Source organism: Mannheimia varigena (assembly GCF_013377235.1).
Taxonomy (GTDB): Bacteria; Pseudomonadota; Gammaproteobacteria; order Enterobacterales; family Pasteurellaceae; genus Mannheimia; species Mannheimia varigena.
The window spans coordinates 1,787,044-1,844,714 of record NZ_CP016226.1 but is presented as its reverse complement, the minus strand read 5'-3'; the positions used below and the strand labels follow the sequence as shown (position 1 = coordinate 1,844,714).

Annotated in this window: 48 protein-coding genes, 3 tRNA genes and 6 rRNA genes (1 of these 57 running past the window's edge); 19 read left to right on the top strand and 38 right to left on the bottom strand. The window is 43.0% G+C overall.

Annotated features, from left to right (window positions below):
- Nucleotides 1-51: 51 nt before the first annotated feature.
- Complete coding sequence (locus A6B40_RS08640) at nucleotides 52-324, bottom strand: acylphosphatase (protein WP_025216702.1); 273 nt, start codon at nucleotides 322-324, stop codon at nucleotides 52-54.
- A 51-nt stretch (nucleotides 325-375) separates the two neighbouring features.
- Nucleotides 376-2,010, bottom strand: a complete 1,635-nt coding sequence (locus tag A6B40_RS08635) for an ABC transporter substrate-binding protein (protein WP_176672141.1) — start codon at nucleotides 2,008-2,010, stop codon at nucleotides 376-378.
- A gap of 429 nt (nucleotides 2,011-2,439) precedes the next feature.
- Here A6B40_RS08635 and leuC point away from each other — a divergent pair, with 429 nt between their 5' ends.
- Together leuC and leuD are read left to right on the top strand one after the other, a co-directional pair.
- Nucleotides 2,440-3,858: a 3-isopropylmalate dehydratase large subunit gene (gene leuC, locus A6B40_RS08630; RefSeq protein ID WP_025342963.1), complete on the top strand. Its 1,419-nt coding sequence runs from the start codon at nucleotides 2,440-2,442 to the stop codon at nucleotides 3,856-3,858.
- 12 nt (nucleotides 3,859-3,870) lie between these two features.
- Nucleotides 3,871-4,473, top strand: a complete 603-nt coding sequence (leuD, locus tag A6B40_RS08625) for a 3-isopropylmalate dehydratase small subunit (protein WP_112110567.1) — start codon at nucleotides 3,871-3,873, stop codon at nucleotides 4,471-4,473.
- A gap of 52 nt (nucleotides 4,474-4,525) precedes the next feature.
- Here the strand turns inward: leuD and A6B40_RS08620 are convergent, their stop codons facing one another.
- The 3 genes from A6B40_RS08620 to dusA are packed head-to-tail and all read right to left on the bottom strand — an operon-like array spanning nucleotide 4,526 to nucleotide 6,534.
- Nucleotides 4,526-4,990, bottom strand: a complete 465-nt coding sequence (locus tag A6B40_RS08620) for a hypothetical protein (RefSeq protein WP_025247291.1) — start codon at nucleotides 4,988-4,990, stop codon at nucleotides 4,526-4,528.
- A gap of 27 nt (nucleotides 4,991-5,017) precedes the next feature.
- Nucleotides 5,018-5,524, bottom strand: a complete 507-nt coding sequence (locus A6B40_RS08615; protein ID WP_176672140.1) for a DUF2301 domain-containing membrane protein — start codon at nucleotides 5,522-5,524, stop codon at nucleotides 5,018-5,020.
- 32 nt (nucleotides 5,525-5,556) lie between these two features.
- Nucleotides 5,557-6,534, bottom strand: coding sequence for a tRNA dihydrouridine(20/20a) synthase DusA (gene dusA / locus A6B40_RS08610; protein WP_176672139.1), 978 nt, complete (start codon nucleotides 6,532-6,534; stop codon nucleotides 5,557-5,559).
- A gap of 358 nt (nucleotides 6,535-6,892) precedes the next feature.
- On the opposite strand from dusA, the gene A6B40_RS08605 reads away from it, so the two are divergent.
- Both A6B40_RS08605 and A6B40_RS08600 read left to right on the top strand, forming a co-directional pair.
- Nucleotides 6,893-7,870, top strand: coding sequence for a ribonucleotide-diphosphate reductase subunit beta (locus A6B40_RS08605; protein WP_025342966.1), 978 nt, complete (start codon nucleotides 6,893-6,895; stop codon nucleotides 7,868-7,870).
- The gene (locus A6B40_RS08600) at nucleotides 7,857-9,524 is read left to right on the top strand and encodes a ribonucleoside-diphosphate reductase subunit alpha (protein ID WP_112110563.1); all 1,668 of its coding nucleotides are present in this window, start codon (nucleotides 7,857-7,859) and stop codon (nucleotides 9,522-9,524) included. The genes A6B40_RS08605 and A6B40_RS08600 overlap by 14 nt, the downstream gene beginning before the upstream one ends.
- Before the next feature lie 82 nt (nucleotides 9,525-9,606).
- On the opposite strand, the gene nudC is transcribed toward A6B40_RS08600, so the two are convergent.
- Genes nudC through pepQ form a run of 5 tightly spaced genes read right to left on the bottom strand, consistent with a single transcriptional unit; the run spans nucleotide 9,607 to nucleotide 13,693 of the window.
- A complete protein-coding gene (gene nudC / locus A6B40_RS08595) occupies nucleotides 9,607-10,365 on the bottom strand; it encodes an NAD(+) diphosphatase (protein ID WP_176672138.1) in 759 nt (252 codons plus the stop codon).
- Nucleotides 10,358-11,041: a pseudouridine synthase gene (locus A6B40_RS08590; protein WP_176672137.1), complete on the bottom strand. Its 684-nt coding sequence runs from the start codon at nucleotides 11,039-11,041 to the stop codon at nucleotides 10,358-10,360. The genes nudC and A6B40_RS08590 overlap by 8 nt, the downstream gene beginning before the upstream one ends.
- Nucleotides 11,038-11,886 carry a DMT family transporter gene (locus A6B40_RS08585; RefSeq protein ID WP_176672136.1) on the bottom strand — a complete coding sequence of 283 codons (849 nt, stop codon included), beginning with the start codon at nucleotides 11,884-11,886 and terminating at the stop codon, nucleotides 11,038-11,040. Before A6B40_RS08585 ends, A6B40_RS08590 begins: the two co-directional genes overlap by 4 nt.
- Entirely contained in the window at nucleotides 11,886-12,371 is a 486-nt protein-coding gene (locus A6B40_RS08580; RefSeq protein WP_176672135.1) for an FxsA family protein, read from the bottom strand. Before A6B40_RS08580 ends, A6B40_RS08585 begins: the two co-directional genes overlap by 1 nt.
- Nucleotides 12,371-13,693, bottom strand: a complete 1,323-nt coding sequence (gene pepQ / locus A6B40_RS08575) for a Xaa-Pro dipeptidase (protein ID WP_176672134.1) — start codon at nucleotides 13,691-13,693, stop codon at nucleotides 12,371-12,373. The genes A6B40_RS08580 and pepQ overlap by 1 nt, the downstream gene beginning before the upstream one ends.
- A 10-nt stretch (nucleotides 13,694-13,703) precedes the next feature.
- Between pepQ and tusA the strand changes: the two genes are divergently transcribed.
- Nucleotides 13,704-13,946, top strand: a complete 243-nt coding sequence (tusA, locus tag A6B40_RS08570) for a sulfurtransferase TusA (protein WP_025342973.1) — start codon at nucleotides 13,704-13,706, stop codon at nucleotides 13,944-13,946.
- A gap of 58 nt (nucleotides 13,947-14,004) precedes the next feature.
- Here the strand turns inward: tusA and rraB are convergent, their stop codons facing one another.
- The 12 genes from rraB to A6B40_RS08510 all read right to left on the bottom strand — a co-directional run bounded on the left by rraB (nucleotide 14,005) and on the right by A6B40_RS08510 (nucleotide 26,899).
- Nucleotides 14,005-14,436 carry a ribonuclease E inhibitor RraB gene (gene rraB, locus A6B40_RS08565; RefSeq protein ID WP_025216687.1) on the bottom strand — a complete coding sequence of 144 codons (432 nt, stop codon included), beginning with the start codon at nucleotides 14,434-14,436 and terminating at the stop codon, nucleotides 14,005-14,007.
- Nucleotides 14,437-14,450: 14 nt separating this feature from the next.
- Nucleotides 14,451-15,062: a ribosome biogenesis GTP-binding protein YihA/YsxC gene (yihA, locus tag A6B40_RS08560; RefSeq protein ID WP_025216686.1), complete on the bottom strand. Its 612-nt coding sequence runs from the start codon at nucleotides 15,060-15,062 to the stop codon at nucleotides 14,451-14,453.
- A gap of 1 nt (nucleotide 15,063) precedes the next feature.
- Entirely contained in the window at nucleotides 15,064-15,483 is a 420-nt protein-coding gene (locus A6B40_RS08555; protein ID WP_138317486.1) for a DUF805 domain-containing protein, read from the bottom strand.
- Nucleotides 15,484-15,486: 3 nt separating this feature from the next.
- On the bottom strand, nucleotides 15,487-16,317 hold the full coding sequence (locus A6B40_RS08550) for a ZIP family metal transporter (protein WP_176672133.1): 831 nt from the start codon (nucleotides 16,315-16,317) through the stop codon (nucleotides 15,487-15,489).
- Nucleotides 16,318-16,587: 270 nt separating this feature from the next.
- Nucleotides 16,588-16,703: ribosomal RNA gene (gene rrf, locus A6B40_RS08545) — 5S ribosomal RNA — on the bottom strand.
- Between the two features lie 115 nt (nucleotides 16,704-16,818).
- Nucleotides 16,819-19,719: ribosomal RNA gene (locus tag A6B40_RS08540) — 23S ribosomal RNA — on the bottom strand.
- Between the two features lie 253 nt (nucleotides 19,720-19,972).
- A tRNA-Ala gene (locus tag A6B40_RS08535) sits at nucleotides 19,973-20,048 on the bottom strand.
- 72 nt (nucleotides 20,049-20,120) lie between these two features.
- Nucleotides 20,121-20,197, bottom strand: a tRNA-Ile gene (locus A6B40_RS08530).
- Between the two features lie 88 nt (nucleotides 20,198-20,285).
- Nucleotides 20,286-21,824, bottom strand: a 16S ribosomal RNA gene (locus A6B40_RS08525).
- The 16S, 23S and 5S rRNA genes sit together here with 2 tRNA genes alongside, the layout of an rRNA operon.
- A gap of 384 nt (nucleotides 21,825-22,208) precedes the next feature.
- Nucleotides 22,209-23,441 (bottom strand): HlyD family type I secretion periplasmic adaptor subunit, encoded by a 1,233-nt coding sequence (locus A6B40_RS08520; protein ID WP_171023789.1) that lies wholly within the window; start codon nucleotides 23,439-23,441, stop codon nucleotides 22,209-22,211.
- Nucleotides 23,441-25,633, bottom strand: coding sequence for a type I secretion system permease/ATPase (locus A6B40_RS08515; RefSeq protein ID WP_176672132.1), 2,193 nt, complete (start codon nucleotides 25,631-25,633; stop codon nucleotides 23,441-23,443). The genes A6B40_RS08520 and A6B40_RS08515 overlap by 1 nt, the downstream gene beginning before the upstream one ends.
- Before the next feature lie 3 nt (nucleotides 25,634-25,636).
- Nucleotides 25,637-26,899 carry a TolC family protein gene (locus A6B40_RS08510; RefSeq protein WP_176672131.1) on the bottom strand — a complete coding sequence of 421 codons (1,263 nt, stop codon included), beginning with the start codon at nucleotides 26,897-26,899 and terminating at the stop codon, nucleotides 25,637-25,639.
- Nucleotides 26,900-27,155: 256 nt separating this feature from the next.
- On the opposite strand from A6B40_RS08510, the gene tal reads away from it, so the two are divergent.
- Complete coding sequence (gene tal, locus A6B40_RS08505; RefSeq protein ID WP_025216681.1) at nucleotides 27,156-28,106, top strand: transaldolase; 951 nt, start codon at nucleotides 27,156-27,158, stop codon at nucleotides 28,104-28,106.
- A 110-nt stretch (nucleotides 28,107-28,216) separates the two neighbouring features.
- Here tal and A6B40_RS08500 read toward each other — a convergent pair whose 3' ends face one another.
- From A6B40_RS08500 to A6B40_RS08490, 3 genes are read right to left on the bottom strand one after another with little or no spacing between them, the layout of a single operon-like run.
- Nucleotides 28,217-28,492: a deoxyribose-phosphate aldolase gene (locus tag A6B40_RS08500; protein WP_025216680.1), complete on the bottom strand. Its 276-nt coding sequence runs from the start codon at nucleotides 28,490-28,492 to the stop codon at nucleotides 28,217-28,219.
- Nucleotides 28,493-28,520: 28 nt separating this feature from the next.
- Complete coding sequence (locus tag A6B40_RS08495; RefSeq protein ID WP_025216679.1) at nucleotides 28,521-28,985, bottom strand: outer membrane lipoprotein; 465 nt, start codon at nucleotides 28,983-28,985, stop codon at nucleotides 28,521-28,523.
- A gap of 26 nt (nucleotides 28,986-29,011) precedes the next feature.
- Nucleotides 29,012-29,602, bottom strand: a complete 591-nt coding sequence (locus tag A6B40_RS08490; protein WP_025216678.1) for a VOC family protein — start codon at nucleotides 29,600-29,602, stop codon at nucleotides 29,012-29,014.
- A gap of 42 nt (nucleotides 29,603-29,644) precedes the next feature.
- Here A6B40_RS08490 and argS point away from each other — a divergent pair, with 42 nt between their 5' ends.
- The 3 genes from argS to A6B40_RS08475 all read left to right on the top strand — a co-directional run bounded on the left by argS (nucleotide 29,645) and on the right by A6B40_RS08475 (nucleotide 33,345).
- The gene (argS, locus tag A6B40_RS08485; RefSeq protein WP_138317694.1) at nucleotides 29,645-31,372 is read left to right on the top strand and encodes an arginine--tRNA ligase; all 1,728 of its coding nucleotides are present in this window, start codon (nucleotides 29,645-29,647) and stop codon (nucleotides 31,370-31,372) included.
- A gap of 101 nt (nucleotides 31,373-31,473) precedes the next feature.
- On the top strand, nucleotides 31,474-32,649 hold the full coding sequence (gene cgtA / locus A6B40_RS08480; RefSeq protein ID WP_025216676.1) for an Obg family GTPase CgtA: 1,176 nt from the start codon (nucleotides 31,474-31,476) through the stop codon (nucleotides 32,647-32,649).
- 78 nt (nucleotides 32,650-32,727) lie between these two features.
- Complete coding sequence (locus A6B40_RS08475) at nucleotides 32,728-33,345, top strand: HI_0552 family protein (protein WP_176672130.1); 618 nt, start codon at nucleotides 32,728-32,730, stop codon at nucleotides 33,343-33,345.
- A 51-nt stretch (nucleotides 33,346-33,396) separates the two neighbouring features.
- Here the strand turns inward: A6B40_RS08475 and A6B40_RS08470 are convergent, their stop codons facing one another.
- From A6B40_RS08470 to hda, 7 genes are all read right to left on the bottom strand, one after another.
- Nucleotides 33,397-35,352, bottom strand: coding sequence for a heme lyase CcmF/NrfE family subunit (locus A6B40_RS08470; RefSeq protein WP_176672129.1), 1,956 nt, complete (start codon nucleotides 35,350-35,352; stop codon nucleotides 33,397-33,399).
- A complete protein-coding gene (gene ccmE, locus A6B40_RS08465; RefSeq protein WP_025216673.1) occupies nucleotides 35,349-35,882 on the bottom strand; it encodes a cytochrome c maturation protein CcmE in 534 nt (177 codons plus the stop codon). Before ccmE ends, A6B40_RS08470 begins: the two co-directional genes overlap by 4 nt.
- A gap of 160 nt (nucleotides 35,883-36,042) precedes the next feature.
- Nucleotides 36,043-36,237, bottom strand: coding sequence for a heme exporter protein CcmD (ccmD, locus tag A6B40_RS08460; RefSeq protein WP_025216672.1), 195 nt, complete (start codon nucleotides 36,235-36,237; stop codon nucleotides 36,043-36,045).
- Between the two features lie 9 nt (nucleotides 36,238-36,246).
- Nucleotides 36,247-36,984: a heme ABC transporter permease gene (locus A6B40_RS08455; RefSeq protein WP_025216671.1), complete on the bottom strand. Its 738-nt coding sequence runs from the start codon at nucleotides 36,982-36,984 to the stop codon at nucleotides 36,247-36,249.
- Nucleotides 36,985-37,011: 27 nt separating this feature from the next.
- Nucleotides 37,012-37,674, bottom strand: coding sequence for a heme exporter protein CcmB (gene ccmB / locus A6B40_RS08450; protein WP_025216670.1), 663 nt, complete (start codon nucleotides 37,672-37,674; stop codon nucleotides 37,012-37,014).
- Entirely contained in the window at nucleotides 37,671-38,303 is a 633-nt protein-coding gene (gene ccmA, locus A6B40_RS08445; RefSeq protein WP_025342980.1) for a cytochrome c biogenesis heme-transporting ATPase CcmA, read from the bottom strand. Before ccmA ends, ccmB begins: the two co-directional genes overlap by 4 nt.
- Before the next feature lie 151 nt (nucleotides 38,304-38,454).
- On the bottom strand, nucleotides 38,455-39,165 hold the full coding sequence (gene hda / locus A6B40_RS08440) for a DnaA regulatory inactivator Hda (protein WP_025247265.1): 711 nt from the start codon (nucleotides 39,163-39,165) through the stop codon (nucleotides 38,455-38,457).
- 219 nt (nucleotides 39,166-39,384) lie between these two features.
- Between hda and A6B40_RS08435 the strand changes: the two genes are divergently transcribed.
- The 6 genes from A6B40_RS08435 (at nucleotide 39,385) to A6B40_RS08410 (ending at nucleotide 45,635) form a co-directional block, all read left to right on the top strand.
- A complete protein-coding gene (locus A6B40_RS08435) occupies nucleotides 39,385-40,986 on the top strand; it encodes an ABC transporter substrate-binding protein (RefSeq protein WP_025247264.1) in 1,602 nt (533 codons plus the stop codon).
- Nucleotides 40,987-41,131: 145 nt separating this feature from the next.
- Entirely contained in the window at nucleotides 41,132-42,136 is a 1,005-nt protein-coding gene (locus tag A6B40_RS08430) for an ABC transporter permease subunit (protein ID WP_025247263.1), read from the top strand.
- An 87-nt stretch (nucleotides 42,137-42,223) separates the two neighbouring features.
- On the top strand, nucleotides 42,224-43,117 hold the full coding sequence (locus A6B40_RS08425) for an ABC transporter permease subunit (RefSeq protein WP_176672339.1): 894 nt from the start codon (nucleotides 42,224-42,226) through the stop codon (nucleotides 43,115-43,117).
- A 9-nt stretch (nucleotides 43,118-43,126) separates the two neighbouring features.
- Nucleotides 43,127-44,113 (top strand): dipeptide ABC transporter ATP-binding protein, encoded by a 987-nt coding sequence (gene dppD, locus A6B40_RS08420; protein ID WP_025216664.1) that lies wholly within the window; start codon nucleotides 43,127-43,129, stop codon nucleotides 44,111-44,113.
- Complete coding sequence (locus A6B40_RS08415) at nucleotides 44,114-44,566, top strand: GNAT family N-acetyltransferase (RefSeq protein WP_176672128.1); 453 nt, start codon at nucleotides 44,114-44,116, stop codon at nucleotides 44,564-44,566.
- Nucleotides 44,567-44,648: 82 nt separating this feature from the next.
- On the top strand, nucleotides 44,649-45,635 hold the full coding sequence (locus A6B40_RS08410) for a peptide ABC transporter ATP-binding protein (RefSeq protein WP_176672127.1): 987 nt from the start codon (nucleotides 44,649-44,651) through the stop codon (nucleotides 45,633-45,635).
- Nucleotides 45,636-45,686: 51 nt separating this feature from the next.
- Here the strand turns inward: A6B40_RS08410 and sohB are convergent, their stop codons facing one another.
- The 6 genes from sohB to A6B40_RS08380 all read right to left on the bottom strand — a co-directional run bounded on the left by sohB (nucleotide 45,687) and on the right by A6B40_RS08380 (nucleotide 53,391).
- On the bottom strand, nucleotides 45,687-46,739 hold the full coding sequence (sohB, locus tag A6B40_RS08405) for a protease SohB (RefSeq protein ID WP_176672126.1): 1,053 nt from the start codon (nucleotides 46,737-46,739) through the stop codon (nucleotides 45,687-45,689).
- A 23-nt stretch (nucleotides 46,740-46,762) separates the two neighbouring features.
- Entirely contained in the window at nucleotides 46,763-47,944 is a 1,182-nt protein-coding gene (gene lpxB, locus A6B40_RS08400; RefSeq protein WP_176672125.1) for a lipid-A-disaccharide synthase, read from the bottom strand.
- 322 nt (nucleotides 47,945-48,266) lie between these two features.
- A 5S ribosomal RNA gene (gene rrf / locus A6B40_RS08395) occupies nucleotides 48,267-48,382 on the bottom strand.
- Nucleotides 48,383-48,497: 115 nt separating this feature from the next.
- Nucleotides 48,498-51,398, bottom strand: a 23S ribosomal RNA gene (locus A6B40_RS08390).
- A 194-nt stretch (nucleotides 51,399-51,592) separates the two neighbouring features.
- Nucleotides 51,593-51,668, bottom strand: a tRNA-Glu gene (locus tag A6B40_RS08385).
- Between the two features lie 183 nt (nucleotides 51,669-51,851).
- Nucleotides 51,852-53,391 (bottom strand): 16S ribosomal RNA (locus A6B40_RS08380).
- A gap of 401 nt (nucleotides 53,392-53,792) precedes the next feature.
- On the opposite strand from A6B40_RS08380, the gene A6B40_RS08375 reads away from it, so the two are divergent.
- The 4 genes from A6B40_RS08375 to oadA form a co-directional block, all read left to right on the top strand.
- On the top strand, nucleotides 53,793-54,623 hold the full coding sequence (locus A6B40_RS08375; RefSeq protein WP_176672124.1) for a DUF5718 family protein: 831 nt from the start codon (nucleotides 53,793-53,795) through the stop codon (nucleotides 54,621-54,623).
- Between the two features lie 114 nt (nucleotides 54,624-54,737).
- Entirely contained in the window at nucleotides 54,738-55,550 is an 813-nt protein-coding gene (locus tag A6B40_RS08370; RefSeq protein ID WP_176672123.1) for a DNA ligase, read from the top strand.
- A gap of 186 nt (nucleotides 55,551-55,736) precedes the next feature.
- On the top strand, nucleotides 55,737-55,997 hold the full coding sequence (locus A6B40_RS08365; RefSeq protein WP_025216657.1) for an oxaloacetate decarboxylase subunit gamma: 261 nt from the start codon (nucleotides 55,737-55,739) through the stop codon (nucleotides 55,995-55,997).
- 30 nt (nucleotides 55,998-56,027) lie between these two features.
- On the top strand, nucleotides 56,028-57,671 hold the 5' portion of the coding sequence (oadA, locus tag A6B40_RS08360) for a sodium-extruding oxaloacetate decarboxylase subunit alpha (RefSeq protein ID WP_176672122.1). It continues 159 nt past the right edge of the window; the window shows 1,644 of its 1,803 coding nt (coding positions 1-1,644); the start codon lies at nucleotides 56,028-56,030; its stop codon lies off the right edge, out of view.

Sequence of the window (57,671 nt, the reverse complement as noted above, 5' to 3'; positions counted from 1 at the left end):
TTATAAGCGGTCATTTTTGCAAAAAAATTTACAAAAGCGACCGCTTGTTATTTACCTCCGAATCTCAAACCGTTCAAAACTTTCCGAGCCAAGATAATCACTCACAATCACCCGTTCCACTTTTGCCGCCGGCGAACCTTGGTGTAGCCATTGGGCAAATTTCTCAAGCATTTCATCGTCTGCGGAGGCAACCACTTCCACCGAGCCGTCCTCACGATTTTTAGCATAACCTTTCACACCAAGTTTCGTTGCCGTTTGCTGGGTAAAAAAGCGAAAGGCAACGCCTTGCACTCGTCCGTAAATAGAAAATAGTTTTATCGTCATCTGTTCTCCCAAAAAGAAAGGCTGTTTATTTCATAAACAGCCTTAGGAGGATTATTTCACGATGTATAAGTTACGAAGCAAAATATCATCTTGTGGATCTTTTCCTTCATAGCCTTTCACGTAAGGTTTCACTAAGCGTGGATTTACATAGTTGTAAATCGGAATAATCGCAAAATCTTTAGCTAACTGCTCTTCTGCTTTCGCATAAGCAGCTGTTCGACCAGTTGCATCAGTTACTTTGTAAGACTCAGCCACTGCATCATCATACGCCTGGCTTTTATAGAATGCAGTATTGTTACTTGAATTTGATAAAAAATAGTTCACGAAAGTCGTTGCTTGGTTATAATCGCCAGACCAACCTGCACGAGATACATCGTAGTTTGCATTACGACGAGTATCTAAGAAGGTTTTCCACTCTTGATTTTCTAATTTCACATCCACAATGCCGTCGGTGCCTTGTTTCCATAAAGAAGATACTGCGATTGCAATTTTCTTGTGGTTATCGTTAGTATTATAAAGCACGGTAAATTTAAGCGGATTTGATTTGCTATAGCCCGCTTCTTCTAACAATTTTAATGCTTTGGCTTTTCTATCCGCCATCGATTCTGTTGAGTAAGCTGGTTGCTGGATTTTTTCCCCTTCGTGAATATAGGTTGGTGTAAATACATAAGTTGGGGTTTGTCCTTGACCTAATACTTTATCTGTAATGATAGTACGGTCTAATGCTAAGTTTAACGCTTCACGTACTTTTACATTATCAAACGGAGCACGTTTGTGGTTGAACTCGTAGTAATAAGTTGAAAGTGTTTTTGCTGTAAATACTTCATTTGGAATTTCTTTTTTAAGCGTTGGGAACTGCTCTGGTGGAATAGCATAGTTTGTTATATCCAAATCACCTGCACGATAACGAGCCACATCAGTTGTCGCATTAGGAATTGCTAAGAAAGTCGCTTTATTAATCACGCTTTCTTTATCATTCCAATAATTTTTATTGCGTTCAAATACGATTTTCTCATTAATAACGTGATCTGCTAAAACATAAGCACCATTACCCACTAAATTACCTTTTTTCACCCACGCATCGCCGTATTTGTCAACAACATTTTTATTTACCGGTAATAATGATGAGTGCGTAACAAGCTCCGCCGCATAAGGAACTGGCTGACTTAATTGCACTTGGAAAGTGTGATCATCAACAGCTTTCACCGCCAATTCTTCTGGTTTTTTCTTGCCGTCAATAATATCTTGAGCGTTTTCTACATTGAGGTAAGTTAAGTAGCTTGAGTAAGGCGAAGCAGTGAGTGGACTTACTAAACGCTGCCAAGAAAAGACGAAATCGTGAGCAGTTACCGGCTCGCCGTTAGACCATTTAGCATCTTTACGTAATTTAAATGTCCACATTTTGTAATCTGGCGTGCTTTCCCAAGACTCCGCCACACCTGGTTGGAGATTACCGTCTGAATCCTTAGTTACTAAGCCTTCAAATAACTGATAAGCCACTTGCGATTCTGGTACTCCCTCAATTTTATGCGGATCAAAACTTGATGGTTCAGCCCCATTGTTAATAGTAATATCTTGCTTCTCTGCAAGTGTTGTGCCTTCTGGTACTTTTGCTGCAAATACATTTGCCGACAAACCTAACACTAATGAAGCTGTTAATACGGAAAGAGGGAATTTTGACTGCATATTTAATCTCCATTTATAGATAACCACTCGATTTACAACTACAGTTTTTCAAATTAATTTTTTTAAGTCTATGGATTATTATTTTGATTGCAAGAAAATTTTTTTAAAAGTGTGATAGATATCTCCTTTTAATTTAAAAAATGATTAAAAAAGTAGCAAAGAAAATAGCTCTATAAACTCGGGTAATGAATAGATAACTTTCTATAACACCCCAATTAATTAGCATAATATGCTAAACATTGATTGTTAAAGCTATTTTTAGCTTGATTTAACAGAATAAAAATCCTTATTTTCTGTAAAAATACTATTTTACTTTCATTTTTTTAGTCGTTATATTCATATCCATCATTAACAAGCGGTCAGTTTTGCAAAATTTTTTACAAATCTAACCGCTTGAGTACAAAATTACCTTTCGAGTTGGAACATTTTATGCAACAAGCCAAAACACTATATCAAAAACTATTCGACTCCCACGTGGTATATGAAGCCGAGGGCGAAACGCCGATTATCTATATCAACCGCCACTTAATTCACGAAGTAACCAGCCCTCAAGCCTTTGACGGTTTGCGTGTGGCTGGGCGTCAGGTTCGCCAAGTGGGTAAAACATTCGGTACGATGGACCACAGTATTTCTACTCAAGTGCGTGATGTGCAAAAACTGGAAGGACAAGCGAAAGTGCAAGTATTAGAGCTTGCCAAAAACTGCGAAGAAAACGGCATTTCGTTATTCGACATCACCAAAAAACAACAAGGTATTGTGCACGTAATGGGGCCGGAACAAGGCTTAACCCTACCGGGAATGACCATTGTATGTGGTGACTCTCACACTGCCACCCACGGGGCTTTTGGTGCGTTGGCGTTTGGTATCGGTACTTCTGAAGTAGAGCACGTTTTAGCGACCCAAACCTTAAAACAAGCTCGTGCGAAAAGTATGAAAGTGGAAGTGCGTGGCAAAGTGAACACAGGCATTACCGCAAAAGACATCGTGCTTGCGATTATCGGCAAAACCACAATGGCAGGCGGTACCGGCTATGTGGTGGAATTTTGTGGCGAAGCCATTCGTGATCTCTCAATGGAAGGACGAATGACGGTATGTAATATGGCGATTGAGTTCGGTGCAAAAGCCGGTATTGTTGCCCCTGATGAAACTACCTTTGCCTACTTAAAAGATCGTCCAAATGCACCGAAAGGCAAGGATTGGGACGATGCTATCGAATACTGGAAAACCCTCAAAACAGACGAAGGTGCGGTGTACGATGCAGAAGTGATTTTAGAAGCGAAAGAGATTGCTCCACAAGTCACCTGGGGAACTAACCCAGGACAAGTTATCGGCATTAACGATGTGATTCCAAACCCTGCAGAAATGGAAGATCCGGTTACTCGTGCTTCAGCGGAAAAAGCCTTGGCGTACATCGGCTTAGAACCAAATACTGATATGAAAGATGTGCCTGTTGATCAAGTGTTTATCGGCTCTTGTACCAATGCCCGTATCGAAGATTTGCGTGCAGCGGCAGCAGTAATGAAAGGTCGTAAAAAAGCAGATAACGTAAAACGTATTCTCGTTGTGCCGGGTTCAGGCTTGGTAAAAGAGCAAGCGGAAAAAGAGGGCTTGGACAAAATCTTTATCGAAGCCGGTGCAGAATGGCGTAACCCGGGCTGCTCAATGTGTTTAGGTATGAACGATGACATTTTAGGCGAATGGGAGCGTTGTGCCTCCACTTCTAACCGTAACTTTGAAGGGCGTCAAGGACGTAACGGTCGTACCCACTTAGTCAGTCCTGCGATGGCAGCAGCTGCCGCGGTATTTGGCAAATTTGTTGATATTCGTAATGTTTCATTAAACGCATAAGAGGTATAAAAAATGGCAGGTATTAAACAACATTCAGGCTTAGTCGTTCCTCTTGATGCAGCGAACGTAGACACTGATGCAATCATTCCAAAACAGTTTTTACAAGCAATTACCCGTGTGGGCTTTGGTAAACACCTTTTCCACGAATGGCGTTATTTAGATGCAGAAGAAACCCAGCCAAACCCTGATTTTGTGTTGAATTTCCCGCAATATCAAGGAGCAACCATTTTGCTTGCTCGTAAAAATTTAGGCTGCGGATCTTCTCGTGAACACGCTCCGTGGGCGTTGGCAGATTACGGCTTTAAAGTGATGATCGCCCCAAGTTTTGCGGATATTTTCTACAACAACAGCCTTAACAACCATATGCTTCCAATCAAATTAACCGAGGAGGAAGTGGAAGAGATCTTCCAATGGGTGTGGGCGAACGAAGGCAAACAAATCCACGTGGATTTAGAAGCGATGACAGTCACCGTGGGCGAAAAAGTTTACACCTTTGAGCTAGACGAATTCCGCCGCCACTGTTTGTTAAACGGTTTAGATAATATCGGCTTAACCCTCCAACACGAAGCAGCGATTGCCGCTTACGAGAAAAATATCCCAGCGTTTTTACGCTAAGTCTCAATAAAAAGTGGCTAGAATTTAAATTTCTAGCCGTTTTTATTCTCAACTAACCTTCCCGACACTCCAGCCAAGGTAGATTATGTTTGTAATAAACCGATTTAAACTCTCTTGCCATTAATTCTACATAACCGCCCTCAATTGGCTGATAAGAACGATAACGCACTTCAAATTTCGTACCTCTGGCATTTAAATTAATATTCGCAATATGGTCGAACGGATACGGTTTTCCACCATCAAGTTGGAAATAGATCCCAAAATTCTCTTGCTTACGGCTCTCAGACCAAAGTGGAAAATAAGTTGCTAAATAAGAACTGCCACCTGTCGCAAAATTCTTACAGTAATAGCTATAGCGTTTATAATTTTTCGGATTATTAAGTTCAGTTTGGCTGATATTCTCTTTTAAATAGCCTACTTGTGGCTTATGTTGTGTTATTTTGGGTGATTGTGATGGCGTACAAGCAAATAACCCCATAATCATTGTTGCCACTAAGGCAATTTTAAATTTTTGCATAAAAATTCCGATAAAATAATATAAAAATTACACCTGATATTTGGTTTTATCACCAATATCAAAATGTAGCGGCATTCGCCATTTTTGAATACTTAACACTAAAAGTAACAAGCCACAAATCACGCTTAGAATTTGAACGAGTAAAGTCCATTCCAACGCAAATGCTCCCCATAAAATAGCAACTAGAATCGGTTGGAAATTTAAGCCAAATACTCTAAAACAGAAATATTCCTTATAACTTAATCCACCAATCACTAATAGCATCGCCCCTAAAGCTAACAGTGGAAAATTAAAGATATAGAAAAGCAGCCCTAACCACGCTGAAAATTGAAAAATCAGGCGGAATGTTTTGTCATAAAGGTGTAAAGATGATGCCAGCATTGTGCCAGCTACTAATAAGCCAACAAGAACCGTTGATGTATAATAAGGCAGCAAAAACAGCATTAATGTGGCTAATACAAAACCGCTACGATAAACAATGACAGTTAAATAATCCCAAAAATCCATTGGCGATTTGATATGCGGATCTGCCATAACTTTCTCCTTAAATCTCTAATCCTTAAACATTAGCCGATAAATGCCAGAGCTTGCTCTACTACTTCTACGCCAGCCCCTTGTTTAGTGGCATTTTCACTTAAATGACGACGCCATTGTCTCGCCCCTTTACAATTTTGAAATGCCCCAAGCATATGGCGAACAATATGATTTAAATAGACACCTTTTGCCAGCTCTCGTTCAATGTAAGGAAACATCTTTTCCACCGCCTCTTTCGCTGTTACAAGCGGTCGATTTTCGTTAAAAATTTGCGAGTCGATTTCGCCTAATAGGGACGGATTTTGATAAGCCTCACGCCCCACCATCACACCATCAACAAATTGTAGGTGATGTTTGATTTCGTCAATGGTTTTAATGCCACCATTAATAGTAATTTTTAAATGTGGAAAATCTCTCTTAAGTTGGTAAACTCGGTCATAATCCAAAGGTGGAATTTCACGATTTTCCTTAGGGCTTAACCCCGTAAGCCACGCTTTGCGGGCGTGGACGATAAAATCATTGCTGTATGGCTGCACTTTTTCGATAAAATCACACAAAAATTCATAGCTATCCAGTTCGTCAATCCCGATACGGTGCTTAACAGTAACAGGAATGTCTACTGCATCTTGCATCGCTTTAATGCAATCAGCCACCAAATCAGCTTTTGCCATTAAACAAGCCCCAAACATTCCGTTTTGCACACGATCAGACGGGCAGCCCACATTTAAATTAACTTCCGTATAACCTCTCTCTTCCACCAATTTAGCACAATGAGCAAGCTGAGTAGGATCGCTTCCACCTAATTGCAATGCAACAGGATTTTCACTTGGATCATATTCCAGCAAATCATATTTAGCGTGAATGATCGCCGGAGCTGTAATCATTTCCGTATAAAGCAAGGCATTTTTGCTAAATTGACGATGAAAATAGCGGCAGTGGCAGGTTGTCCAATCTAACATTGGTGCAACAGAGAAACGCCCTCGATAAAATTGTTGAGTATTCGTATTCATAAAATCAAAATAAAGCGGTTAAAAAAATGTAAAAATTTGCAAAAAGACGACCGCTTGTAGCTCATAAAATCAGACCAGTATAATACTCTAAAAATGCGGCTAAACATAGTTTTATCAAGGCTTACTGAATTTAGCCGTGCAATTTTAGAACAAACAAAATCACAATATATAGTGGTTGATACCAACCTTAAGCACAATATATTGAAGTAAAAATTTACAAAATTATTTTTCCTTTATAAATCAATTATCTAATCAAAACAGTTTAAAAAGGTAAATTGTCAAGACTTGTCTTAAAACTTTTTTTGCATACAATCATCTCTCAGATTTAGAGTCCAACTTTAAAATAGAGCCTAAGAATATGTCTAGAAACCTTTTCCAAAAACGCTTAAATATTAAGCCGTATGAATATCCTGAGCTTCTTGAGTTTAAAGATGCTATCCGCCATTCTTATTGGTTACACACCGAGTTTAACTTTACCGGCGATATTCAAGATTATCGCACTACCATTAACGATCACGAACGCCACGTTTTAACCCGTGCAATGCTTGCTATTTCGCAAGTAGAAGTGAATGTAAAACGTTTCTGGGGTGAGTTATATCGCTATTTCCCAAAACCGGAAATGGACGATGTGGGTGGTACTTTCGCCGAAAGTGAAGTACGCCATAAAGATGCGTATTCATTCTTATTGGAAAAGCTCGGCTTAAATGAAATGTTTAGCCAAATTCACGAAATTGAACCATTAATGAACCGTATTCGTTATATGGAAAGTTTTATGAAAGATAAAGACGCGGGTAAAGGTGAATTTGTACTCTCTCTCGTGTTGTTCTCTTTATTCGTTGAACATATTTCGTTATTCGGTCAGTTCATTATTATGATGTCATTCAACAAGCATAAAAACCTGTTTAAAGGGATTTCAAATGCGGTTGAAGCGACCTCTAAAGAAGAAGAAATTCACGGAAAATTTGGTATTGCGTTATACGAAATCTTGCGTGATGAACACAGTGAACTTTTCACGCCGGAATTCTTTAGAGACTTAGAAACTCTTGCTACTCAAGCATTTGAGGCAGAAAAAGGGATCTTAGACTGGATTTTTGAAGAGGGTGATTTAAGCTTTATCACCAAAGCAACGGTAGAAAACTATATTAAAAACCGTTACAACAATTCGTTGAGTATTTTAGGGTTAGAACCACCTCATAATATCGATCCTGAATTGTTAAAAGAAACTGAGTGGTTTGATATTGAAATTCTTTCTACTAAAGAAACAGATTTCTTTAACAAACGTAGTACCGATTATTCTAAAAAAATGAAGCAGATTACAGCAGATGACTTATTCTAATACAGACCGCCCAGACTTCCACTGGTTAAATGAAGACAGCCGTTTATTTTTACAACGTGGCTATTTATTGGAAGGCACAACCGCATTAGACCGTATTCGTTTTATTGCTGAACACGCAGAACGTAAACTTGGCATTGAAGGTTATGCGGATAAATTCTACCACTATATGGCAAGAGGCTATTTCTCGCTTTCTTCACCAATTTGGTCAAACTTCGGTTTAGATCGCGGTTTGCCAATCTCTTGCTTTGGTAGTTACATTGGTGATTCTATCCACGAAATTATGGTAACCACCGCTGAAGTGGGTATGATGAGTAAAATCGGCGGTGGTACATCAGCCTATTTTGGCGACATTCGCCCACGTGGTTCTTTAATTAAGAATAATGGTAAATCAGACGGCTCATTCAACTTCAGTAAGTTATTCGATACAGTAATTGATGTGATTTCTCAAGGGACTTCACGCAAAGGTCAATTTGCCGGCTATATTGATATTGAACACGGTGATATTGATGAATGGTTAGATATTCACACCGAAGGTAACCCAATCCAATTAATGTACTACGGTGTGTGTGTAGGGCACGATTGGTTAGAATCAATGAAAGCAGGCGATCCGTACAAACGCCAGCTTTGGGCTAAATTATTACAACGTAAAACTGAAACCGGTATCCCATATTTATTCTTTAAAGACAATGCCAACGCAGGTCGTCCTGATGTCTATAAAGATAAAAATATGACGATTCACGCATCAAACTTATGTACTGAAATTATGTTGCCTTCAAGTAACGATGAAAGTTTCGTATGCTGTTTATCGTCAATGAATCTACTCTATTTTGATGAGTGGAAAGATACCGATGCACCGGAAACATTAACCTATTTCCTCGATGTGGTAATGAGTGAATTTATTGAGAAAAGTCAATCAATTCCATTCTTAGACCGTGCAAACCGCTTTGCCCGTCGCCACCGTGCATTAGGTTTAGGTGTATTAGGTTGGCATAGCTATTTACAGGCAAATAATATTGCCTTTGATAGCTTCCAAGCAATGCAGAAAAACAATGAAATTTTCAAAACATTGCAACAAAAAACGTTAAAAGCATCACAAGAATTAGCACAACGCTTTGGTGAGCCGGAAATTTTAGAAGGTTATGGTCGCCGTAATACGACATTAATGAGTATTGCCCCGACTAAATCCAGTAGCTTTATTTTAGGTAGCGTTTCGCCATCAGTCGAACCGTTTAAATCAAACTACTATGTAAAAGATTTAGCGAAGATCAAAACCGTGTATAAAAACCCGTTCTTAGAGAAATTACTCCAAGAAAAAGGCTTAGATACAGAGGAAGTTTGGGAATCTATTTTACATAATGATGGCTCTGTTCAGCATTTAGAACAGCTTTCCGAGCACGAAAAAGAGGTATTTAAAACCTTTGCTGAAATCAGCCAGTTAAGCGTAATTCAACAAGCCGCTCAGCGTCAAAAATATATCGACCAAGGACAAAGTATTAATGTGATGATTCACCCGGCAACACCGGCACGCGATCTGAACCAATTATACTTAACCGCTGAAGAACTCGGTTTAAAATCCATTTACTACCAAAACTCAATGAGTGCAGCACAGGTATTTAACCGTAACTTGCTCAGCTGCTCAAGTTGTGAAGGGTAATTAAAAACGTAACAATAAAAATGCTGAATAAAGAACGTTATTCAGCATTTTTTATTTAATAAAGCAAAATGATTATTTATCCCTACTCTTCTCTACACAACTTTAATGTTGCTTGAATTAACTCAAATGCAATTGTGCCTTTTTGTGGAATTTCAGGTAATGCTTCATCACAGTCAAACCATTTAGCATCACAGATCTCCTCTTCCTGTAGAATAATTTCGCCACTTTCATAATCTGCCAAAAAGCCAAGCATCAATGAATTAGGAAACGCCCACGGCTGGCTACCAAAATAACGTATATTTTTAACTTTCAACCCTGTTTCTTCAAATATTTCACGATGAACCGCATTTTCAACAGGTTCGCCGGCTTCCACAAAGCCTGCTAAAGTGGTATAAATTGTGCCTTTATGACGTAAATGATTTGCCAGTAAAATTTGTCTGCCTTTACGCACCGCGACAATAATGGAGGGGCTAATAGTTGGATAAGCTCGATTACCGCAAGCATTACAATGAACCGCAATTTCATTATCTGCCAGTACGGTTTTCTCACCACATTTCCCACAAAATTGATGGGTGTGAAAGAAATGATTTAACGATACAGCCCTATGCAATAAATGACTTAATTCCGGCTCTCGCCCAATTTGCGTTCTTAAATAAGCGAACTCTCGATGATCATCTTCCCCAGTTGCTTTCACTAAATAAACAGGCAAATTTTGATAAATCCCTATCGCTAATTTTTCACGCTCATCCAAGTCAAATTCTTCTGCCAAACCGCAAGGAATTTCGCTTTTTACTAACGCAATGTCAAAATCCTTAACAATAATCCAATATCCTTTACTCATCTTTTAATCCTAACTGCTTGAATAATTTGCGTTTTTCACTTTCCGATAACACTCGGTATTCTCCGCTGTCTAAATCAGCTAATTCAAAATTGCCTAAACCGATACGAATTAGGCGTAACGTTGGAAAGCCGATATGTGCAGTCATTCGTCTGACTTGGCGATTTTTTCCCTCGTGAATAATCAATTCAACCCAGCTGGTTGGAATGCTTTTTCGCTCACGAATTTTCGGGGCGGATTGCCAATGATAGTTTGGCTCAGAAATCGCTTTTGCTTTCGCGGGCTGGGTTAAACCATCTTTTAACTCCACACCTTTTTCCAATTTCGCTAAATCGGTAAGAGTAGGAATGCCTTCTACTTGCACCCAATAAGTTTTTTGTTTCTCAAATTTTGGGTGAGCTAAACGATGTTGTAGCTCGCCATTATTGGTTAAAAGCAATAAGCCTTCGCTATCTCTGTCTAACCGACCTACAGGGTAAACGTTGGGAATGGCGATAAAATCCTTTAACGTTTTTCGCCCTTGCTCATCGGTAAATTGCGTAAGTACATCGTAGGGCTTATTAAAGAGCACGACGGTCGTTTCAGCAAAAGTAAGCGGTCGTTTTTTCTCCTGTTTTTGCAGATTTTTAGCAAAATTTGACCGCTTGTTTGGTGCTCTTTTAAAGGTTGGTTGCTTCATTTTTTCAAATTCGCCCACGCAACAGAAAGTAAAATAATTGCTCCGCCAATAATCATCTTAAGTGTTGGTACTTCACCAAAACAGAGCCACGCAATCGCAATGGCGTAAACCGGCTCAAGTGAGATAATCATTGAAGCGGTACGTGCATTAATGGTATCAAGGCTTGAAATAAACAAAGTATAAGCAAGTGTTGTACACAAAAAGCCAATGCAGAAAATCCAAAACCAATCTTGTGCAGACACACTAGGCAATTCAGTTAGCGAAAAAGGTAGCAGTAAAATCGTTGCAAAAATATACTGCCACCAACTTGCCTGCACACCGGAAATTTTGCTCATTGTATTGCGGTTAAATACAGCAAGAATGCCGTAAACTAATGCCGAAAAAACACCCCAAAGTAAGCCTTGTGTGGCTTCATTACTGAAAGTAAATTCAGGAGTAACTAAAATCAAACCGATGGTAATTGCAATCAGTAATACGACTTCTCGAAAACGTAATTTTTCACGGAAGAATAAACTTTCAAACAACGCCACAAAGGCAGGGAAACTGGCAAAACCGAGTGTGGCAACCGCTACGCCTCCCACTTTAACTGCAATAAAGAAAGTAACCCAATGAGCAGCTAATAAACCACCCGATACCGCTTGTTGCCCAATTTGTTTAAAATTCAACTTTACAAGCGGTTGTTTTTTCCATAAAAAATAAAAAGAGATCATCGCAAATGCGATCATCACTCGCCCGAGCACAATGGTTTCAGCAGAGCTTTGAATTAATGCCCCGAAAATACCGGAAGCCCCAAAAAACACCGCTGTGCCGTGTACCTTAAACAGAGCAAGCGTTCTTTTATCCATTATTTGATCCTTTTAATTTCATCTTGTGGATCAGATTTACGCTCAAACTCGGCATCAAAAGTATTGCCGTCTTGAGACGATTGTGAATGAAAACGGGTGTTTTGTGAGGTAACACGCATAAAAACTCTATTTTTCACGCTATTAATCACAAAAGTTTGAATCAGTTTTCGGCTAAATGGCAACACACATAAAATCGCCAAGATATCACTTAAAAAGCCGGGAATAATCAATAAAATGCCTGCTAGAACAAACATTATTGAATTACTCACCGCTTCTGTTGGCATTTTGCCTTGGCTGAGATCCTGCTTAATTGAATAGAGGGTGTAAACACCTCGTAACTTCACAAACCATAAGCCTAAAAAAGAGATAGCAACTAATAATAAAATAGTTGGTAGCACGCCAATTTCGGAACCAATGCTAACCAACAGTGAAATTTCACAATAGATATAAAAGAAAATTCCAAAAAGGATCATTAAAATCGGCATTATTTCCTCACATTTAATTCGGCTTTTGCGGTTAAGTTTTCCGCACCTGTTGCACGCATCACAATATTATCTTCGGTACGAATACCACCAAAGCGTTTAAATTCTTCAATTTTCTGCCAGTTGAAAGCGGAAGAATGAGCACTATTTTTCCAGCTATTCAGCAACATATCAATAAAATAAAAACCCGGCTCAATGGTAAGCACCATATTTTCTTGTAAATCACGGGTGCAACGCAGGCTCGGATAAACCTCTGGAGGTGCTTTGTGGCTACCTCTCGCATTCTGTTGAAAGCCAGCTACATCGTGAACCTGAATGCCGAGAAAATGCCCGAGCCCGTGTGGGAAGAAAGTTCGACTCATTCCTTCCTCAAAAATCTGCTCCGCTGGTAAATGAATAAATTGATGCTCGGCTAAAAGCTGAGAAATCAGCTGCTGCATTCGAGTATGGTAATGTAGATAATTAATACCAATAGATAAATCGGCAATAATCTCTAATTTAAATTGCTCCATTTTAGCAACCAATTCCGCAAATTCTGATGAACTATCAAAAGCATAAGTTCGAGTAAGATCAGAGGCATAGCCATTTATCGTTGTACCCGCATCAATTAAAAAACTATGGCGTTTTGTTTCAGCGTCAAAATCTAATGCTGTATAATGTAATATCGATCCGTTTTGATTAATCGCCATAATATTGCCGTAAGGGACATTTAGATCAGACTGCTGAGTGGCTTTTAAATACTCAAGATTAATTTCAAACTCACTTTTGCCTGTAAAAAAGGCATCTTTAGCCGCACTGTGTCCTTTCAACGCTGAAAATTGAGCTTGGTAAATACTCTCGATCTCAAATTCACTTTTAATTGAACGCTCAAAATTAAGTCTATTTAGGACTTTTTGCGGATTAATTTGGCTAAAGTCAAGTGAATTTGCAAGCAGGCTATCTTCTCCAATAAAAGCACAAGCGGTCGGATTTTGAATAAATTTTGCAATTTCAGTTTCAGACTTAAGTAAAACCCACTCAAATTCAGTAGCAAAAAAAGCTTCTGTTGGCACTTTTGGGATAGAAACCCAATAATCCTCAGGGGCATAAAAGTAAATTGTTGGCTTATTTTTACCGTCTAGGAATAACCAGCAATTTTCAGCTTGGGGATAAGGAAAAAAGTAATTAAAATAAGGGTTAATTTTAAATGGGGCGGTTTGGTCGTCTAAAAACAAATTTTTCGCTTTGCCTGAATAAATCCATAAACCGTCTAAAAAAGCTTTTTCAAGCAAGTCTTGTACGACATTTTGCAAGCGAGAGAGATGTTGAGAAAATAATGATTTCATAAGGAATAGAATGAATAAATTAGTTATAGATAAAGAATTAGATACCTTAGGGCTACGTTGCCCTGAGCCGGTAATGCTGACTCGTAAAACAATCCGCACGATGGAAGATGGCGAAATTTTACACATAATCGCCGATGACCCAGCAACTACGCGTGATATTCCAAGTTTCTGCGAATTTATGGATCATCAGCTCCTGCAAAAAGAGGTTTCTACCTCTCCCTATCACTATTGGATCAAAAAAGGATTATCCTAAATGTAAGACAAGCGGTGAAATTATGCAAAAAATTTACATAAATCCACCGCTTGTATTTTTAATGATGAGTTGGCTCATCATCAAAATCATCGTCTTCATCATCGAAGAACTCACCATCATCACCGTACTCATCGTCATCGGCATTTGGGTCTTCAAAATACGTTCCCCAGCCTTCATATTCAGCACCCGCTTTTTCAATTAAAGGCAGTAATTCTTTCTGTTGTGCCGTAATGAGTTCCGCGTTTAAGTTAATTTCACTCACAATATCACACACGAAAATAACTTTGCCATTTTCTTCTTCTACTTCTTCCGCTTCAGAAATTTCATAGCCAAGTTTATAAGCATCAACCACTAATTTCTCTAATTTATCAAAATCACTGTGTGCCACGTGGTGCTCAATAATATAAAGTGCGTCAGGATCTGAACCGTCTTTTAATAAATTCTCAATAATTTCATCGGTTTCAGAACGTAATCCTTCTAAATTGTACATACTTAATTCCTCATTTATTCCGTTTCAAAAATAGGGGCAAACCAGCTATCTAATTTAGCTGAGAGCTTATCCACGCCAATTTTATTTAATGCTGAGTAAGCCTCAACTTGAATATCGCCCTGAAAAGGCAAAATTGCCTCTCGCACCATTTTTACTTGTTTAGAGCGAGCGGATTGACTTAATTTATCCGCTTTGGTCAATAGTAATAAAACGGGTAAATCTGCTGAAACTGCCCATTCAATCATCTGTTGATCAAGATCTTTTAATGGATGTCGAATATCCATCAAAATCACCACACCACCTAAGCATTCTCTCTTTTGTAAGTATTCACCCAATGCTTTTTGCCATTGGATTTTCATCTGCTCTGGAACTGCCGCATAACCGTAGCCCGGCAAATCCACCAATTTACAGTTTGGCTCAACTTCAAATAAGTTAATTAACTGGGTTCTACCGGGTGTTTTAGAGGTTCTCGCTAAACTTTTTTGATTGGTAAGAGCATTTAATGCCGTTGATTTACCTGCATTTGAGCGTCCAGCAAAAGCAATTTCCACACCAATATCTTCAGGTAAATGGCGAATATCTGGTGCAGAAGTTAAAAAATGGGTTTTATGATAATTTAATTTCATTTTATTCTCTTAATTTAAACGATAAGCCTCGCTCACCGTACTGGTTTGGATTTGGATTTCCTTTAAATACTCCCCATTCTAAGAATAGGATCATACCAATAAAGGCAGGCATCACATTGCCAAGTAATACTTTCATTATGCCTTGAGTATAGGCTGATGCTAGGTAGCAAATAATCGGCACTAATACCATTAACAGAGCTTTACCTGAGCGATCTCTATCGTGCAAACGTTTCACAATAATCGCAGATAGGCTAAATACTGAAATCCATAGCGGCAGAAAACTTAAAAAAGTTAAATTAGCCAAATCTGCTATAAAAACAGTAACTATCAATAGGAGAATAAAGTTAATTAAAAAACCTATCCAAAAACCTTGCCTGTTTAATCTACCTTTAAATCCAAAAAGTGCGTTATACCAAATCATATCTTACCCTAAAGCAACATCTAATATCATCATCACCACAAAGCCTAGCATTAAACTTAAAGTAGCAATATCAGTATTACCGTGAGATTGCGATTCTGGAATTAATTCTTCTACCACAACGAAAATCATTGCCCCTGCAGCAAAAGCAAGAGCATAGGGTAGAATTGCCGTCATCGAAAGCACAAAAATCGCACCAATAACCGCTGCAATAGGTTCAACTACCGCAGACATTGCACCATACCAAAAAGCTTTTTTTCTGCTATACCCTTCAGCTCTAATTGGAAGAGCAAGGGAAGAGCCTTCAGGAATATTTTGTAAGCCTATACCTATCGCTAAGCCAATCGCCCCCATAATAGAAGCATCGACACTCGCTATTTGGCTTGCTAAAGCTCCAAAAGTTACGCCAATAGCTAACCCTTCCGGAATATTATGGATCGTAATGGCTAAAAACAATAAAGTGGTTTTTGACAACCCTTTTGTAAGCTGCTTATTTCCTTCTGCCTGCTCAATAGGCTTACTGAGGTGTAAGTGTGGAACGATATAGTCAATTAGTCTGATGAAAGCACCACCGGCAAGAAAGCCAATCGCTGCCGGCAGCCAAGCAAGCTCACCATAATCAGCTTCAGCATAGTCTAAAGAAGGTGAAAGCAAAGACCAAAATGAAGCTGCAATCATCACCCCACCAGCAAAGCCCATCATACTGTCTAATAATTTTCGATTTACCGACCTAAAAAAATAGACAAACGATGAGCCTAAAATTGTGCAGCCCCAAGTAAATAACCCTGCTAAAAATGCCTGCCATATGGGAGAAAGCGAAAGGAAATATTCAAACAAAACAAATTAACCATAAAAAAATCAATATGGATTTATTCTATCAAATATTCACTTTCTTTAATATAAGTATTATAGAGCTTGCAACTTTCTCGCAAAACAACCGCTTGCTACCTCATTTCAGGTAACAAGCGGTCATTTTCATACCTTATTTTATAAAATAACCTTCTATGCTAAGATAAAATAAAAAACAAAAACCCCTAAGTATCTCTACTTAGGGGCGCTTTCTGTATCTATTCTTCGTTATCTATTTTCTTCTATCTATTCAGTAAAACCCGATGATGCTCTACTCTCACATGGCGAATCACCACACTACCATCGACGTTACTGCGTTTTACTTCTGAGTTCGGTATGGAATCAGGTAGAACCACAGCACTATGGTCATCGGGATAATTGGGTCAAAATTCAAAAACAAGCTGATTATTCTGAGTGTATTTTTTTCTTTATGCGTTTAGTTTCTCCACTTGTGTTTTCTTCTTTCTCATAAAAACACTTGAGCGTTGTATAGTTAAGCCTCTCGGGCAATTAGTACGTGTTAGCTCAACGTCTCGCAACGCTTACACACCACGCCTATCTACGTCGTAGTCTCCAACAACCCTTACAGTCTTATAGACTGGGAGAACTCATCTCTTGGCAAGTTTCGTGCTTAGATGCTTTCAGCACTTATCTCTTCCGCACATAGCTACTCGGCAATGCGTCTGGCGACACAACCGAAACACCAGCGGTGCGTCCACTCCGGTCCTCTCGTACTAGGAGCAGCCCCAACCAATTCTCCAACGCCCACGGCAGATAGGGACCGAACTGTCTCACGACGTTCTAAACCCAGCTCGCGTACCACTTTAAATGGCGAACAGCCATACCCTTGGGACCTACTTCAGCCCCAGGATGTGATGAGCCGACATCGAGGTGCCAAACACCGCCGTCGATATGAACTCTTGGGCGGTATCAGCCTGTTATCCCCGGAGTACCTTTTATCCGTTGAGCGATGGCCCTTCCATTCAGAACCACCGGATCACTATGACCTGCTTTCGCACCTGCTCGACTTGTCTGTCTCGCAGTTAAGCTTGCTTCTACCATTGCACTAACCTGACGATGTCCGACCGTCATTAGCAAACCTTCGTGCTCCTCCGTTACTCTTTGGGAGGAGACCGCCCCAGTCAAACTACCCACCAGACACTGTCCGAGTACTCGTTCCGAGTACTTCGTTAGAACATCAAACGTTAAAGGGTGGTATTTCAAGGACGCCTCCAACAACACTGGCGTGTCATCTTCAAAGGCTCCCACCTATCCTACACATCAAAATTCAATGTTCAGTGTCAAGCTATAGTAAAGGTTCACGGGGTCTTTCCGTCTAGCCGCGGGTACACCGCATCTTCACGGCGATTTCAATTTCACTGAGTCTCGGGTGGAGACAGCCTGGCCATCATTATGCCATTCGTGCAGGTCGGAACTTACCCGACAAGGAATTTCGCTACCTTAGGACCGTTATAGTTACGGCCGCCGTTTACTGGGGCTTCGATCAGGAGCTTCTCTTGCGATAACACCATCAATTAACCTTCCAGCACCGGGCAGGCATCACACCCTATACGTCCACTTTCGTGTTTGCAGAGTGCTGTGTTTTTAATAAACAGTTGCAGCCAGCTGGTATCTTCGACCGGTTCAACCTTCGTGAGCAAGTCACTACAATCTACGCCGGCGCACCTTCTCCCGAAGTTACGGTGCTATTTTGCCTAGTTCCTTCACCCGAGTTCTCTCAAGCGCCTGAGTATTCTCTACCTGACCACCTGTGTCGGTTTATAGTACGGTTTAGTGTAATCTGAAGCTTAGTGGCTTTTCCTGGAAGCGTGGTATCGGTTACTTCAGCTCCGTAGAGCCTCGTCATCATCTCTCGGTGTTAATAAGTGTCCGGATTTGCCTAAACACTCCACCTACCAACTTAAACAGGGATATCCAACACCCTGATAACCTAACCTTCTCCGTCCCCACATCGCAATTACACCAAGTACGGGAATATTAACCCGTTTCCCATCGACTACGCTTTTCAGCCTCGCCTTAGGGGCCGACTCACCCTGCCCCGATTAACGTTGGACAGGAACCCTTGGTCTTCCGGCGAACGAGTTTTTCACTCGTTTTATCGTTACTTATGTCAGCATTCGCACTTCTGATACGTCCAGCAAGCCTCTCGACTCACCTTCATCCGCTTACAGAACGCTCCCCTACCCAACAGTGTTACCACTGATGCCGCAGCTTCGGTGACTAGTTTTAGCCCCGTTACATCTTCCGCGCAGGCCGACTCGACTAGTGAGCTATTACGCTTTCTTTAAATGATGGCTGCTTCTAAGCCAACATCCTAGCTGTCTAAGCCTTCCCACTTCGTTTCCCACTTAACTAGTACTTTGGGACCTTAGCTGGCGGTCTGGGTTGTTTCCCTCTCCACGATGGACGTTAGCACCCACCGTGTGTCTCCTATGCATTACTCTTCGGTATTCGCAGTTTGCATCGGGTTGGTAATCCGGGATGGACCCCTAGCCGAAACAGTGCTCTACCCCCGAAGGTATTCACATAAGGCTCTACCTAAATAGATTTCGGGGAGAACCAGCTATCTCCCGGTTTGATTGGCCTTTCACCCCCAGCCACAAGTCATCCGCTAATTTTTCAACATTAGTCGGTTCGGTCCTCCAATTAGTGTTACCCAATCTTCAACCTGCCCATGGCTAGATCACCGGGTTTCGGGTCTATACCTTGCAACTACACGCCCAGTTAAGACTCGGTTTCCCTACGGCTCCCCTATTCGGTTAACCTTGCTACAAAATATAAGTCGCTGACCCATTATACAAAAGGTACGCAGTCACAGAATAAATCTGCTCCCACTGCTTGTACGCACAAGGTTTCAGGTTCTATTTCACTCCCCTCGCCGGGGTTCTTTTCGCCTTTCCTTCACAGTACTGGTTCACTATCGGTCAATCAGGAGTATTTAGCCTTGGAGGATGGTCCCCCCATCTTCAAACAGGATATCACGTGTCCCGCCCTACTTGTTGTTAGCCTAGTACCACGGAAATATTTTCGAGTACGGGATTATCACCCTCTACGATTGAGCTTCCCAGCTCATTCCTCTAATAAATCCGCTATCACTAACTGGCTCTTTCGCGTTCGCTCGCCGCTACTAACGAAATCTCGGTTGATTTCTTTTCCTCGGGGTACTTAGATGTTTCAGTTCTCCCGGTTTGCCTCATTTACCTATGGATTCAGTAAATGATAGTAGGTTCTTCACCTACTGGGTTTCCCCATTCGGACATCTTGGATTAAACGCCTCTTATCGACTCATCCAAGCTTTTCGCAGATTAGCACGTCCTTCATCGCCTCTGATTGCCAAGGCATCCACCTTGTGCGCTTAGTCACTTAACTATACAACCTCAAATATTTTCATTTAAACAAGTCAAACGAATTGATTTGAAGCGATATTATTCAACTAAACACTTAGCTGCCTTTGTTCAGCTAAGATTTTTTAACTACTCAGACTTTCTTTCGAAAATCTCTCAGTTTTTCAGCTTGTTTCTAAATTTTTAAAGAACAAAGACGATATCTTTCGACTATCATCATACCTAAAATGGCAAAAAAGTTACTGTTTTTAACCGCTTGTCATCTTAGGTATGATGATTGGTGGAGATAAGCGGGATCGAACCGCTGACCTCCTGCGTGCAAGGCAGGCGCTCTCCCAGCTGAGCTATATCCCCGTACATCATAACCTTCCTTTCAGTTTTCACTCAGCATTCGCTCGTTCACTTTCGCTCACTTGCTCAATCGAGTGGTGGGTCTGAGTGGACTTGAACCACCGACCTCACCCTTATCAGGGGTGCGCTCTAACCACCTGAGCTACAGACCCAAAAGGATGTTTCCGTTATTCTACTTTCTATCAAACAATCTGTGTGAACACTTGCTGTCATTTCAAGCTCTCGCTTCTTGATTTTTGGTAAGGAGGTGATCCAACCGCAGGTTCCCCTACGGTTACCTTGTTACGACTTCACCCCAGTCATGAATCATACCGTGGTAAACGCCCCCCGAAGGTTAAGCTATCTACTTCTGGTACAACCCACTCCCATGGTGTGACGGGCGGTGTGTACAAGGCCCGGGAACGTATTCACCGCAACATTCTGATTTGCGATTACTAGCGATTCCGACTTCATGGAGTCGAGTTGCAGACTCCAATCCGGACTTAGACGTACTTTGTGAGATTCGCTCACCATCGCTGGGTCGCTGCCCTCTGTATACGCCATTGTAGCACGTGTGTAGCCCTACTCGTAAGGGCCATGATGACTTGACGTCATCCCCACCTTCCTCCGGTTTATCACCGGCAGTCTCCTTTGAGTTCCCGACCTAATCGCTGGCAACAAAGGATAAGGGTTGCGCTCGTTGCGGGACTTAACCCAACATTTCACAACACGAGCTGACGACAGCCATGCAGCACCTGTCTCAGAGTTCCCGAAGGCACTCTCGTATCTCTACAAGATTCTCTGGATGTCAAGAGTAGGTAAGGTTCTTCGCGTTGCATCGAATTAAACCACATGCTCCACCGCTTGTGCGGGCCCCCGTCAATTCATTTGAGTTTTAACCTTGCGGCCGTACTCCCCAGGCGGTCGATTTATCACGTTAGCTACGGGCACCAAGCTTAAAGCCCAATCCCCAAATCGACAGCGTTTACGGCGTGGACTACCAGGGTATCTAATCCTGTTTGCTCCCCACGCTTTCGCACATGAGCGTCAGTACATTCCCAAGGGGCTGCCTTCGCCTTCGGTATTCCTCCACATCTCTACGCATTTCACCGCTACACGTGGAATTCTACCCCTCCCTAAAGTACTCTAGACTCCCAGTCTGAAATGCAATTCCCAGGTTAAGCCCGGGGCTTTCACATCTCACTTAAAAGTCCGCCTGCGTGCCCTTTACGCCCAGTTATTCCGATTAACGCTTGCACCCCCCGTATTACCGCGGCTGCTGGCACGGAGTTAGCCGGTGCTTCTTCTGTAGTTAACGTCAATCAAACTTGCTATTAACAAGTCTGCCTTCCTCGCTACCGAAAGAACTTTACAACCCGAAGGCCTTCTTCATTCACGCGGCATGGCTGCATCAGGGTTCCCCCCATTGTGCAATATTCCCCACTGCTGCCTCCCGTAGGAGTCTGGACCGTGTCTCAGTTCCAGTGTGGCTGGTCATCCTCTCAGACCAGCTAGAGATCGTCGCCTTGGTGAGCCTTTACCTCACCAACTAGCTAATCCCACTTGGGCTCATCTTATGGCAGGTGGCCCGAAAGTCCCACCCTTTAGTCCAAAGACATTACGCGGTATTAGCTACCGTTTCCAGTAGTTATCCCCCTCCATAAGCCAGATTCCCAAGCATTACTCACCCGTCCGCCACTCGTCAGCAAAGAAGCAAGCTTCTCCCTGTTACCGTTCGACTTGCATGTGTTAAGCCTGCCGCCAGCGTTCAATCTGAGCCATGATCAAACTCTTCAATTCAAAAAGTTTAATCGCTCAATACTGCTGACATAAAATCACACTTTAATAAGAAAACTTAAAAAAGTTAAATGAATTTCTAGTTAGCACCTATTAAGACTTCAAGTTTTAAAAATATTTTTAAAATCAAGTCAATCAACAAGTGCCCACACAGATTGTCTGATAAATTGTTAAAGAACAAAACAAAACGACGCACCGGAATCAAACTTAATCTCTTCACAACAGTGCGTCGTTGTGTGGGGTGCATTATAGAGAAATATAAAATAAACGCAAGTACTTTTTGTAAAATTTTTCAAAAAAATCACCGCTTGCGTATTTTTTCAACCGAACGATAAATTATCATACTGCAAGCGGTCATTTTTTATGTTTATTTTGCAATTTCCTATACTATCTTTCTTGTAATGCCTGCTTCATTCGGGTGATAGGCTTGATCAGATATTGGAAAATCGTTTTTTCTCCGGTTTTGATATCTACCGTTGCTGTCATACCTGGCGAAATATCAAGTCGATTTCCAGCTTTGTCAGTAATATGGCTATCAGATGTTTCCACTAACACTCTATAATATGACTGTTCGGGATTGAGTTTAAGCTCACTTGGTCTGCGATCATCTTGTAATGTATCTGGGCTTAGTAATACCACTTTCCCTTCTAGACCACCATAAATCGCATAATCATAAGCACTAACTTTAATTAATGCTTCTTGTCCGACACGGATAAACGCAACATCTTTCGGACTAATATAAGCTTGGACAATTAATGTATCATCAAGCGGTACAATTTCAAGAATATCTTGCCCTGCTTGCACAACTCCACCAACCGTATTAATTCTGATATTTTTTACAATACCACGTAACGGTGCTTTAATTTGTGAGCGTTCAACTGGGTCTGCCCGCATTGCCATATTTTCTTTGGCTTGGGCTAATTCTGATTCCGCTTGAACTAGCTCGTTACTAGCGATTGCAGAATATTGATTTTTACGTTCCGTGATCTGATTAGCTAACTCTGCTGATTGACGTTGCATTCGCAATAACTCTACCGCAGACATTACCCCTTTCTTAACCATTGGTGAAACAATCGCAATTTCTTTATCAAGCAATGCTTTACTTCTTGCAAATCCATTTACAGCATCTTGCATTGCACGACGACGAGCATTATAAGCTGCAAGCTCTCGATCACGTACTTCCTCAGAAATCCTTTCTGGGAATTTTAGTGCCACACCATAGGCTTCAGATTGTAAACGGCTTACTACTGCTTCTAAGTTTTGCACTTTTGCTTCACTTTCTCGAAAAACGGCAGAGCTACGAGTATCATCAAGAGTTAAAAGCACCTGATCTTTCTCGACAATATCACCCTCTTTGACTTTCATTTCACTAATGATACCAGGATCTAAACTCTGCACTATCTGTTCTCGGCTACTTGGAATGACACTGCCTTGCCCACGAGTGACTTCTTCAATCGGACTGAAATAAGACCAAATCACAAACACTACTAAGAAAATCGCAAATAAGATAATCACTGCAAAAGAGCGATTATGCTTTTCTGTTTGTAGTGCGGCATTTAAATCATTAATTAAAGATAAGTCAGCCTGCTTAACTTTTTCCTGCATTTGATTCTGACTCATTATTTTACCTCTGTCTTATTTACTTTCTCCGCCGTCACAGTATGAGCTTGTACAGTTTCTTCATCGGCTTGCGGTCTATTTTGATTTCTTAAACGAGCCAATATCTCATCACGAGGACCATCCATTACAACCTTACCATTATCCATTACAATTACACGGCTCACTAACTTTAGTACTTGAGGACGATGTGTCACTACCATAAGCGTTCTACTTCCTATCCACTGTGCTAATGAATTTAGCACCATATCTTCCGAACCTTGGTCTAAATCGCTCGTTGGTTCATCTAATAATACTATTTTTGGATCTTTAATAGTCATTCGAGCAAGAGCAACTAACTGCTTTTGACCGCCAGATAGGCCTAAACCATTCTCACCTAATGGCATATCTAAACCTTTAGGATGACGTTGAACTAATGGTAATAAACCAAAACGTTGCAATGCTTGCACTAAAACTCGGTCATCAGCTAAGTTATCCGTTCTTGCCATATCTAAGTTTTCACGCAACGACCCCAAAAATAGGCGTTCAGACTGAGTCAATAAAGCAACTTGGCTACGCAAATAATTTGGATCAAGCTGACGAATATCCACATCATCTAGGGCTACACCACCTTTCATTGGTTCATATAAGCCAGAAGCTAATTTGAGCATTGTACTCTTACCACTACCGATTTTACCCAAGATCCCGACCTTCTCTCCAGCCCTAATAGTTATATTCAAACCATCCAGAGCTTCTGGTGAATCTTGGTTATATTGGAAAGACACATTCCGGAACTCTACTTTACCATACACTTGCTTAAGGGTAATGTACTGACGAGATGAATCGCGCTCAATAGGGCGTTCAACAATTGCATCAAGACCTTTTAAAGCTAATTTAGCTTGTTGGAAACGTACCGCTAACGAAGCAATCTGCGTAACAGGCGCTAACGCACGACCTGATAAAATCACCGATGCAATAATTGCACCAATAGTAATACGCTCTACTTCAGCTTCTGCATGCACCATATAAGCACCCAGGATAACCAAAAATACCGTATTTAATTGCTGTACCTTTGTGGCAAAGTTAGTCACAAAGTTACTTAAATCTTTCACTTTAATTTGTGCTGCAGATACTTTTGCCGTGTACATATCCCAGCGTTGTTGTGCCCAGTTTATGGCATTATTGGCTTTTAATGTTTCAATGCCATCTAATGCCTCTACAATCAAACCTTGACGTTGTGAAGACTCACGCATCGACTCGTTTAAACGAGCAGATAATTTTGGTTGTACCACAAAGCTTATTATAAGCACGATACTAATCATCACTAATGGCACAGCAGCTAAAATGCCACCTACTAAATATATAACGAATAAAAACAAGAATAAGAATGGGAGATCCACTAATGCCAGCAAGCTCGCACTTGTCATAAATTCACGAACTGACTCAAATTCACGCAGATTATTTGCATAAGAACCCGATGATGTTGGCTTATCAATTAAACGCAATGCCATCACCCGCCTAAACAAGGCTGAACTAATAATTAAATCTGCTTTTTTACCAGCTACATCGGTTAAATGTCCCCGAATCATACGCCCTACAAACTCAAAGAATATCGCAATAATCACCCCTATGCTCAACGCCCATAAGGTTTCATAAGTTTGGTTTGGAATTACACGGTCATACACATTCATTACATAAAGCGAACTTACCAAGGCTAAAAAGTTGATAATAAAACTCGCTAGCACAATTTGATAGTAATATCCACGGAAACGCCAAATCACTTTCCAGAACCATGCTTTTGGCATATCATATTCAGGCAATTCAGAACGTACATCCGACACTATTTTCGGCTTAATGAACCAGCAATAGCCTAAATAGTTCTGAGCTAAAGTTTTATGGTCGATAATCTGTTCACTATCACTTGATTGACGAATATGGTAGCGTCTCTCTAAACCTTTCCCCTCAATTTTGGTAATAACTACCGCTTCTTCATTTTGAAGAATAGCGACCACAGGCACAGATAAACTTGGAATTTCCTGTAATGGGCGTTGCGAGATCGAGTTTTCAAAGCCATAACTACGTAACACCTCAATCACAGAATAGAAATTCACTTTATTATTTACATCACGCACAACTTGAGCAGTTAACGCTTCTTGTGCAATTGGATTACCATAAATTTGGGTAACTAGTGAAATATGTTCAATAATTGATTTCATTATTTACTCTTTATTTAAAGAAAGACTCACAACCCCAGCCCAATCAGACACTCGAGCTTGTGAAACTAAATAGGTTAACGCAGCATCACGGAAGTCATTACGGGCTGTTACTTCAGTTGCTTGCATATTTGTTAATTCCTCATAAGCATCTAACACATTTAACAATGATTTCGTTGCAATTTGGAATTGCAACTCCGTATCTTCCACCACATTTTTCTGTAAAGCGATCTGCTTATGAGCTACCTGAGCTAATTTCTCATTACGCACCATATCAATTTCTGAGGTACGAGCTTGTTGGGCTACTTCTAACTCTATTTCGTGTAAACGAGCTTCTGCTGCTTTTTGTGAGTAGTAGCTATTACGCTCCTGATGTTTTGCTGCTGGATTATAAATATCCCAAGACATATTCACATAAATTTCACGCTCGTGACGGCTTGCAGCCCCCTCCAAATTAATGGCTGGAAGCTGACGAGCTTTCATTGCATCAACATCTGCTCTAGCTGCCTCAAATTCTTTTTGTTGTGCAATAAACGTTGGGTTTGTTCTCACATCTGGATTGTTATATTGCGCAATAAATTTCTCTGCTGATACATTTGCAAATGGATCAACTAAATCTTCAGGTGATAAAATTTTAGATGTATAACGGCTTAAACGGCTCAATGCGTTATACATTGCCCTCTCGTGTTGTAATACTGTTGATTCCACCTGATTACGACGAGAAAGAGCCTCATTTAGCTCAGAAACACGCCCCTCATCGTAAGTCACTATTACTTTGAGATCTTGAATCATTTTCTCATGGCGCTTCAAACTCTCTTTATAAATAACAATATTCTCTTTTGACCTTAATGCTATAAGATACAAAGAACCAATATCTTTACCTACTTGCTCACGAGTTTCATAAAATTTATATTGGAAAAAACCTTCTTTATGCTTATCACGCTCAATTTCAGACTCCACAGCCCCCCAAGAATAGAGATTAATCTTACCATTTACACTCGGACCCGAACGGCGCTCGTTTGAATAGGTATGTTTCTGAGCAATCATACCCGTACCAGATAAAGAGATAATTGGCTCATACCCTGCTTGAGATACCCTGGTTTTGCTTGCTGCCGCAGAAATATTAGCTCTTGCTTCATCTAAGCTCGGATCACGAACTAATGCAATTTGTAAAATATCTTGCAGCGGTATTGCAGCCGATAGAGTAGTTGGTAATAAACAACACAATAGTACTGCAGCTCCTGCCTTTAATGTTAAATGACGAATCATATAATCTTCCCTTCACAACCTAATAACTTAGGGCTAGAATTCCTTAAAATACAAATAGTAATCTGTACTCTATTCTATACAAAATAAATATAAAATCATACATACGATCTATTATCAAAGAAATAGATCTATTACTAGCTAAGATAAATAATTTTCTACTTAATGTAGCTAAGCTATGTTCTTATCTTCCCCTCTTTTAAAGTTGCTGCTATGATATAATAACCTTATTTTTAATAACTCAAAAAGGAAATAAAATATGAACCAACTTGATGCTTTACGTGAAATGACAGTTGTAGTTGCTGATACTGGCGATATTGATGCGATTAAAGCTTATCAGCCCTACGATGCAACAACTAACCCATCTCTAATCTTAAGCGCGTCTGCACTACCACAATATGCTCCATTAATTGATGATGCTATTGCTTATGCTAAGTCAAAAAGTAATGATAAAACAGAACAATTAGTAGATGCCGAAGATAAATTAGCGGTAAATATCGGTTTAGAGATCTTAAAAGTAGTGGAGGGTCGTATTTCAACTGAAGTAGATGCTCGCTACTCTTATGATACGGAAAAGACCATTGCTAAAGCTCGTAAACTAATCGGTTTATATAATGAAGCTGGTATCTCAAATGACCGCATTTTGATCAAAATTGCTTCAACTTGGCAAGGTATTAAAGCTGCTGAGCAATTAGAAAAAGAAGGCATTAACTGCAACTTAACATTATTATTCTCTCAAGCACAAGCACGAGCTTGTGCTGAAGCAGGGGTTTACCTAATTTCTCCATTTGTTGGACGTATCTTAGATTGGTATAAAGCAAACTCAGATAAAAAAGAGTATGCTCCGGCTGAAGATCCAGGTGTAATTTCTGTAACTTCTATCTATAACTACTATAAACAACACGGCTATAACACGGTAGTTATGGGAGCAAGTTTCCGTAATGTAGGTGAAATCACTGAGCTTGCTGGCTGTGACCGTCTCACCATTGCTCCTGCTCTATTAAAAGAGTTACAAGAGAGTAATGCAGAATTACCTCGCAAATTAGAATATAAAGGTGAAACTAAACCTCGCCCTGAAAAAATGACTGAAGCCGAGTTCTACTGGGAACACAACCAAGACCCAATGGCAGTTGAAAAATTAGCGGAAGGTATCCGTAAATTTGCAATTGACCAAGAAAAATTAGAAGCGATGCTTGCAACAAAATTATAATACTTAATTTAGGGCGATAATCTATTCGCCCTTTTTATCATAGTATTTCTCTCTATAAAAAAACCAGTATTTACTATTAAAGCAAATACTGGCTTCTAGTTTATAAACGATTATTTGAATTCATAACGTCTAATTGTTTTTAGATCTTCATGTTGATTCTGAATTTCATCTGCAAGGTGAACTCGAGCACCAACTGCTGCATGAGCATCATACTCACGAGTCAATGTAACTGTTTCACCATTATCTCTTTGAACTGTTAATTCTACAACATCGTTTGATAAATACTTGCTTGATAATACAGTTGCGTTACCTTTATCAGAGTAAACATCTGCTGTACATGCAGCTAAAGCTAACGAAGCTAATACAGCTAAGGAAAGTTTTTTCATTATTATATCCTCTAGGAAAAACTAAAAATTAAAGGAGAGATACATTCAGATCTGAATTAGATCCTACAATTCTCACACGTTTGCCCGGTACAAAACCATCTTCTTTCTTCTGAACGACTACGATTTCTTTACCATTATCTTTGCGAATTACCATTTCTAATGAAGAAACTTGACTCGCTTTTTGTTCTACTTGATTACCAATTACAGAACCTGCAATCGCACCAACTGCAGTTGCAATCGCTTGGCCTGTACCACCACCAACACCACTACCAGCAATACCACCTAATACTCCACCACCAACGGTACCAATGACGCCTTGGCTATCTGCTTGGATTTTAACATCACGCACAGATAAAATCGTTCCATAAGAGATAGAACGTGCTTCTTTTGCCTGAGCACCAGAATACACACTACCACTATAGATATCAGTATTTGCACACCCTACTAGAGTAAAACTTGAGATTAATGCAACGGCTAAAGTTAATTTTTTCATTTTCATTCTCCAAAAAATATCAGAAATTACCTTTCTGACATAACGATGCTGTTTATATCATAAGGGTGCAGCTTTAGACAAGAATGATTACAAAAAGTTACATTTCTCAAACTAATTGCAATACTTGGGTTTGGCAGCGCCTCTCTTTCTACCTTTGGTTGGCTAATTTTCACTTTAAGCTCGTTATTTTCCATCAACTTAAACTGCGATAAAGCTCTTTCCTGCCACTGTTTAACCGTTTCAGCTTCCTTCATTGGGAATACGATCTCAATATGCTCCCAGCCTTCTTGCGGATAAATTTTATCTTTCGGAAAAGGCAACTCGACAATCTTTACATTTTGTCCGCAAAATTTAACCGCTTGTGTGAGCGTAAATAATCCAATCGGTCTGCCATTTACCTCACTCTCTTTGAGCAGCATTGAACCATCAAGCAACAACGCCCGCCACTGCTCCGCCGTTTCCGTTTGGTTCATACGAACAGCGAGATGATCGATTTCATATTGAGATAAATCAATCCCTGCAATTTCAGCAATTTGTTGAATTTTTTGCTCAAATTGAGAGAAATCGCCAAAACAAGCGGTCATTTTCTCGAAAAATTTTGCGTTTTCTGCTACAATCTTGTCCATTTTTTTGTGAATCAAATTTAATAGGTTAAATCAGTGAATATTCAACAAATTTTAGCAGATAAAATTAAACAGGCAATGATTGCGGCAGGAGCCGATGAAAATGTAGAGCCGTTAGTGCGTCAATCGGGCAAGCCTGAGTTTGGCGATTACCAAGCCAACGGTGCGATGGGTGCAGCGAAAAAATTAGGAATGAACCCTCGTGAGTTCGCTCAAAAAATCTTAGATAACGCAGATTTGAACGGCGTTGCGGACAAATTAGAAATCGCAGGTCCGGGCTTTATCAACATTTTCTTAAACCAAGAATGGCTGGCAAATAACGCAAACGAGGCGTTACAAGCGGTGAATTTTGGCATAAAAACTGCAAATCCTCAGACCATTGTGATCGACTATTCTTCTCCAAACGTAGCGAAAGAGATGCACGTGGGGCATTTGCGTTCGACCATTATTGGTGATGCGGTGGTTCGCACTTTAGAGTTTTTAGGTAACAACGTGATTCGTGCCAACCACGTTGGCGACTGGGGAACGCAATTCGGTATGTTGATTGCTTACCTCGAAAAAATGGAAAACGAACACGCTTCTGAAATGGAATTGAGCGACTTAGAAGCTTTCTACCGTGCGGCAAAAGAGCATTACGATACGGATGAAGCATTCGCCGAAAAAGCCCGTAACTATGTGGTGAAACTACAAAGCGGTGATGAATATTGCTTAACGATGTGGAAAAAACTTGTGGATATCACGATGCACCACAACCAAGAAAATTACGACCGCTTGAATGTGACTCTAAGCGACAAAGATGTAATGGGCGAAAGCCTTTACAACCCAATGTTGCCTGAAATCGTGGCAGACCTCAAAGCCAAAGGTTTAGCGGTGGAAGATGAAGGGGCGTTGGTAGTGTTCTTGGACGAGTTCAAAAACAAAGACGGCGACCCAATGGGCGTGATTGTGCAGAAAAAAGATGGCGGATTCCTCTACACCACCACCGACATTGCCGCGGCGAAATATCGCTATGAAACGCTGAAAGCAGATCGTGCGTTGGTCTTCTCCGACAGCCGCCAAGCTCAACATATGCAACAGGCGTGGTTAATCACTCGCAAAGCGGGCTATGTGCCGGAGAACTTCAGCCTTGAGCACCCATTCTTCGGAATGATGCTTGGCAAAGACGGCAAGCCATTCAAAACCCGCAGCGGTGGCACGGTGAAATTGAAAGATTTATTAGACGAAGCGGTGGAACGTGCTGATGCGTTGATTTCCGTGCGTTCAACCGATTTAACCGCAGAAGAAAAAGCAGCCGTGGTGGAAGCCGTAGCCATCGGCTCGGTGAAATATTCGGATCTCTCGAAAAACCGCACCACCGACTATGTGTTCGACTGGGACAATATGCTGACTTTCGAGGGTAACACCGCCCCATATATGCAGTATGCCTACACTCGCATTCGCTCCATCTTTGCCCGTGCCGGCATTGATGAAAGTACGTTAAGCGGTTCAATCCAACTGCTCGAGCCAAAAGAGCGTTCACTTGCAGTAAAATTATTGCAGTTTGAAGAAGCCTTAAACGGCGTGGCAAAAGACGGTATGCCGCATATTCTCTGCCAATATTTATACGAGTTGGCTGGTGAATTTTCGAGCTTCTACGAGGCTTGCCCGATTTTGAACGCTGAAGAAAATGTGAAAAACAGCCGTTTACGTTTAGCCGCATTAACCGCAAAAACCTTGAAACAAGGTTTGGATTTGTTAGGCATTAAAACGGTTGAAAAGATGTAATCAGTTTAGGGCGAAAAATGTTTCGCCCCTACAAGAACTAAAAAGAACGTGATTTTGTAGGGGCAAATCATTATTTGCCCCAAAACCAAAAGGACAACAAAATGAAATTTATTGACGAAGCCCTGATCCGAGTGGAAGCAGGCGATGGCGGAAACGGTTGTGTGAGCTTCCGCCGTGAAAAATATATCCCGAAAGGTGGGCCGGACGGTGGCGATGGCGGTGACGGTGGCGATGTTTACTTAATCGCAGACGAAAACCTCAATACCCTTATCGACTACCGCTTTGAAAAACGCTATGCCGCAGGGCGTGGTGAAAACGGTCGTAGTGCAGGCTGTACCGGTCATCGTGGTAACGATATCACCTTGCGTGTGCCAGTCGGAACCCGTGCGATTGACAACGACACCCAAGAAGTGATTGGCGATTTAACTCGCCACGGAATGAAAATGTTGGTGGCAAAAGGCGGCTATCACGGCTTGGGCAACACTCGTTTCAAATCTTCGGTAAACCGTGCTCCACGCCAAAAAACCAACGGCACACCGGGCGAGAAACGTGATTTATTGTTAGAGTTAATGCTGCTTGCCGATGTGGGAATGCTCGGCTTACCGAACGCCGGTAAATCAACCTTTATCCGCAGCGTCTCTGCCGCCAAACCGAAAGTGGCAGATTATCCGTTCACCACCCTTGTGCCAAGTCTAGGCGTGGCTCGTGTGGGCGCAGATCGCAGCTTCGTGGTTGCCGATATTCCGGGCTTGATCGAGGGTGCAGCGGAAGGGGCTGGCTTAGGGATCCGCTTCCTCAAACACTTAGAGCGTTGCCGCATTCTGATTCACCTTGTGGATATTATGCCGATTGATGAAAGCGATCCGGCTCACAATATTTCGGTGATTGAATCCGAGCTTTATCAATACAGCGAAAAACTCTCCGAAAAACCGACTTGGTTGGTGTTCAACAAAATCGACACCATCGGCGAAGAAGAAGCCGCTGAACGAGCCAAAGAGATTGCCGAGCAAATCGGCTGGGAAGGCGATTACTACTTAATCTCCGCCGCCACGGGTCAGAACGTGCAAAACCTTACCCGTGATATTATGGACTTCATCGAAGCCAACCCTCGTGAAGTGGAAGAGGAAAATAAAGAAGCGGACGAAGTGAAATTCAAATGGGAAGATTATCACAACGAAGCAATGCAAAACCCGGTTGAAGAAGAATGGGATGACTGGGACGATGATTGGACCGAAGAAGATGACGAAGGCGTAGAATTTATTTACGAACGCCGATAAAACACAAGCGGTTGTTTTTAACTGGAAATTTGCAAAATTTCGAGGAAAAACAACCGCTTGTTCATTTAAGGAAAACCGATGCTTAGTTCAAAATCTTGCGAGATTTTTAATATTCCGTTTTTTCAATTCGCTCAACTTAAAAAATATTGCCCTGAGGAAATTCCTCGCATTAAGGCGGAATATAAAGCGCATTGGGAAGTGTGGAAAACGTTAAATTTGGAAATTTCCCGCCGGCTTGGGCTGCCGTTTGCCGAGCCACATATTGAGCGGTGGTGTAATGGCTGGCAGGTTCGGGCTCACTTTTTTGCCTATTACAAATATGAATTTAACCAAAATTCGGCGGCGATTATTTCCGTCATTCTTAACCGCCGTAGGTTGCAAGTGAGCCTTGATTGGCACTGCTATCGGGCTTCTCGTTCGCAAATTCAGGTTCATCAATACAATCAATGGTTTGAAAATTTGGATAGGGAAAAATTCCAAAAATTTGATATTTGGAATGGTCGTGAAAGCGAATATGCTGATTTTCGTAAAGTCAAAGAGGTTAAAGCTGAAGATTTAACGCTCAACGATGCTGAGGATTTTTGGTGCATTGGGCGGAATGTGGAAAAGGAAGAACTTGATAATATTGATGCGGTGGAGTTTATCTACCAAACCATTCGGGAACTTCTGCCGCTTTATGAAAAGTGCCATCAATGATAAAAAATAGGGCGAACATTATTGTTCGCCCTTTTACTATCTAATGACTCTTTAAGCCACTACTTTTTTGTTTTCAAGACGTAATCGGTAGCGTTTGTCCATCATACAGAGTAAGCCGCCGAGTGCCATAAAGAGTCCGCCGATCCAAATCCAACGAATAAATGGTTTGTAATATAAGCGAACTGCCCACGAATTATCTTCAAGTTTTTCGCCTAAGGCTGCGTATAAATCTCGGCTAAAGCCCCAGTCGATTGCGGCTTCAGTCATTCCCATTTTACTCACGTTGTAGAAACGTTTTTCAGCGTTGAGGGTCGCTTCATAGTTGCCGTTGCGGGTAATTTCAAGCTCAGCAGTTCCACCTTGGTAGTTAGCTCCATCGGTAATTTTGATGCCTTTGAACTCAAATTGGTAATCGAAAATTTGAGCTTTATCACCCACGTTCATTCGCACATCACGTTCCACGCTGAAGTTTTGGCTAAAGGCGATGCCAAATACCGTCATCGCCACACCTAAGTGTGCCAGCACCATTCCCCAATGGGAGCGAGAGAGTTTAAAAATACCGCTGAAGAATGAATGACGATGCGTTGCACGTTGGTGCAGTTCATATAGGCTCAACAGCACGATAAACACGCTCATCATTGTGCCAAGCACTACGCTGACGGTGATGGTATTGCGGAACAGATACGGCAAGCCAAAGCCGAGTAACGCCATCACAATCAAGACAATAATCACCGGCGTGCGAATAGCAGAAACCTGATCTCTTCGCCATTTTACAAGCGGTCCAATTCCTAGCACAAATGCAAAAGGCACCATTAAAATCATAAACATTTGGTCGAAGAATGGGGCTCCGATGGAGATCGTGCCCAAACCGATTTGCTTGTGGATCAACGGCAATAATGTGCCTAAAAAGACTACCGATAAAAACGCCATCAATAAAATATTATTGATTAAGAGCATTGATTCACGGGAGTAACGTTCGTAATTGTCCAAACTTTTGATTTGCGAGCCTTTGAATGCATAGAGCAATAGTGAACCGCCTACCACAATCACAAGGTACGCCAAAATATATAAGCCTCGGGTTGGGTCTGAGGCGAAGGCGTGTACCGATACCAAAATGCCTGAACGCACAAGGAATGTGCCGACTAAACAGAGCGAGAAAGCTAGAATCGCAAGTAACACCGTCCACGCTTTGAATGTACCACGTTTTTCAGTTACGGCTAGTGAGTGAATTAATGCCGTGCCGGCAATCCACGGCATAAGGGAAGCATTTTCCACCGGATCCCAGAACCACCAGCCGCCCCAGCCGAGTTCGTAATACGCCCACCAAGAGCCAAGCACGATACCAAGCGTTAAGAACACCCACGCCGCCATTGTCCACGGACGAGACCATCTTGCCCAAGCGGTGTCTAAACGCCCTGTCATTAATGAAGCAATCGCAAAAGCAAAAGCCACCGAGAAGCCCACATAGCCCATATACAGCAGCGGTGGGTGAAAAATCAAGCCCACATCTTGCAACATTGGGTTTAATTCTCTGCCATCAACTGGGAAATTAGGGAAAGTGCGATCAAACGGGTTCGAGGTAAAAATTACAAACACCAAAAAGCCGATGCTGATTAAGCCCATTAAACCCAGCACTCGAGCCACCGCATCTTCCGGCATTTTACGAGTAAACGCGGCCACGCCGACAGACCAGAGCGAAAGCAACCACACCCACAATAATAGCGAGCCCTCGTGAGCTCCCCACACTGCAGATAAGCGGTACTGCAACGGCAAGGTGGTATTCGAGTTGTTCACCACATATTGCACGGTGAAATCATTCACCGCAAATAAGTAAAAGAGCGAACCAAAAGAGAGGCTTAAGGCAAGGAACAACGCCCACGTCATCGGGCGAGCCAAGGCAATCAGGGTGCTGTTTTGTTTTTCTGCTCCCCAAATCGGCAAAATAGCCAATAACATTGAAATTGCCAGTGCTAACGCTAAGGCATAATTGCCTAATTCTGCGATCATTTAGCGTCCCCTTGAGCTTCTTCTTTCATTTGGCGATCTTTTTCTGATTCACCTTTTAAATCTTTTTCCGACACACCAACGGCATTGTGTTGAGTTTTCATTTTGTCGCCCAACTCCGGTGGCATATAATTTTCATCGTGTTTTGCTAATACTTCGGTCGCCTTTAAACGAGTCGGCTCAATTAAAACGCCTTGAGCCACAATGCCCTGCCCTTCACGGAATAAGTCCGGCAAAATGCCCTCGTATTCCACCGTGATAGATGGCCCGATATCCTCTAAATCAAACACCACTTTTAGGGTTTTGTCATCACGCTTCACGGTGTCTTCCACCACCATTCCGCCCACACGAATCCGCTGCCCGACTTCTGGTTTTTGTTTAGGATCGTCATTTTTACCGTTCACAATTTCAGACGGTGTATAGAACAAATCGATATTTTGGCTGAGTGCGTAAAGCGTTAGCCCTGCGGCAACAGAAAGCCCCAGTAATACGGAAAGCACCACTTTTAATCTTGATTTGCGTCTTGGATTCATCGTAATCACCCTCAAAATAAAAATGCAAAAATAAACTAGCGTAAGAATAACAAAAAACCGCAAAACATTCCCTCTATTTCAAGGAAGTTTTGCGATTTCTCAAATCAAATACCTATAAAGAAGTATCTGCAAAAAATTAACGTTTTTTCACCGCTTGTGATTACGCCGATTGTTTTAATTTTTCTTCTCTTGCCAGCTCTTTTTTCGCCTGAGCGAAAATCGCTTTATGCTCTCGGCGGCTAAGCCAAATCAGCCCGCCCATTGCGATAAAGGTGAGAGCGTAAGAGAGCCAAACATAGAAGCCATAACCGCCCATTGCGAAGAAATCGCTGATTGATTGAAATTGAAACGTCATTTTCTCTCCTTATGCCACTTTCGCCAACGCTTTTACCCACGGGCGTTTTTGTTCATCTTTCAGTAAAGCAATGCGGTAACGCCAAATGCTGAACCAAATCATAAAAATCATTGAGCCAAAAATCGCTAACAATAATGGAATCAGCATCTCCACCGCCATTGATGGTTTGTCGAACTTAGTAATAGTCGCACCTTGATGTAGTGTGTTCCACCACTCCACCGAGAAGTGGATAATCGGCAAGTTAATCACGCCCACCACCGAAAGCACCGCTGCCGCTTTTGCCCCAGTTTGCTTGTCTTGGAAAGCGGAATAGAGTGCCATCACGCCAATGTAGAGGAAGAACAGCACAAGGGCGGAGGTTAAACGAGCGTCCCACACCCACCAAGTTCCCCACATCGGTTTTCCCCAAATCGCCCCGGTTGCGAGGGAGATAAAGGCGAACACTAAGCCGATAGGTGCCATTGAGATCATCGCCAAATTTGCTTGGCGAATCTGCCAAACTAACGCAACTAATCCTGCCACCGCCATTGAGCCATACACGCCCATTGACCAAATCGCCGCCGGCACGTGAATAAAGATAATGCGGTAACTATCACCCTGTTGGTAATCTTTTGGTGCGAACGCCAGCCCCCACACAAAAGCCACAGCGAGCATAATTAAACTTAACCAACCTAAAAACGGTTGAATTTTCCCCAGCAAATGATACTGCGTTTCTGATTTTGCATAGGGGTGTAACCATTTCCACATAGAAAACCTCAATAATATAAAAAATACTTAATTCAAACTAATCCTCAACGCTCCAGCAATCGCAAAAGGCGAAAAGGTTAACGTCACCGCTAAAATCGCCCCGATAATCGCAAGCTGTCCGCTGTAGCCCATATTGAGCGTGGCGGCTTCCAGCACAGCGGCGGCGAAAATCAGTACTGGCAGGAATAGTGGTAAAATCAGTAGGCTTAATAGCGTGCCGCCTTTGCGTAACCCAACCGTTAATGCCACGCCTATCGCCCCTAAGCAGCTTAAAATCGGCGTTCCAAGCAGTAATGTCAGCACTAACGCCCACCAGACGTGGGTTTCGAGTGAGAGCAAAATCGCTGCCACCGGTGAGAGTAAAATCAGTGGCAAGCCGGTTAATGCCCAGTGAGCAATCACTTTCGCCAATGCCACTTGCGGTAAGCCGAGCGGCAATAGCATTAATTGTTCTAACGAGCCATCCAAATAATCATCTCGGAACAAGCGTTCAAACGAGAGCAAGGCGGAAAGCAATGCCGCCACCCACGCAATGCCAGCGGCGATTTTGCCAAGCAGTTCAGGATTTGGCCCCATTAAAATCGGGAACACGGTAATCACCATCAAAAAAAACCAGAGCGGATTTAAAATTTCCGATGGCTTGCGAAAGGCGATGGTTAATTCTCGCTGAATAATCGTAAATAAAATCATACTTTAAATTGATCTAACGAAATGGTACGCACTTTATCGCTTTCTGCGGTTTGGTGGCTGGTGAAAATCACCAGTCCGCCCTGTTCACAATGCTGTTCAATATGGGCTATTAAATCCGCCACCCCTTTTTTGTCAATGGCGGTGAAAGGCTCGTCTAAAATCCAAAGTTTCGCTTGGGTCAACCAAAGTTTCGCCAAAGCGACACGGCGTTGTTGTCCGGCAGACAAATGCGAGCAAGACAAATCTTCACGCCCAATCAACGACACTTTTTCAAGAGCCCGCCAAAGAGCCTCGTCATCTTGCGGCAGTTTCTGGATTTTTTGGTAAAAACTCAAGTTCTCCCAAGGGGTGAGTTCAGGCTTGATACCAGCGTGATGCCCCAAATAAAAGAGTTCTGAATAGTAGCTGTCACGCTGTTTTTGAATAGGTTCGCCGTTCCACAATACCTCACCCTCTGCCGCCAATGACAGCCCGGCTAAAATACGAAGTAAGCTGGTTTTACCGATGCCATTATGCCCTTCAACCTGCACCCAATCGCCGCTTTTCACGATGAAATGGCAACCCTCAAACAAACGGGTTTCGCCACGCTCGCAAGCGATATTCTTCAATTCAAGCTGATATTCGGTCATCGGGGTCTCATTAAAGCAGGGGTTAAAAAATTTAACGGAAGTGTAACATAAGCGATTGTTTTAACGTAGCAAATAAATTACTTATTTAGAGGTAGCAAGCGGTCAAATTTGAAAAAACTTTTGCAAATTTTGACAAGAATCAAACCACTTGTTACAGAGAAAGAGTTTCCTTCACAAAAGGAATGGTTAGTTTTCGCTGAGCTTGTAAAGAAGCGTGATCTAATTTATCTAATATTTTAGTGAGTTCTTCCAAATCCGAACCTATTTTTTTTAGCAGAAAATGGGCGGCTTCATCGGGCAACTCTACCCCTTTTTGGCGAGCATTCGCTTGCAAAATATAGCATTTTTGCTCGTCAGTGAGATCACTTAATTGATATACCTCTCCCCACGTTAAACGAGAGCGTAAATCCGGTAATTTAATATTTAATTGATGAGGCGGGCAGTTTGCGCTGATTAACAACAATGTTTTTATACCATCACTAAATAGTCCTTGTTGCTCTCGAATTTGATTGAATAAGTTGAAAATTGCCAGTTCCCATTCCTCATCGCCTGCAATGGCTTGAATGTCATCTAAACAAATCACATTCAGCAACTCAGCATTATCTAAAACCAACGGAGAAAAATAACGAGCTTTTGTTAAAGGAATGTAGCTCGAAGTTTGCTGGTTTAAAAGAAAATAATTGCTCACAGCTTTTAACAGATGACTTTTTCCACAGCTTTTTTCACCCCAAATATAGAAAAACGGCTGTTGTACATCGGTAAAATTCCGTTTGAGAGATTCAAGCAACACTTTACTATTTTCTGCGTAAAAATTATCGAAAGTGTCTTCATCAATTTGATAAATCGGTAGAGGTAACTGCAAAAATATTCCTTAAAGCCAGCCATCAAAAACCTTGTAAGAATATCGGAAAACTGCCATTTTGAGAAGTGGAAATTACTCAATCAAATTTCATTTGTAAATTTTGATAAAGTCCTCCCTCTATTTGTTAAAAAAAGATTGCAGTTCGCTAAAAAAATTGTATATTCAAAACTTCACACAAAAAAAGTAATTCAATCTATAAATAAAACTCAAGGAGTGAAAATGAAACACTTAGCAAAACTTTCTTTAATCGCGATGGCGGTTGCAGGTTCTGCAACTGCAATGGCTGCACCAAAAACCTTCGTCTATTGCTTAGAAGCATCGCCTTCAGCAATGAGCCCTGTTCTTGTAACAGACGGTGCAAGCCTTGATGCCAACGCTCGTCCTATCTATAACAAATTGGTGGACTTTGCAGAAGGCACAACCGATGTTATCCCATCGTTAGCAGAAAAGTGGGATATCTCTGAAGATGGTAAAATTTATACTTTCCATCTACGTAAAGGTGTAAAATTCCACGACAACAAAGAATTCAAACCAAGCCGTGAATTTAACGCAGATGACGTGTTGTTCTCAATCAACCGTCAGTTAGATCCAAACCACCCGTTCCACAAAGTTTCCGGCGGTAACTACGAATATTTCGTAGGTATGGATATGCAAAATATCATTGATAAAGTAGAGAAAGCGGACGATCACACAGTTAAAATCAGCTTAAAAGTACCAAATGCTCCGTTCTTAGCAAACTTAGCAATGGACTTTAACGCAGTTTATTCTGCTGAATATGCGGAGCAATCCTTAAAAGCAGGTAAACCGGAGCGTATTGATACTAACCCAATCGGCACCGGCCCATTCCAATTTGTGGATTACCAAAAAGATGCGACCGTTCGCTTCAAAGCCTTTGAAAACTACTGGCAAGGCAAAGCGAAAATCGACCGCTTAGTTTTCTCTATCACAACCGATGCGTCTGTACGTTTAGCGAAATTGCAAAAAGGCGAATGCCACGCAATGCCATACCCGAACCCGGCAGACATAGAAACCATCAAGAAAGATCCGAACATCAACTTGATGAGCCAAGCGGGTATGAACGTAGGTTACTTAGCCTTGAATGAAAAAATCAAGCCGTTAGATAACCAAAAAGTGCGTCAAGCTCTGAACCACGCTGTGAATAAACAAGCGATTGTGGATGCTGTGTATCAAGGTGCAGGTCAAGTAGCGAAAAACCCAATTCCACCAACAATGTGGAGCTACAACGATGACGTTCAAGACTACGACTACAACCCGGAAAAAGCGAAAGCGTTGTTAAAAGAAGCCGGATTTGAGAATGGTTTCACCACTGAACTTTGGGCAATGCCGGTGGCTCGTCCGTACAACCCTAACGCTCGCCGTATGGCTGAACTTATCCAAGAAGACTGGAAAAAAGTGGGCGTGAATGCCAAGATCGTCAGCTACGAGTGGGGCGAGTACCTCAAACGCTTACGCCAAGGCGAAGCGGCAACCTCAATGATCGGCTGGACAGGCGACAACGGTGACCCAGACAACTTCTTGAACACCTTATTAAGCTGCTCAGCGGTGGATGCAGGTTCAAACTACGCGAACTTCTGCCACAAACCGTTTGAAGAAGTGGTGTTAGGTGCAGCACAAGAGAACGACAAAGCAAAACGTACCGAGCTGTACAAAAAAGCTCAGGTGATTTTCAAAGAGCAAGCACCGTGGATCACCATCGCTCACTCAACGGTATATTTCCCGGTTCGCCAAGAAGTGAAAGGTTATGTCATGAGCCCATTCGGCTTGCATAACTTCTACAATGTGGATTTAGCGGAAAAATAATCCGTTTAACAAGCGGTCAATTTTGCAGATTTTTTGACAAATTTGACCGCTTACGCAACCAATGTAGGGGCGAATCATATTCGCCCATTTCAACAAATAAGGGCAAATATGATTTGCCCCTACAAGAAATCCCAAGAGATTTTAAATGTTCCAATTTATCCTTAAACGCATTTTGATGGTGATCCCCACCTTCATTGCGATAACTTTGATTACCTTTGCCCTTGTGCATTTTATCCCCGGCGATCCGATTGAGATCCGAATGGGGGAGCGTGGATTGTCGCCGGAAGTTCATCAACAAATGATGGAACAGCTCGGCTTAAATCGCCCATTGTTTGAGCAGTACATCAGCTATATTCAAGGCGTGCTGCGTGGCGATCTCGGTAACTCATTCCGTAACAACGAGCCGGTACTGAAAGAATTTTTTACCCTTTTCCCTGCCACCGTTGAGCTGGCGTTTTTCGCCCTGCTTTGGTCGCTGATTTTCGGCATCGCTTTGGGCGTGATTGCCGCCGTGAAAAAAGAGAGCTGGATTTCACACACGGTGACTTCTCTTTCTCTCACCGGCTACTCAATGCCAATTTTCTGGTGGGGCTTGATTTTAATCCTTTATGTTTCCACCCCTCTCGGCTTGCCTGCCTCAGGACGTTTGCCGTCTGAATACTGGATTGAAGCCGAAACCGGTTTTATGTTGATCGACACCTGGAACTCAGACGAACCAGGAGCCTTTTTAGCGGCGATCAAATCGCTGATTTTGCCGTCTATCGTGCTTGGCACTATTCCGCTAGCGGTCATCACTCGTATGACCCGTTCGTCAATGCTCGAAGTGCTAGGCGAGGACTATATCCGCACCGCCAAAGCCAAAGGCTTAAACACCACTCGCATTGTGATTGTGCATGCACTGCGTAATGCGTTAATTCCGGTAGTAACAGTGGTCGGTTTGATTGTTGGGCAACTGCTTTCGGGAGCGGTTCTCACCGAAAACATCTTCTCGTGGCCGGGAATCGGCAAATGGATTATCGATGCCATCAACAGCCGTGATTACCCGGTGCTGCAAGGTTCAGTGCTGATTATTGCGACCATTATTATCCTCGTGAATTTGACGGTGGATTTATTGTATGGGATTGTGAATCCGCGTATTCGTCATTCGTAATAATTTTTGGGCGTATGTCATACGCCCCCAACAAGCGGTTCAATTTCCGCCATTTTTTACAAAATACATTTTCAGTTGGAGTCAATGATGTCCGGAACAACTGCGGTGAATCCACCCGCACCGAAAACACCATTACAAGAATTTTGGTACTATTTTAGGCAGAACAAAGGGGCGGTGATTGGGCTTGCCTTTATTGCTGTGGTCTTCTTTGTGAGCGTTTTTGCCAATTTTATCGCCCCTTTCGATCCGATTTCGCAAAACCGTGCGGCGTTGTTACTACCGCCGGCGTGGTTTGAGAACGGTCAAGCGGCACACCTGCTCGGCACGGACGATATCGGCCGGGATATTCTCTCTCGTATTATTTACGGGGCAAGACTTTCCGTCTTTATCGGCTTGATTATCGTGCTGATGTCCTGTGTGCTGGGCGTGATTTTAGGGCTGCTCGCCGGTTACTACGGCGGCACGCTCGACATCGTGATTATGCGATTTGTCGATATTATGCTCGCCATTCCTAGCCTGCTTTTAACCATCGGCGTGGTGACGATTCTCGGGCCCTCGCTTATCAATGCGGCGATTGCGATTGCGATTGTCTCCATTCCAAGCTATGTACGTTTAACCCGAGCCTCCGTAATGAGTGAAAAAAATCGGGACTATGTAACCGCTTCCCGAGTGGCGGGGGCTGGTGTAGGGCGGCTGATGTTTATCGTCATTCTGCCGAACTGTTTGGCTCCCCTTATTGTGCAGATGACAATGGGCATTTCCAACGCCATTCTTGAACTTGCCGCTCTCGGCTTCCTCGGTATCGGGGCACAGCCGCCAACGCCGGAACTCGGCACAATGCTGGCGGAATCTCGTGGCTTTATGCAGTCGGCGAACTGGCTCGTGACCATTCCGGGCTTGGCAATTTTGTCGCTGGTGCTCGCATTCAACTTGATGGGTGACGGCTTGCGTGACGCCCTCGACCCGAAATTAAAACAGTAGGAGAGCAATATGGCATTATTAGAAGTACAAAATCTCTCCGTCCATTTCGGCGAGAAAAACGCTCCGTTCCGTGCGGTGGATCGCATCAGCTACACCGTCAATGAAGGCGAAGTGCTGGGCATCGTGGGCGAATCCGGCTCAGGCAAATCGGTCAGCTCTTTGGCGATTATGGGCTTGATCGACTACCCGGGCAGAGTTATGGCAGACAGCCTCCATTTCGACAATAACGACCTGCTCGCCCTCAGCCCGAAAGCGAAACAGAAAATTGTCGGGGCGGACGTGTCGATGATTTTCCAAGACGCAATGACCAGCCTCAACCCAAGCTACACGGTCGGTTTCCAAATTATGGAAGCCCTCAAAGTGCATCAAGGCGGCAGCAAAGCCAGCCGTCGTGAGCGAGCCATTGAGCTTTTAACGATGGTGGGCATTCCTGATCCGGTTTCCCGTTTGGAAGTCTATCCGCACCAACTGTCGGGCGGTATGAGCCAGCGTGTGATGATCGCAATGGCGATCGCCTGCAACCCGAAATTATTGATTGCGGACGAACCGACCACGGCGTTAGACGTAACCATTCAAGCCCAAATTATCGACCTGCTGTTGGAGCTACAACGCAAAGAGAATATGGCGTTGATTTTAATCACGCACGACTTGGCATTAGTTGCCGAAGCCGCTCACCGCATTATCGTGATGTACGCCGGACAAGTGGTGGAAGAGGGCAAAGCGGAAGAGATTTTCAAATCCCCGCTGCACCCTTACACCCAAGCGTTGCTCAAAGCGTTGCCAGAGTTTGCCGAAGGCAAATCCCGCCTGCAATCGCTCCCCGGAGTTGTGCCGGGCAAATACGACCGCCCACAAGGCTGCTTGCTCAACCCACGCTGCCCGTACGCCACCGACAAATGCCGCACGGTTGAGCCGGAAATGCAAACCCTCAACGGCAGACGAGTGAAATGCCACTCACCGCTGAATGAAATGGGTGAGCCGACAGGGAGAAATTAAATGCAAGTCCGTTTAATGCAACCGCAGGATATTCCACAAGTCTTTGATTTAATGGAAAAATTCGCGGCATTTGAACATTACATCGACAGTTTTGCAATTACTCCCGAAGTTGTGCAGCAAAGCGGTTTTGACAAAAATCCACCGGATTTCTACTGCTTAGTTGCGGACGATAACGGTACGATTGGCGGAATGTTGGTCTATTATTTTCTGCCTTATACCGCTCAAAATCGCCCAGCGATTTATATGAAAGAGCTGTTTGTAGCAGAAAATTACCGCAATCAAAAAGTCGGTGAAAAACTGATGACCGCCTTGCAAGAAGTAGCTCACCAAAATAATTGCCAAACGATCAAATGGACAGTCGCTCCGTGGAATAAAGACGGTATCCGTTTTTACGAACGGCTGGGAGCGAAAGAAAATAACGAATGGCTCAATTATGAGTGGCAAGTGAAATAATTTGCAAAAAATCTTGAAAAAATAACCGCTTGTAGGGGCGTATTGCATACGCCCGTGCATTTTCCGAGAAGGAAAAAACAAAATGAAAGAAAATAATTCTACCCCATTGCTAAACGCAGTGGATCTCAAAAAATACTACCCTGTCAAAAAGGGAATGTTTGCCAAGCCGAAGCTGGTTAAGGCGGTTGATGGCGTGTCTTTTACCCTCGAACGCGGCAAAACCCTTGCGGTGGTGGGCGAGTCGGGTTGTGGCAAATCCACACTGGGGCGTATGCTCACGATGATTGAGCCGCCAACCGAAGGTGAGCTGTTTTACAACGGCAAAAACTTTTTGGAGAACGACAAGGAAACCGAGCAGCTTCGCCGTAAAAAAATCCAAATCGTGTTCCAAAATCCGTATGCCTCGCTCAATCCACGCAAAAAAATCGGTTCAATTTTAGAAGAGCCGCTGCTGATCAATACCAATTTGTCGGCGAAAGAACGCAAAGAGCAAGTGCTGAAAATGATGGCGAAAGTCGGCTTAAAACCCGAATTTTACGACCGCTATCCGCATATGTTCTCGGGCGGACAACGCCAGCGGATTGCGATTGCTCGTGGTTTGATGTTGCACCCCGACATCGTGGTGGCGGACGAGCCGGTGTCGGCGTTGGACGTCTCCGTTCGAGCTCAGGTGCTAAACCTGATGATGGATTTACAGGACGAAATGGGCTTGTCTTATGTGTTTATTTCACACGATTTATCTGTTGTTGAGCATATTGCGGACGAAGTAATGGTAATGTATTTAGGGCGTTGTGTGGAGCAAGGCGACACTAAAACGATTTTTAGCAACCCACGCCACCCTTACACGCAGGCACTGCTTTCGGCGACTCCACGTTTAGATCCAAACGAACGCCGTGAGCGAATTAAACTGACTGGCGAGCTACCAAGCCCACTCAACCCGCCAAGAGGCTGTGCGTTCCACGCTCGCTGCCGCTTTGCAACCGACCGCTGCCACATTGAGCGACCGGATCTGAAAACCTATAAAGACGGTACGCAAATCGCCTGTTTTGTGATGGAAGATCAACGCTGATCTTCTAAGCTCTCACAAGTTAAAACGAAAACAGCCCCAAAGGGGCTGTTTTTACATCATTGTTGAACGGCTTTTATTCAGTATTTTAGTGAGTAAATTTTCTGCCGATTGCTCTAATTGCGAGCCGATTTTTTGCGTCAGTTTTTTCTTCTCTTTGTATTTCAGTTCAATCACCTCTTTGCTTTCAATCGCTTTGAGAATCAGATCATCGCTGGTTGAGATCTCATCCACCAAATTCAATTCAATCGCTTGCTGACCAAACCAATGTTCGCCAGTCGCCACTTTTTCAATATCCAACTGCGGACGGTGTTGAGCCACAAATTGCTTAAAGAGCGAGTGGGTTTCTTCCAGTTCTTGTTGGAATTTTTGCTTGCCTTTCTCCGTATTTTCACCCGCCAAGGTCACGGTACGTTTGTATTCGCCAGCGGTCATCACATCAACATCAATATCGTGTTTTTTGAGTAAACGATGGATATTCGGCACCTGAGCCACTACGCCCACCGAGCCAATTACGGCGAAAGGAGCGGAGACGATTTTATTCGCCACACACGCCATCATATAACCACCGCTAGCGGCAATTTTATCTACGGCGGCGGTGAGGGGAATATTACGATCACGCAAGCGTTGCAACTGAGAAGCCGCCAAGCCGTAGCCGTGAACTACGCCGCCCGGGCTTTCTAATTTCAACAGAACCTCATCTTTTTCAGGATTGGCAAGGCTAATCACCGCATCAATTTCACGGCGAAGCGAATTGACTTCGTGAGCCATCATATCGCCATTAAAATTCAGCACGAATAAGCGAGATGGAGCTTCCAAAGTTTCTCCTCCATCTTTTAGTCGTTTTTTCTCTAACTTGGCTTTCTCTTTTTCCGCTTTCTTCTCGGCTTTTTCTTGGTGTTTTAACTCTACTTCACTCAAGAAAAATCCTGCAAGCGATTTTTGTTGTTCTTTATACTTCTTCGTTAAATTAGTAATCGATACTGTACCATTCTCAGTTTGTTTTTTAGATTCCAAAATCAACATCACGACCACTGCAACAATGCCGAAAACAGTCAATAATTCTAATAAGAAAATACCATAATTAAGTAAAACTTCTTTCCACATACCTCTTCCTTTTTACAAAAAAATTAATAAATATGACCGCTTGTAGAGCCATTTAATAAATCGACAACCGCTTGAGCGGCTTGCTTATCTGCATTACATTGAATGGACTTGTGCAGCTCAACAAATCGCTGTTTTAAATCCGCCTTTTTAGCTTGGCTTTCTTCATCATCTGCGAGAAAAACCGTTAAATGTTTTGCTAAACTCTCTGGATTACACTCCTCTTGGATTAGCTCTGGCACAAGAGGCTCTTGAGCAAGCAAGTTAGGTAGAGAAATATAGTCCGTCTTAACGAGTCTTTTTGCCAGCCAATAAGTAAGGGGCTTCATTTTGTAGCCCACCACCATCGGCGATTTACACAGCATTGCTTCTAATGCTGCCGTGCCGGAAGCTAAAAGCGTACATTCTGCTGCAATCATTATCTCACGAGCCTTACCTTGAATAATATTAAGTTCTAGCTCTGGAGCAATTTGTGTTTTAATCTCGTTAAATTGTGCGATTCGCTTTTCATTAACCATTGGCACTAAGAATTGCAAATCAGGAAAACGAGCCTTTAGAAGCTGAGCGGTTTTTAAAAATGGCTCAGCTAAAAAGTGAATTTCACTCCCTCGACTTCCCACCAAAATTGCCATATAACGCTTAGATTCATCAATATTCAGCGAAGCACAAGCCTCCGCACGGTTCGGTTTGAGCGGAATGCAGTCTGCCATCGTATGCCCAATAAAACGGCAAGGCACATTGAATTTATCGTAAAAGGCTTTTTCAAACGGCAGGAAAGCCAGCACTAAATTAGTCGCTCGCTCAATTTTAAACACTCGCTTTTGACGCCACGCCCACACTGATGGGCTAACATAATGAATAGTTTTGATACCATTCGCTTTCAGCTTTTCTTCAACTGTTAGATTAAAATCTGGTGCATCAATACCAATAAAAATATCAGGCTTTAATTGAAGCATTTCATCAATTACTTGCTTACGACGCTTAAGTAATCTAGGAAGATGTTTAACAACCTCAGCTAAGCCCATTACTGAGAGTTCTTCCATATCAAACAATGTCTCGCACCCCTCTGATATCATTCGTGGACCTGCAACACCAATAAAACGGGCATTTGGAAAATGTGTTTTCAATTCTTTAATTAACCCTGCTCCGAGAATATCGCCAGAAACTTCTCCTGCTACTAGGGCAATAATAGGTGATTGTTCTTTCATAGTTAGATATTATAGAAATAAGTATTTGAATTGTACTATTATACCAATCAATATAAAAAGATATTATGTTAATACTACAAAGGTAAAAAGATAATTTAATATATTTTATAAATGGGGATTAAATTTTATTTTGCAACTTTCTCGCAAAACAACCGCTTGCTACCTCATTTCAGGTAACAAGCGGTCATTTTCATACCTTATTTTATAAAATAACCTTCTATGCTAAGATAAAATAAAAAACAAAAACCCCTAAGTATCTCTACTTAGGGGCGCTTTCTGTATCTATTCTTCGTTATCTATTTTCTTCTATCTATTCAGTAAAACCCGATGATGCTCTACTCTCACATGGCGAATCACCACACTACCATCGACGTTACTGCGTTTTACTTCTGAGTTCGGTATGGAATCAGGTAGAACCACAGCACTATGGTCATCGGGATAATTGGGTCAAAATTCAAAAACAAGCTGATTATTCTGAGTGTATTTTTTTCTTTATGCGTTTAGTTTCTCCACTTGTGTTTTCTTCTTTCTCATAAAAACACTTGAGCGTTGTATAGTTAAGCCTCTCGGGCAATTAGTACGTGTTAGCTCAACGTCTCGCAACGCTTACACACCACGCCTATCTACGTCGTAGTCTCCAACAACCCTTACAGTCTTATAGACTGGGAGAACTCATCTCTTGGCAAGTTTCGTGCTTAGATGCTTTCAGCACTTATCTCTTCCGCACATAGCTACTCGGCAATGCGTCTGGCGACACAACCGAAACACCAGCGGTGCGTCCACTCCGGTCCTCTCGTACTAGGAGCAGCCCCAACCAATTCTCCAACGCCCACGGCAGATAGGGACCGAACTGTCTCACGACGTTCTAAACCCAGCTCGCGTACCACTTTAAATGGCGAACAGCCATACCCTTGGGACCTACTTCAGCCCCAGGATGTGATGAGCCGACATCGAGGTGCCAAACACCGCCGTCGATATGAACTCTTGGGCGGTATCAGCCTGTTATCCCCGGAGTACCTTTTATCCGTTGAGCGATGGCCCTTCCATTCAGAACCACCGGATCACTATGACCTGCTTTCGCACCTGCTCGACTTGTCTGTCTCGCAGTTAAGCTTGCTTCTACCATTGCACTAACCTGACGATGTCCGACCGTCATTAGCAAACCTTCGTGCTCCTCCGTTACTCTTTGGGAGGAGACCGCCCCAGTCAAACTACCCACCAGACACTGTCCGAGTACTCGTTCCGAGTACTTCGTTAGAACATCAAACGTTAAAGGGTGGTATTTCAAGGACGCCTCCAACAACACTGGCGTGTCATCTTCAAAGGCTCCCACCTATCCTACACATCAAAATTCAATGTTCAGTGTCAAGCTATAGTAAAGGTTCACGGGGTCTTTCCGTCTAGCCGCGGGTACACCGCATCTTCACGGCGATTTCAATTTCACTGAGTCTCGGGTGGAGACAGCCTGGCCATCATTATGCCATTCGTGCAGGTCGGAACTTACCCGACAAGGAATTTCGCTACCTTAGGACCGTTATAGTTACGGCCGCCGTTTACTGGGGCTTCGATCAGGAGCTTCTCTTGCGATAACACCATCAATTAACCTTCCAGCACCGGGCAGGCATCACACCCTATACGTCCACTTTCGTGTTTGCAGAGTGCTGTGTTTTTAATAAACAGTTGCAGCCAGCTGGTATCTTCGACCGGTTCAACCTTCGTGAGCAAGTCACTACAATCTACGCCGGCGCACCTTCTCCCGAAGTTACGGTGCTATTTTGCCTAGTTCCTTCACCCGAGTTCTCTCAAGCGCCTGAGTATTCTCTACCTGACCACCTGTGTCGGTTTATAGTACGGTTTAGTGTAATCTGAAGCTTAGTGGCTTTTCCTGGAAGCGTGGTATCGGTTACTTCAGCTCCGTAGAGCCTCGTCATCATCTCTCGGTGTTAATAAGTGTCCGGATTTGCCTAAACACTCCACCTACCAACTTAAACAGGGATATCCAACACCCTGATAACCTAACCTTCTCCGTCCCCACATCGCAATTACACCAAGTACGGGAATATTAACCCGTTTCCCATCGACTACGCTTTTCAGCCTCGCCTTAGGGGCCGACTCACCCTGCCCCGATTAACGTTGGACAGGAACCCTTGGTCTTCCGGCGAACGAGTTTTTCACTCGTTTTATCGTTACTTATGTCAGCATTCGCACTTCTGATACGTCCAGCAAGCCTCTCGACTCACCTTCATCCGCTTACAGAACGCTCCCCTACCCAACAGTGTTACCACTGATGCCGCAGCTTCGGTGACTAGTTTTAGCCCCGTTACATCTTCCGCGCAGGCCGACTCGACTAGTGAGCTATTACGCTTTCTTTAAATGATGGCTGCTTCTAAGCCAACATCCTAGCTGTCTAAGCCTTCCCACTTCGTTTCCCACTTAACTAGTACTTTGGGACCTTAGCTGGCGGTCTGGGTTGTTTCCCTCTCCACGATGGACGTTAGCACCCACCGTGTGTCTCCTATGCATTACTCTTCGGTATTCGCAGTTTGCATCGGGTTGGTAATCCGGGATGGACCCCTAGCCGAAACAGTGCTCTACCCCCGAAGGTATTCACATAAGGCTCTACCTAAATAGATTTCGGGGAGAACCAGCTATCTCCCGGTTTGATTGGCCTTTCACCCCCAGCCACAAGTCATCCGCTAATTTTTCAACATTAGTCGGTTCGGTCCTCCAATTAGTGTTACCCAATCTTCAACCTGCCCATGGCTAGATCACCGGGTTTCGGGTCTATACCTTGCAACTACACGCCCAGTTAAGACTCGGTTTCCCTACGGCTCCCCTATTCGGTTAACCTTGCTACAAAATATAAGTCGCTGACCCATTATACAAAAGGTACGCAGTCACAGAATAAATCTGCTCCCACTGCTTGTACGCACAAGGTTTCAGGTTCTATTTCACTCCCCTCGCCGGGGTTCTTTTCGCCTTTCCTTCACAGTACTGGTTCACTATCGGTCAATCAGGAGTATTTAGCCTTGGAGGATGGTCCCCCCATCTTCAAACAGGATATCACGTGTCCCGCCCTACTTGTTGTTAGCCTAGTACCACGGAAATATTTTCGAGTACGGGATTATCACCCTCTACGATTGAGCTTCCCAGCTCATTCCTCTAATAAATCCGCTATCACTAACTGGCTCTTTCGCGTTCGCTCGCCGCTACTAACGAAATCTCGGTTGATTTCTTTTCCTCGGGGTACTTAGATGTTTCAGTTCTCCCGGTTTGCCTCATTTACCTATGGATTCAGTAAATGATAGTAGGTTCTTCACCTACTGGGTTTCCCCATTCGGACATCTTGGATTAAACGCCTCTTATCGACTCATCCAAGCTTTTCGCAGATTAGCACGTCCTTCATCGCCTCTGATTGCCAAGGCATCCACCTTGTGCGCTTAGTCACTTAACTATACAACCTCAAATATTTTCATTTAAACAAGTCAAACGAATTGATTTGAAGCGATATTATTCAACTAAACACTTAGCTGCCTTTGTTCAGCTAAGATTTTTTAACTACTCAGACTTTCTTTCGAAAATCTCTCAGTTTTTCAGCTTGTTTCCAAATTTTTAAAGAACATTAAGACAATAAAAATCATCTTTAAATGGCGTCCCCACGGGGATTCGAACCCCGGTTACCGCCGTGAAAGGGCGATGTCCTAGGCCTCTAGACGATGGGGACAACATTTAAAGATGCTTTCCGCTTTGCCATTTTAGGTCGAATATTCTAACGATTTTTGCAAAACCTTTCAAGATTCTAACCGTTTGAATGCCTAAATCTCATTCATCTCTTGTCCTACTGCTTTATCAAACAATCTGTGTGAACACTTGCTGTCATTTCAAGCTCTCGCTTCTTGATTTTTGGTAAGGAGGTGATCCAACCGCAGGTTCCCCTACGGTTACCTTGTTACGACTTCACCCCAGTCATGAATCATACCGTGGTAAACGCCCCCCCGAAGGTTAAGCTATCTACTTCTGGTACAACCCACTCCCATGGTGTGACGGGCGGTGTGTACAAGGCCCGGGAACGTATTCACCGCAACATTCTGATTTGCGATTACTAGCGATTCCGACTTCATGGAGTCGAGTTGCAGACTCCAATCCGGACTTAGACGTACTTTGTGAGATTCGCTCACCATCGCTGGGTCGCTGCCCTCTGTATACGCCATTGTAGCACGTGTGTAGCCCTACTCGTAAGGGCCATGATGACTTGACGTCATCCCCACCTTCCTCCGGTTTATCACCGGCAGTCTCCTTTGAGTTCCCGACCTAATCGCTGGCAACAAAGGATAAGGGTTGCGCTCGTTGCGGGACTTAACCCAACATTTCACAACACGAGCTGACGACAGCCATGCAGCACCTGTCTCAGAGTTCCCGAAGGCACTCTCGTATCTCTACAAGATTCTCTGGATGTCAAGAGTAGGTAAGGTTCTTCGCGTTGCATCGAATTAAACCACATGCTCCACCGCTTGTGCGGGCCCCCGTCAATTCATTTGAGTTTTAACCTTGCGGCCGTACTCCCCAGGCGGTCGATTTATCACGTTAGCTACGGGCACCAAGCTTAAAGCCCAATCCCCAAATCGACAGCGTTTACGGCGTGGACTACCAGGGTATCTAATCCTGTTTGCTCCCCACGCTTTCGCACATGAGCGTCAGTACATTCCCAAGGGGCTGCCTTCGCCTTCGGTATTCCTCCACATCTCTACGCATTTCACCGCTACACGTGGAATTCTACCCCTCCCTAAAGTACTCTAGACTCCCAGTCTGAAATGCAATTCCCAGGTTAAGCCCGGGGCTTTCACATCTCACTTAAAAGTCCGCCTGCGTGCCCTTTACGCCCAGTTATTCCGATTAACGCTTGCACCCCCCGTATTACCGCGGCTGCTGGCACGGAGTTAGCCGGTGCTTCTTCTGTAGTTAACGTCAATCAAACTTGCTATTAACAAGTCTGCCTTCCTCGCTACCGAAAGAACTTTACAACCCGAAGGCCTTCTTCATTCACGCGGCATGGCTGCATCAGGGTTCCCCCCATTGTGCAATATTCCCCACTGCTGCCTCCCGTAGGAGTCTGGACCGTGTCTCAGTTCCAGTGTGGCTGGTCATCCTCTCAGACCAGCTAGAGATCGTCGCCTTGGTGAGCCTTTACCTCACCAACTAGCTAATCCCACTTGGGCTCATCTTATGGCAGGTGGCCCGAAAGTCCCACCCTTTAGTCCAAAGACATTACGCGGTATTAGCTACCGTTTCCAGTAGTTATCCCCCTCCATAAGCCAGATTCCCAAGCATTACTCACCCGTCCGCCACTCGTCAGCAAAGAAGCAAGCTTCTCCCTGTTACCGTTCGACTTGCATGTGTTAAGCCTGCCGCCAGCGTTCAATCTGAGCCATGATCAAACTCTTCAATTCAAAAAGTTTAATCGCTCAATACTGCTGACATAAAATCACACTTTAATAAGAAAACTTAAAAAAGTTAAATGAATTTCTAGTTAGCACCTATTAAGACTTCAAGTTTTAAAATATATTTTTAAAATCAAGTCAATCAACAAGTGCCCACACAGATTGTCTGATAAATTGTTAAAGAACAAAACAAAACGACGCACCGGAATCAAACTTAATCTCTTCACAACAATGCGTCGTTGTGTGGGGTGCATTATAGAGAAATATAAAATGAACGCAAGTACTTTTTGCAAAAAAATTGAAAAATTTGACCGCTTGCATAATTTTGCAACAAGTTGGTTAAATTATGTAATTTATTGTTTTATATTACTTTATACTTAGCAGAATTAATTTAAATAAGGAGACTATCTATGACTACAAAACATTTTATCGGCTTAGGCGTTGCCGGCAACTTTGCTGGACATTTGGAACAAGCTGGCGAGGCGGCGGATTTTGCTAAAGTCAAAACAGCTGAGGCGGTTCAGCCGAAAGCGATTTTCCCGTTTTATGTGCCAGCGGATAATTTAGGGGATTACCAATTTCTTGCTACTTATCCACTCTCAAATGATGCAATTAATTTTCCGCAAGATGCAGATAATCTGCAAATTGAGCCTGAAATCGCCTTGATTTGTGACATCACTTACGAAAACAACCAAGTCACCGCACTCATTCCAACCCATTTTGCTGCTTACAACGACTGTTCAATCCGTCGTCCGAATGCTCGCAAAATTTGTGAGAAGAAAAACTGGGGAGCATCGTCTAAAGGGATTTCCGCCACGCAGCTTCCACTTGATCATTTCAACGAGGGAGGTACGCTCGATCACTACAACATCGCTTGCTTCCACAAACGTAATGGTGAGCTGAATGCTTACGGCATCGACAGCCCAGCGGTGGAATATAGCTATTTCCACCAAAAATTATTGGATTGGATTGTCAATCAAATGAACCACCAGCCGGACGAAGGCCCGATGAACCACATTGCGGCAATGCTCAAACAGGCAAATTACCCAACCCAAGCGGTTATCAGCATTGGGGCAACTCGCTACACCCCATTTGGCGAAACGAATTTCTTGCAACCGGGCGATGTGAGTATGGTGGTAGTTTACAATGCGAAGAAATATTCTCACGCCCAAATTGAAGAAATGGCGAAGCTGGAAACTTTCAGCGAGGATATTTCAGCGTTGGTGCAAGCCGTGCGTTAAGCGTGCAAGCGGTCAAATTTGAGAAAATTTTTGCGATCTGCATCGAAAATTTGAATTTCTTTTCTGACGCTTTCCTTTCTTTATTTTATAGTGCCTTCAATTCTTGGAGGCACTATGAAAAAACTTCTCTTTTTATTACTACTCTGCCCTGCTCTTTTAGCGAAATCACCTGACTTGATGCTGCTCGGGCAGTATAAAGATCAGGATCTTTCCGGTTGGGTGATGAGCGAGAAGTTAGATGGCGTGCGTGGCTTTTGGGACGGTAAGCAGCTGATGAGCCGTCAAGGTTATCCTCTCAATCCACCAGATTATTTCATTCAACATTTCCCGCCGTTTGCCATTGATGGCGAGCTGTTTAGCGAGGTGGGGAAATTCGAGGAAATTTCGTCCATCGTCCGTTCTGCCGAGCCGAAAGGTTGGTATAAGCTAAAATTGCACGTTTTTGATGTGCCGAATGCGGAGGGAGATTTATTCAAGCGGTTGGATTTTTTGCGAAAATACCTAAACCAGCACCCCACGCCGCACATTGAGATTATTGAGCAGATTCCGATTCAAGATAAAACCCATTTGGAGCAATTTTATCAATCTGTTCTGGCAAAAGGTGGCGAAGGCGTGGTGGTGCGAAATCCGAATGCAGCTTATGTGAATGGGCGTTCCGCTCAAATTTTGAAAATCAAACCGGTGTTAGATGAAGAGTGCACCGTCATCGCCCACCATAAAGGCAAAGGGAAATATGCGAACAAGCTCGGAGCGGTGAGTTGCGAAAACCAGCGTGGGCGTTTTCGTATCGGCTCCGGTTTTAAAGATAAAGATCGGGAAAATCCGCCGCCGATTGGATCGACCATTACCTACAAATATCGAGGGCTAACTGAATCGGGCAAACCACGCTTTGCTACCTACCTCAGAAAGCGAGAGGCAACAGATTAATCCATTTATTATTACCCATCAAAAGTTATCAAGCGGTTAAGATTAGTAAAAAAATTGTAAAATTTAACCACTTGTAAAAATAATTTGTGATCCATTCATCATTTATACACAAAAGCATTTGAAATTTCACTCTATTTTCTTTATTTTTTGGTTTAATTCAAACGCTATTTAATGAAGGAAATCACTATGACAAACGCAGAACTTTTTGGCGAAGGGTTAAATCTGATGTTTGCGGGAATGGGATTTGTAATGTTCTTCCTGCTTGCTTTAATTTATGCCATTACATGCCTCTCCGCCCTCATAAACCGCTATTTTCCTGAGCCGATTCCAACACCACCTATGCCGAAAGCCGTGCCACCTGCTCCAGCCGATGATTTAGAACGTTTACGTCCGGTTATTGCTGCGGCCATTGCTCATCATCGTAGAGTGCAAGGTCAAAATCTTTAACAAATTCAAATAATAAGAAGGAATAACATTATGACAACTCAACAGAAAAAAATTGCGATCACCGATGTAGTTTTGCGTGATGCTCATCAATCTCTCTTTGCGACCCGCTTACGTTTGGATGATATGCTGCCGATTGCCGCCGAGCTCGACAAAATCGGCTATTGGTCTTTGGAAGCATGGGGCGGTGCGACCTTTGACAGCTGTATTCGCTTTTTAGGGGAAGATCCGTGGGTGCGTTTGCGTGAGCTGAAAAAAGCAATGCCGAAAACTCCACTGCAAATGTTGCTACGTGGGCAAAATCTGTTGGGTTATCGTCACTATGCCGATGATGTGGTGGATAAGTTCGTAGAGCGTTCTGTTGCCAACGGAATGAGCGTTTTCCGTGTGTTTGATGCCTTGAACGACCCTCGCAATATGCAGGCAGCGTTACAAGCGGTCAAAAAACACGGCGGACACGCACAAGGCACATTGAGCTACACGACAAGCCCGGTTCATACGCTGCAAACGTGGTTAGATGTGACCGAGCAGTTATTAGAAATCGGCGTGGATTCTTTGGTTATCAAAGATATGTCGGGGATTTTGACGCCTATGGCAGCTCACGAGTTGGTGAGCGAAATCAAAAAACGCTACGATGTGGAACTTCATTTGCATTGCCACTCCACCACCGGTATGGCAGAAATGGCGTTACTTAAAGCGATTGAAGCCGGTGTGGATGGTGTGGACACCTCCATTTCTTCAATGTCCGGTACTTATGGTCACCCTGCTACCGAATCCATCGTGGCAACCTTGCAAGGCACGCCGTATGACACGGGCTTGCAAATTCCTGAATTAGAAAAAATTGCGGCTTACTTCCGTGATGTGCGTAAAAAATATGCGAAATTTGAGGGACAATTACGAGGTATCGACAGCCGAATTTTAGTGGCTCAAGTGCCAGGCGGAATGCTCACTAACCTTGAAAGCCAGCTCAAACAGCAAAATGCCTCCGACAAATTAGATTTAGTGTTGCAAGAAATTCCACGAGTGCGTGAAGATTTGGGCAACATTCCGCTCGTTACGCCAACCTCGCAAATTGTCGGAACACAAGCGGTAATGAACGTGTTAATGGGCGAGCGTTACAAAACCATCGCTAAAGAAACTGCTGGCATCTTAAAAGGAGAATATGGCCGTACACCAGCTCCAGTGAATAAAGCGTTGCAAGATCGTGTGCTGGAAGGGGCTGCTCCGATGACCGATCGCCCAGCGGATCATATTCCACCGGAAGTGGAGAAATTGATCGCAGAAGTGACCGCTCAAGCAAAAGAAAAAGGTATTACGCTTTCTGAAAATACTATTGATGATGTATTAATCGTGGCACTATTCCAACAAATCGGTTGGAAATATTTGGAAAACCGCAACAATCCGTCTGCCTTTGAGCCGGTGCCGAGTGCCGATGATGTGAAACCGGCTGCAGCTGTTCCGAAAGCTCAGCCGCAATCAGGTTCTGCAGTTTACACCGTTGAGCTTGAAGGCAAAGCTTTTGTGGTGAAAGTGAGCGAAGGGGGAGATATTACCAATATCGCTCCAACTACCGCTGCTGCCCCTGCTCAACAAGCGGTCAATTCCACTCAAAAATCTGCAAATGCCGAGCCGGTGAATGCACCGATGGCAGGCAATATTTTGAAAGTGGAAGTGAAA

Coding starts and splice junctions, on each gene's coding strand:
- A6B40_RS08640 (WP_025216702.1), bottom strand. CDS start 324: ATGACGATAAAACTATTTTCTATTTACGGACGAGTGCAAGGCGTTGCC.
- A6B40_RS08635 (WP_176672141.1), bottom strand. CDS start 2,010: ATGCAGTCAAAATTCCCTCTTTCCGTATTAACAGCTTCATTAGTGTTA.
- leuC (WP_025342963.1), top strand. CDS start 2,440: ATGCAACAAGCCAAAACACTATATCAAAAACTATTCGACTCCCACGTG.
- leuD (WP_112110567.1), top strand. CDS start 3,871: ATGGCAGGTATTAAACAACATTCAGGCTTAGTCGTTCCTCTTGATGCA.
- A6B40_RS08620 (WP_025247291.1), bottom strand. CDS start 4,990: ATGCAAAAATTTAAAATTGCCTTAGTGGCAACAATGATTATGGGGTTA.
- A6B40_RS08615 (WP_176672140.1), bottom strand. CDS start 5,524: ATGGCAGATCCGCATATCAAATCGCCAATGGATTTTTGGGATTATTTA.
- dusA (WP_176672139.1), bottom strand. CDS start 6,534: ATGAATACGAATACTCAACAATTTTATCGAGGGCGTTTCTCTGTTGCA.
- A6B40_RS08605 (WP_025342966.1), top strand. CDS start 6,893: ATGTCTAGAAACCTTTTCCAAAAACGCTTAAATATTAAGCCGTATGAA.
- A6B40_RS08600 (WP_112110563.1), top strand. CDS start 7,857: ATGACTTATTCTAATACAGACCGCCCAGACTTCCACTGGTTAAATGAA.
- nudC (WP_176672138.1), bottom strand. CDS start 10,365: ATGAGTAAAGGATATTGGATTATTGTTAAGGATTTTGACATTGCGTTA.
- A6B40_RS08590 (WP_176672137.1), bottom strand. CDS start 11,041: ATGAAGCAACCAACCTTTAAAAGAGCACCAAACAAGCGGTCAAATTTT.
- A6B40_RS08585 (WP_176672136.1), bottom strand. CDS start 11,886: ATGGATAAAAGAACGCTTGCTCTGTTTAAGGTACACGGCACAGCGGTG.
- A6B40_RS08580 (WP_176672135.1), bottom strand. CDS start 12,371: ATGCCGATTTTAATGATCCTTTTTGGAATTTTCTTTTATATCTATTGT.
- pepQ (WP_176672134.1), bottom strand. CDS start 13,693: ATGAAATCATTATTTTCTCAACATCTCTCTCGCTTGCAAAATGTCGTA.
- tusA (WP_025342973.1), top strand. CDS start 13,704: ATGAATAAATTAGTTATAGATAAAGAATTAGATACCTTAGGGCTACGT.
- rraB (WP_025216687.1), bottom strand. CDS start 14,436: ATGTACAATTTAGAAGGATTACGTTCTGAAACCGATGAAATTATTGAG.
- yihA (WP_025216686.1), bottom strand. CDS start 15,062: ATGAAATTAAATTATCATAAAACCCATTTTTTAACTTCTGCACCAGAT.
- A6B40_RS08555 (WP_138317486.1), bottom strand. CDS start 15,483: ATGATTTGGTATAACGCACTTTTTGGATTTAAAGGTAGATTAAACAGG.
- A6B40_RS08520 (WP_171023789.1), bottom strand. CDS start 23,441: ATGAGTCAGAATCAAATGCAGGAAAAAGTTAAGCAGGCTGACTTATCT.
- A6B40_RS08515 (WP_176672132.1), bottom strand. CDS start 25,633: ATGAAATCAATTATTGAACATATTTCACTAGTTACCCAAATTTATGGT.
- A6B40_RS08510 (WP_176672131.1), bottom strand. CDS start 26,899: ATGATTCGTCATTTAACATTAAAGGCAGGAGCTGCAGTACTATTGTGT.
- tal (WP_025216681.1), top strand. CDS start 27,156: ATGAACCAACTTGATGCTTTACGTGAAATGACAGTTGTAGTTGCTGAT.
- A6B40_RS08500 (WP_025216680.1), bottom strand. CDS start 28,492: ATGAAAAAACTTTCCTTAGCTGTATTAGCTTCGTTAGCTTTAGCTGCA.
- A6B40_RS08495 (WP_025216679.1), bottom strand. CDS start 28,985: ATGAAAAAATTAACTTTAGCCGTTGCATTAATCTCAAGTTTTACTCTA.
- cgtA (WP_025216676.1), top strand. CDS start 31,474: ATGAAATTTATTGACGAAGCCCTGATCCGAGTGGAAGCAGGCGATGGC.
- A6B40_RS08475 (WP_176672130.1), top strand. CDS start 32,728: ATGCTTAGTTCAAAATCTTGCGAGATTTTTAATATTCCGTTTTTTCAA.
- A6B40_RS08470 (WP_176672129.1), bottom strand. CDS start 35,352: ATGATCGCAGAATTAGGCAATTATGCCTTAGCGTTAGCACTGGCAATT.
- ccmE (WP_025216673.1), bottom strand. CDS start 35,882: ATGAATCCAAGACGCAAATCAAGATTAAAAGTGGTGCTTTCCGTATTA.
- ccmD (WP_025216672.1), bottom strand. CDS start 36,237: ATGACGTTTCAATTTCAATCAATCAGCGATTTCTTCGCAATGGGCGGT.
- A6B40_RS08455 (WP_025216671.1), bottom strand. CDS start 36,984: ATGTGGAAATGGTTACACCCCTATGCAAAATCAGAAACGCAGTATCAT.
- ccmB (WP_025216670.1), bottom strand. CDS start 37,674: ATGATTTTATTTACGATTATTCAGCGAGAATTAACCATCGCCTTTCGC.
- ccmA (WP_025342980.1), bottom strand. CDS start 38,303: ATGACCGAATATCAGCTTGAATTGAAGAATATCGCTTGCGAGCGTGGC.
- A6B40_RS08435 (WP_025247264.1), top strand. CDS start 39,385: ATGAAACACTTAGCAAAACTTTCTTTAATCGCGATGGCGGTTGCAGGT.
- A6B40_RS08430 (WP_025247263.1), top strand. CDS start 41,132: ATGTTCCAATTTATCCTTAAACGCATTTTGATGGTGATCCCCACCTTC.
- A6B40_RS08425 (WP_176672339.1), top strand. CDS start 42,224: ATGTCCGGAACAACTGCGGTGAATCCACCCGCACCGAAAACACCATTA.
- dppD (WP_025216664.1), top strand. CDS start 43,127: ATGGCATTATTAGAAGTACAAAATCTCTCCGTCCATTTCGGCGAGAAA.
- A6B40_RS08415 (WP_176672128.1), top strand. CDS start 44,114: ATGCAAGTCCGTTTAATGCAACCGCAGGATATTCCACAAGTCTTTGAT.
- A6B40_RS08410 (WP_176672127.1), top strand. CDS start 44,649: ATGAAAGAAAATAATTCTACCCCATTGCTAAACGCAGTGGATCTCAAA.
- sohB (WP_176672126.1), bottom strand. CDS start 46,739: ATGTGGAAAGAAGTTTTACTTAATTATGGTATTTTCTTATTAGAATTA.
- lpxB (WP_176672125.1), bottom strand. CDS start 47,944: ATGAAAGAACAATCACCTATTATTGCCCTAGTAGCAGGAGAAGTTTCT.
- A6B40_RS08375 (WP_176672124.1), top strand. CDS start 53,793: ATGACTACAAAACATTTTATCGGCTTAGGCGTTGCCGGCAACTTTGCT.
- A6B40_RS08370 (WP_176672123.1), top strand. CDS start 54,738: ATGAAAAAACTTCTCTTTTTATTACTACTCTGCCCTGCTCTTTTAGCG.
- A6B40_RS08365 (WP_025216657.1), top strand. CDS start 55,737: ATGACAAACGCAGAACTTTTTGGCGAAGGGTTAAATCTGATGTTTGCG.